This is a genomic window from Streptomyces sp. NPDC001717, assembly GCF_042892775.1.
In the GTDB taxonomy this organism is placed as follows: Bacteria; Actinomycetota; Actinomycetes; order Streptomycetales; family Streptomycetaceae; genus Streptomyces.
In genome coordinates this window covers 55,048-112,718 of the sequence record NZ_JBIAUK010000020.1, presented here as the reverse complement: position 1 = coordinate 112,718, position 57,671 = coordinate 55,048, and the positions used below count along the sequence as shown (strand labels likewise).

The window sequence follows — 57,671 nt, the reverse complement described above, 5'->3', positions numbered from 1 at the left end:
GTCCCCGCAGATCTTCGCCGGGGTCCGTGAGGTCTCGACGGGCGGCGACGTGGTGTCCGCCGCGGCGATACGCACCCTGCTGGAGGCCCATCCCGGGCTGGTGGTGCGCACGACGTACGGGCCGACCGAAATGACGGCGTTCACCACCCAGATCCCGTACACCGCCGCCGACACGGTCCCGGCGACGGTGCCCATCGGCCGTCCGATGGACAACAGCCGGACCTTCGTGCTCGACGAGTTCCTGCACCCGCTGCCGCCCGGCGTGACCGGAGAGCTGTACGTGGCGGGCGCGGGGCTCGCCCGGAGCTACGCGGGACGCGCCGGCCTGACCGCCGAGCGGTTCGTCGCCTGCCCGTTCACCGAGGGCCCCGAGCGGATGTACCGGACGGGCGACCTCGCCCGCTGGTCCCCGGAGGGAGCCCTCGAGTTCGCGGGGCGGGCCGACGACCAGGTGAAGATCCGGGGCTTCCGGATCGAGCCGGGCGAGGTGGAGGCCGTCCTGGCCCGGCACGAGGGCGTCCGCCAGGTCGCCGTGACGGTGCGCGAGGACCGTGCGGGCGTGAAACGCCTGGTCGCCTACGTCGTCCCCGACGGACCGGGCGTCGACGGCGACGCGCTGCGCGAGTATGCGGCGGGAGCGCTGCCGGACTACATGGTGCCGGCCGCCTGGGTGACGCTGGAGTCCCTGCCCGTCACGGTCAACGGGAAGCTGGACCGGGCGGCGCTGCCCGCCCCGGACCCGACCGGTCCGGGAGCGGGCCGGGAGCCCAGGACGCGGGTGGAAGGGGTCCTGTGCGAGCTGTTCGCCGAGATCCTGGGCGTGGAGCAGGTCGGCGCCGAGGACTCGTTCTTCGAGCGGGGCGGCGATTCGCTGCTGGCGATGCGCCTGATCGAGCGGATCCGGACCGTGCTCGACACGGAGGTCAACGTTCGGGACCTGTTCGCCGGACCGACGGTCGCCGCGTTGGCCGCCGCCCTCGACAAGGACCGTGAGGCCGCGGGCGACTACGAGGTGATGCTGCCGCTGCGGACGGGCGGGGACCGGCCACCGCTGTTCTGCCTGCACTCCGGCGGGGGGCTCGCCTGGCACTACGCGGCCCTCGTGAACCATCTGCCGGACGAGTACCCGGTCTACGGGGTACAGGCGCGCGGTCTGGACGGATCGGGCTCGTTCCCGGCGAGCGTCGAGGAGATGGCGGCGGACTACGCCGCCCGGATCCGCTCCGTGCAGCCGAGCGGGCCGTACCACCTGCTCGGCTGGTCCTTCGGCGGAGTCGTCGCCCACGCCGTCGCCACGCACCTGCGGCAGGAAGGCGAAACCGTCGGCCTGCTGGCCGTCCTGGACGGCTACCCGAACCGCCGGATGGCGCAGGAGGACGCGGCCGGCGCCGCGGAGTTCGCCGCGTTCGGGGAGTTGCGGCCGGGCGACCGGCCCGTGCTGCTCCTCGACGGCGATGTCGTGGGGGACGCCCCCGAAGCCCCGGCGGACCGGGTCGACGAGACCCGGCGCGACGCGATGACGTCGGCCGTCCACCGGGTCGAGGAGAACAACCTGCGGCTCCTGCGCGGCTACACCCCCGGAGTGTTCGACGGGGACGTCCTGCTCTTCGTGGCGGCGCTGGGACGCCCGGAACTCCTGCCCGCGGAGGCCGCTCCGGAGGCCTGGCGGCCCTACGTGCGGGGCACGGTCGAGACCCGTTCGCTGGAGTCCGACCACCGCCGGATGATCAAGGGGGAGCCGCTCGCCGAGATCGCCCGCGTGCTGACGCGGAAGCTCGCGGACCGGCGTTGGTGATACCTCCCCGAAACCCTCTGATCCGTAGCGTTCGATCAAGAGTCCCGGTTCCGTCCGCGCCCGGTCGCGGACGCAGCCGCCGGGAACCTCCACAAGAGACGGAGATTGACATGCAAGGTGCCTCTGGCCGCGGTCGCCCGAACAGCACGAGCACCGGTCGGTCGCGACGGGCCCGGAAGCTGGTGGCCTCCATGGCCGGGGTGACGGCCATCATGCTGTTCGCGGTCGCGTGCAGCGAATCCGGCGGCGACAAGGCCGGCGCGTCCGCTCCGAGCGCCTCGAAGGGGGCGGCTTCGGGCGACAAGAAGAGCACCCTCGCGTACGCCAAGTGCATGCGCGAGAACGGAGTCGCGAACTTCCCCGATCCCAATTCCCAGGGCCTGCTCAACATCGACGGCTCCGTCGACATGAAGTCGTCGCAGTCCCAGGCCGCGGACAAGAAGTGCAAGGAACTGCTGCCCGCCGCCAACGCCGCCCCGCCCGCCGGGGTGGCGGAGGCCTCCCTGGCGTACTCCAAGTGCATGAGGGAGAACGGGGTCCCGAAGTTTCCCGACCCCAACGCGGAGGGCGGGCTCGACGTCAACGGCGAAACGCTGGGAGTCGACCCGCAGGGCCCGGTCTTCAAGGCGGCCGACAAGACGTGCCAGCCGATCCTGGAGAAGATCGCCGGCGGCCCCAAGCAGTTCCAGTCCGGGGGACCCGGCCCGGCGCCGCAGTAGACGGCCCGCCCACCCGGAATGACGCGCCGTACCGCTCCCGTCGACGACGGGAGCGGTACGGCGTTCGTCGTGGTGCGCCCCGCGGTCAGTGCACCGACAGGGGTGTCCGGCGCCGGGCGGGCGGTGCGGGGTCGCTCGCGGCGGGGAAGGCGACGGTGACGCTCAGGCCGCCCCCGGGCCTCGTGGAGGTGGTGAGGTCGGCGTCGTGGGCGTGGGCGATGGCCTGGACGATGGACAGGCCGAGCCCGAGGCCTTCGGTCCGTGCGGCCCGGGTGGCGCCGAGCCGCTGGAACGGCTGGAAGAGCCGGCCGACGGCGTCCGGAGGCACGGGGGGACCGGTGTTGGTGACGGTGAGGACGGCGCGACCGTCCACGGTCCCGGTGGTGACCCGCACCTCACCGTGCGGGGTGTTGTGCCGCAGCGCGTTGTCCACGAGATTGACGACGAGGCGTTCGGCGAGCGGTCGGTGCCCCACGGTCGCGGCCGCCGCGAACGACGTGTGGACCGTCACGGTCCGCAGGTCCGCCTCGTCGGCCCGTGCCTCGACGACCTCCTGGACGATCCCCGTCAGATCGAAGGGCCGGCGGACCTCGATGCCCGCGTGGCTGCGGGCCAGCGTCAGGAGCGCCTCGATCAGGCGTTCCTGCTGGGCGCCCGCGGCGAGGACGCGTTCATGGGCCTGGCGCAGGGACTCGACGGTCGCCTCGGGGTCGGACAGGGCGACCTGTCCGAGGGCCCGCTGTCGGGCCAGCGGCGTACGCAGTTCGTGGGAGGCGTTGGCGACGAACCGGCGCTGCGCCTGGAAGGAGTCCTCCAGCCTGGCCAGCAGCCCGTCGAAGGTGTCGCCGAGCTCCCTGAGCTCGTCGCCGGGCCCGTCGAGGGCCAGCCGCCGGTGCAGGCTGGTCGCCGAGATGTCCCGCGCCATGGCGGTGATCGTCCGCAGCGGGCGCAGGATGCGGCCCGCGACGATCCAGCCCAGCACTATCGACACCACCAGCATGAGGGCCAGGGCGATCCCCGAGTTGACGAGCAGCTGGTGCATGACGTCGGACCGCTGACGGGCGAGGGCCGCGCGGGCCTGCTCCGAGAGCAGGTCGATGGCGACCACCCGTTCGTGCTGCCCGTCGGCGGGCCACGGAGGGGTTCCGGGCGGCAGGGGAGCGTCACCACCGGGTGGCGAGGAGAGGAAGTCGGTGCGGAAGCCCATCGGGGGATCCGCACCGAGGTTGTGCCGCACGAGCACGTAGGTGATCGCCAGCAGGGCGGTGCTGGAGATCAGGAACAGGCTTCCGTACAGCAGTGTCAGCCTCGCCCGGACCGTGCGGCGGGTCGGGCGGGCCGTCCGGACCGGCTTCTCGTCGTCCTGCACCACAAGCACCCGTGCCCCACGTGTCCTCGGCGATCACTTGTCAGGGGCAACACCCTGACAAGTCCGTCCGGGATCGTCCAGTGGGCGCGGGTCAGGCAGGACCCGGAAGGGATGCTCGCCTGGGTATCGCCGGGAACGTCACGATGATGGTCAGCCCGCCGCCCGACCTCGCCCGGGTGGTGAGGTCGGCGTCGTGGGCGTGGGCGATGGCCTGGACGATGGACAGGCCGAGCCCGAGGCCTTCGGTCCGTGCCGCCCGGGTGACGCCCAACTGCTGGAACGGCTGGAAGAGCTGCTCGATCGCGCTCGGCGGGACCAGGGGACCGGTGTTGCCGACGATGAGCGCCGCGCGGCCGTCCACGGTCCGGGTCGCCACCTCGACGTGGCCGTAGAGCACGTTGTACCGCAGCGCGTTGTCGACCAGGTTCGCGACGAGGCCCTCGGCGAGGGTGCGGTGGCCCGCGGCCACCGCCGGGGTGATGGACGTACGGAACGTCACCGCCCGGCGGTGTGCCTCGCCCTTCCGCGACTCGACGACCTCGGCCGTCAGCCGGGCCAGGTCGAACGGCTCCCGGACGTCGATGCCCCCCTGGCTGCGGGCCAGCGTGAGGAGGGAGCCGATGAGTCGTTCCTGCTGGGCGCCCGCGGCGAGGATGCGCTCGTGGGCCTGGCGCAGGGACTCGACGGTCGCCTCGGGGTCGGACAGGGCGACCTGTCCGAGGGCCCGCTGTCGGGCCAGCGGCGTACGCAGTTCGTGGGAGGCGTTGGCGACGAACTGGCGGTGGGCCTCGAAGGAGGTCTCCAGTCGGCTCAACAGGCCGTCGAAGGTGTCGCCGAGCTCCTTGAGTTCGTCCGGGGGCCCTTCGAGGGCCAGCCGCTGGTGCAGGCTGGTCGCCGAGATCTCCTGCGCCGTGGCGGTGATCGTCCGCAGCGGGCGCAGCATGCGTCCGGCGACGATCCAGCCCAGCACGATGGAGACCACCAGCATGAGGGCCAGCGCGATCCCGGACTGGACGAGCAACTGGTGCATGGTGTCGGAGATCTGACCGGCCATGGCGTCCTGGGCCTGCTCCGCGAGCGTCTTCAGGGCGCTCTGTCTGCTCTGGGGCGGCTGCGCGGGGACGGCGCCGGGATCGGTGCCCGCTTCGTTGATCGACAGTTCGGGCGGCCGCCCGCCGATGGCCCGGAGCACCAGGACGTAGGTGACGCCCAGCAGGGCGGCTCCGGACAGGACGAAGAGCCCCCCGTACAGCAGGGTCATCCGCAGGCGCACGGTGCGGCGGGGGAGGCGCCGGCGGGCCCCGCGCCCCGCGAGACGGGCGATGGCAGGCATGGGCTCCTCAGATCCGGTAGCCGCGCTTGGCGACGGTCTCGATGACCGGGGGGTTCCCGAGCTTGGCCCGCAGCCGGCTGATCGTGATCTTCACGGCGCTGGTGAAGGGGTCCGCGGCATCGTCCCAGACCCGCTCCAGGAGTTCCTCGGCCGGAACGGCGCGGCCCTTGGAGGCCAGCAGCACCTCCAGCACACCGAACTCCTTGGGCGCGAGCTCCAGTAACCGTTCCCCCCGGCGGGCGTTGCGCCGGGCGGTGTCCACGACGAGGTCCCCGTGCCGGAGGACGGGCGGCACCGCGGGATGCGCCCGGCGCGCCAAAGCGCCGATCCGGGCGATCAGCACGGGGAAGTCGAACGGTTTGGGAAGGTAGTCGTCGGCGCCCAGACTGAGTCCGTCGACGAGGTCCTCCGCGGTCGCGGCGGCGGTCAGCATCAGGACCCGGCTCCGGTTCCCGGCCGCGATCAGCTCCGAGCACACGGCGTCACCGTGCATGCCGGGCAGGTCCCGGTCGAGCACGATGACGTCGTAGTCGTTGCACATCGCGCGTTCGAGACCACCGGGTCCGTCCAGTGCCACGTCGACGGCCATCTGCGCGCGGCGCAGACCGACGGCCACCGTCTGGGCCATTTCCTCGTCGTCCTCCACCACGAGCACCCGCACTTGTCGCCCTCTCTCCGCCGGCACATCGGACACGCTCATCCAGGAGCGAGCTTCCAGGATGTTCTACCAGCAGTTTCCGCACGGTTTCGTCCGGAAGCAGGCCTTCCGGACCGGCCGGAGGCACGAAACGCTGCCGAAACCGCCGCCCCCGTAGAAAGGAGCCTGCCGGGAATCCAGCGAGTAATGGAGAGTCGAATGGCTGTCATCGCCAACAGTGCGGCCGATCGGAATGGGGCCGGGAAACGGCGGACGCGCCGGTGCAGCGCCAGGGTCGCCCTGCCGGCGGAAATCGGCCTCGAGCCGGCGGAATTCGGACGCAACGGTCTCGTCGAGCGCCCCGGGAGCGGTTCGTGACTGCCACACAGATCCCTTCGGAGAACGCGGACGCCGTCGGGGGTCCGCCGACCGATCAGGAGGCGCGCCCCCGTCGGCCGCGCCGCCGCGTCAGGGCGGCCGCGATCGTGGTGGCCCTGGTCGCCGCCGGCGGTGCGGCGGGGATCGCCGCCACCGACACGTTCGACGCCAGGACGAAGGACGACACCGCCATCGCCAGTGCCGCTTCCGCGACCTCCCTCGCGAAGGTGACCCAGGGCACGCTCTCCGCGCGGACGCAGCAGAACGGGACACTCGGGTACGTGGGCGACCATCCTGTGATCAACAACGCGAGCGGTACGGTCACGAAGCTGCCCGCCGTCGGCGAGGCGGTCGAGCAGGGCAAGGCCCTGTACTGGGTGAGCGGCAAGCCGGTGGTCCTGCTCAAGGGATCCGTTCCGCTGTACCGGGACCTGTCCCGCGGTATGGAGGGCGCGGACGTCCAGCAGCTGAACGCCGCGCTCGTCGCCCTCGGTTACGCCGGCAAGGACGAACTCGACCCCACGTCGGACTACTTCAGCCGGGCGACACGCCGGGCCCTCCTGGAACTCCAGGACGCCGTCGGCCTCAAGGAGACCGGGCAGCTGACGACCGCGGAAGCGGTGTTCCTGCCGGTGGACGCGCTCAGGGTCACCAAGGTCGAAGGGATGGTCGGTGGCGCCGCGGGGAACGGCGGGGTGTTGCTGAGGGGTTCCTCGACCAAGCGTCAGGTCGCCGTCGCGCTCAACGCGAGCCAGCAGGCCTCCGTGAAGGCGGGCGACAAGGTGCTGATCACCCTGCCGAACGGCAAGAGCACCGAAGGGGTGGTCTCGGCGGTCGGCAAGGTGGCGACCAAGACGGACCAGAGCATGACCGTCGAGGTCCTCATCGAACCGCTGGACGCGAAGGCGACCGGCGAACTCGACCAGGCGCCGGTACAGGTCGCGATCGTGTCCGAGACCGTGAACGACGTGCTCTCGGTGCCGGTGGACTCGCTGCTGGCGCGCGCCGGCGGCGGGTACGCGGTCGAGGTCGTCGGCGAGGACGGCAAGCACACCCTGGTCCCGGTGACCACGGGACTGTTCGACGACAGTGCCGGCACCGTGCAGGTCACCGGCGAGGGTCTGCGCGCCGGTCAGAACGTGGTGGTGCCGGGCTCATGACCAGTGTGGAGACGGAAGCGCGCGTGGGCGGAACGAAGGAGACCGGCGAGCCGGTCCTCCAGTTGCACGAGGTGTCCAAGGTGTATCCCGGCGCGTCGCCGGTGGTGGCGCTGGACAAGGCCGGCTTCACCATCCACCGCGGCGAACTGGTCGCCATCGTCGGCCCGTCGGGCTCGGGGAAGTCGACGCTGCTGCAGGTCATGGGCAGCCTCGACCGCCCCACTTCGGGAACGGTCCGGATCGTCGGTGACGACGTCGCCGCGATGTCGGACCGCGACCTGGCGGGACTGCGGGCGACCCGGATCGGGTTCGTGTTCCAGCAGTTCTTCCTGGCCCAGCACGCCACCGCCCTGGAGAACGTCGCCGACGGAATGCTCTACTCGGGCGCCAGGCACGGCGAGCGGCTGAAGGCGGCGGCCGCGGCGCTGCGCCGGGTCGGGCTCGCCCACCGGGCCGATCACCGCCCGCCGGAACTGTCCGGAGGCGAACGCCAGCGGGTCGCGATCGCCCGGGCGCTGGCCGGCAACCCGGCGATCGTGCTGGCCGACGAGCCGACCGGCAACCTCGACAGCGTCAACGGGGCCGCCATCTTCAAGCTGTTGAAGGAGCTCAACGCCGAAGGCACCACCATCGTGGTGATCACCCACGACCGCGAGCTCGCCGCGCAGATGCCGCGCCGCATCGAGGTCCTCGACGGTCACATCGTCGCCGACGTCAGTTCGGACGGCGAGCCCACGACCATGGAAAGGCACCTGCCATGACCACCACGACGGCTGCCCCTCCCGGCCGGATGCGTCCGGGCGATCTGGCCCGAACCGCCAGTGTCGGGCTGCGGACGAGGCGGATGCGGGCCGCGCTGTCGGCCCTGGGCATCGCCATCGGCGTCGCCGCCATGGTGGCCGTGATGGGGCTCTCGGCCTCCTCGCAGGCCGGACTGCTGGCCGAGATCGACAAGCTGGGCACCAACCTGCTCACCGTCACCCCGGGCCGGGTCCTCGGTGGCGGGACCGCCAAACTGCCCGTCGACGCACCGGCGATGATAGGCCGGATCAAGAACGTCGAAACGGTCCAGAGCACCGGCAAGACCGATGCCAACGCCTTCCGCAACCCCTACATCCCGGGCATCAACACCAACGGCATCTCCGTGAACGCGACGAGCCTGGACCTGCCCGAGGCGGTGCGCACCTCCGTCGCCAAGGGCAAGTACCTGAACGCGGCCACGGCCGAGCAGCCGGTCGCCGTGCTGGGTTCGGCGGCCGCCGGCCGCCTCGGCATAGACACCATCCATCCGGGCACGCGGATCTGGGTCGGCGGGCAGTGGTTCTACGTCACGGGGATCCTCAACCCCGCGACCCTGGCACCCGAGATCAACTCCTCGGTGCTGGTCGGCTTCCCGGCCGCGCAGAAGTACCTGAACTTCGACGGCCACCCGTCCATGGTCTACGTACGGGCCGACACCGACCACGTCGCCGAGGTCCAGTCCCTGCTGGCCGCGACGGCCAACCCGGCGAGCTCCGACCAGGTCAGCGTCAGCCAGCCCTCGGCCGCTCTGGAGGCCAGGGCGGCGACGCAGTCCGCGCTCAACGGCCTCTTCCTGGGCCTCGGGGCGGTGGCCCTGCTCGTGGGTGGCATCGGCGTGGCCAACACCATGGTCATCTCCGTCCTCGAACGCCGCTCCGAGATCGGCCTGCGACGGGCACTCGGGGCGACCAAGGGGAACATCCGTCTGCAGTTCCTGTGCGAGGCGATCCTGCTCGCCGCACTCGGTGGAGTGGTCGGAGTGGCGTTGGGCACCGTCGCCACCGCCGTCTACGCCAACGTCAAGGGCTGGGAGACCGTCGTTCCGGTACTCGCCTGGGGAGGCGGACTCGGCGCGGCCGTCGCGATCGGGGCGGTCGCCGGACTGCTCCCGGCACTGCGCGCGGCCCGAATGCAGCCCACCGAAGCCCTGCGCACCGCATAGGGAACCCGCCGGGAAGGGCCGGCCGGGCCGCCGATCGGCGACCCGGCCGGCCCTTCCGTCTGTTTATTCCGACTCCGCGGTGGAATTCACGGACCCTTCACACCAGGGCAGTCATACCCCTAGGAGTAGGGGTGGGCGGGGTCGCTCGGGCAGGGGTTACGACGTTCAACGGGTAAATGTTAATTTCTCCCCCGACATTCGAATGCGCGTTCCGGCAGAGATGTTCCGGGTTGTTCGTCATGGGGGAAGCATGAGAGCACGGGTAACGAACTGGTTTGTCGCGGTGGCCACTGATTCCGACGCGTTATCTGCGAGTTGGTGAGGGGCTGAAGTGGCATCAGTGGAACACGAGATCAATCAGCAGCCCGTGGTGGAGGTCGAGCTCGGTTCGCTCAGGCTGGTCGGCTCGCCGCGGCTCTCCGGGGAGCGACCCGAGCACGTGCACGTACTCGCGGCGGCCCAGAATCCGCTGCCGCCCATCGTCGTGCACCGGCCCACCATGCGGGTCATCGACGGATTCCACCGCCTCAAGGCGGCGAGGCTACGGGGTGAGGACAAGATCGCCGTCAGGTTCTTCGACGGCGAGGAGGCCGAGGCGTTCGTGCTCGCGGTCCAGCTCAACGTGACGCACGGTCTGCCGTTGGCCCTGGCGGACCGCAAACGCGCCGCCGAACGCATCACCGCCTCGCATCCGCAGTGGTCCGACCGCAAGGTGGCCTCGGTCACCGGGATCTCCCCGGGGACCGTGGGCGACATCCGCAGACGGATCGTCCGGGAAGTGGAGTCCGACGTCCGGCGGATCGGCAGGGACGGCCGCCTCCGCCCCGTCGACGGCAGCGTCGGCCGCGTACTGGCCGGCGAGCTCCTGGTCCAGAACCCGGAACTGTCGCTGCGCCAGGTGGCACGTGCGGCGGGCATCTCGCCGGAGACGGCGCGTGACGTGCGCAATCGCCTGCGCAACGGCGAGGAGCTGCTGCCGAAACCACGCAAGCGGAAGGAGCCCGGCGCCGGGGTCGACGCCGGGGTGCAAGGCACCGCCGCGAGGAAGAGCGCCGGGGGCGCGCCGGGCATGGCGGGCACGGCGGGCGCCGACGGCGAGGTCGTGGGGCGCACGGAGTTCGGCGGGCTGGTCCTCGCCCAGCGGCCGGGCCGGGCCCGCGGCGTGTCCGTAGGAGACCGGGCCGCACTCGTCAGTCGGCTGAAGGCGGATCCGGCGCTCCGCTTCACCGACACCGGACGCAACCTGCTGCGCCTGCTGGCCCTGCACAGCCTCCGCAGGGAGGAGTGGGACGCGATCATCAGCAACGTGCCGCCCCACTGCGGCGACATCGTCGCCGATCTCGCCCGGCAGTTCGCCGACCTGTGGTCGGAGTTCGCCGTGCGGGTGAAGGAGGACATGGCACAGATCGGCTGAAGCGTCCACGCCGTCCGAGTGTGAAAAACGAACGGTTGGACGGCATGACGAAGGGGGCCTCCCGCCGGCACGGCGGGAGGCCCCCTTCGCCGTCGGTTCAGCGGACGGTACGCAGCCGCGCCGCCGCGGCGACGCCGTCGCAGCCCGAAAGCCCCAGCGCGTCGCGGAGTTCCTCCGCCAGCAGTTCGAGCACCCGTGCCGCGCCGGTCTCCCCGGCGGTGGCCAGACCCCACATCAGCGGACGGCCGACCATGACGCCGGACGCGCCGAGGGCCAGCGCCCGGAGCACGTCGGTGCCGCTGCGGACGCCGCTGTCCAGCAGGACCTCGCTGTTCCCGCCGACGGCCCGCACCACCTCGTGGAGCGCGTCGATGCTGGGCACCGCCCCGTCGAGCTGGCGGCCACCGTGGTTGGAGACCACGACGGCATCGACCCCGCAGTCCGCCGCACGGGCCGCGTCCTCGGGCGCCAGGACGCCCTTCAGCACCAGCGGGAGCTCCGTCCGCTCCCGCAGCTCCGCCACGGACGACCAGGTCAGCGCCGGAGAGAGGGACTGCGCGGTGTGGACGGCCACGGCCGAGGCGCCCGCCGTCGACCGGTGCGCCGTGCCCCCGGTCGTGATGTTCGACGCGCCCACGTGCGCGGGGAGCGCGAAGCGGTTGCGTACGTCCCGCAGCCGGCGCCCCATCCACGGGACGTCGACCGTGAGCACGAGCGCCTCGCAGCCCGCCTCCTCGGCCCGGCGGACCAGATCGAGGCGCTGCGCGGTGTCCCGGAGCCAGTACAGCTGGAACCAGACGCTCCCACCTACCGCCGTGATCTCCTCGATCGGGACGCTGCTCAGCGTGCCCGCGGTGAACGGCACCCCGGCGGCCTTCGCCGCCCGGGCGGTGGCGAGTTCGCCGTCCGGATGCACCAGCCGGTGGTAGGCGATCGGTGCCACGGCCACCGGGAGGGCGGCCGGGCGGCCGAGCAGTGTGGTGTCGGTCGAGACCCGCGAGACGTCCCTGAGGACCCGGGGGACGAGGAACACGCGGTCCAGGGCGTGGCGGTTGGCGTCGAGCGTGGTCTCGTCACCGCTGCCACCGGCGATGAAGTCCCTTACGGAGGGCGGCAGGACGGAGGCGGCGGCGCGCTCGAAGTCGGCCAGGCGCAGCGCGGCCCCGGCGGCGGCCGCCTGGGTGGCGGCACCCGTCGTCTGCGACTCGACCGCCTCCGTACCGAGGGCCGGATGGTCAGCGCCCGAAGCCACGCTGGCCCGTCCGCTCCAGCTCCACCGCCTCGTACAGCGCCTTGATGTTCGAGCTTCCGAACGTCTCGGCGCCCTGCCGCTCGATCACCTCGAAGAACAGCGTGTGCCGCGGGTGGGCCGAGGCCGTGAAGATCTGGAACAGCTGCCCGCCGTGGTCCTCGTCCGCGAGCACGTTCGTCGACCGGAGGTCCTCCAGCCGCTCCCGGCCCAGCGCGATCCGCTCGCCGAGCAGGTCGTAATACGCGGACGGGGTGGTGAGGAACGTGACGCCGCGGCGGCCCAGCGCGCGTACCGAGCGGACCGCGTCCCGAGAGGAGAAGGCCAGGTGCTGCACTCCGGAGCCCTGGTGGCCCTTGAGGAACTCGTCGATCTGGCCCGGGTCGGCCTTGGGATCGGGCTGGATGAGGGTCAGGGTCACACTGCCCGAGCGGCTCTGCACGACCTCCGACTCCATCGCCTGCCTGCCGACGACGATGTGCTCCTCGAAGATCGACTCGAACTCCAGGACGTCGCGGTAGTACGCGACCGTGGGTTCCAGGTCGCCCGTGTCGAGGCAGACGGCGATGTGGTCGATGTCCAGCAGCCCCACGCCGTCCGGCCGCTCGTCGACCGGGCGCGGCGTCGGGGCGAAGCCGGCGGGCAGCCCCGGCCCCTCGTCCGGAGCGCGCTGCACGAGGGTGTGGACGACGTCCCCGAAGCCCTCGATGACGGCCGTGACCTCGGGGCCGGCTCCGCCGTGCCGGACCGGCTGCCGCTTGGTGCGGGCGCCGTTGCCGACCGCGGCGTCGAATGCGGCCGCCACGTCGGCGGTGCGCAGGGCGATGTCGGCGACGCCGTCGCCGTGGGCGGCGACGTATTCCGAGGCGGGATGCTGGTCCGAGGTCGCCTCGGTGAGCACCAGCGTGGTGCGGCCGTGGCGCAGGGCGAGGCTGCGGTGGTCCTCGGAGCCGCCGGTGCCGACCACCGTGAACGCGTACAGGTCGATCCAGTCGCGCGCCGCCGAGTCGAGGTTTCCGACGTAGAGCTCGACGTAGTCGATGGTGAGATCCCCGAGGGGATCCGCCGTATTCCTTGAATCCGTCATGAGGGTCCTCCGGGCGGGAAATGAAAGGAGTTCCCGAACCATAGGAGCCCGATTGCGGATCCGGCTATCGAGGGCGGTGGAATCGAGCTGGACAGTGCGCGGAAAAGATCCCGGGAAAGGTGAGGAGCAGGGGATTCGGCCGAGCCGGCGATCTCCGACGCTTTCTTCGTGTCCGGCTTTTCCGCGGCTTCCTGGTGGACAGGTCGCCGGCTGCGTAGGCTGGGGGCGCTTTTCCGTTCGCGGCCGGTCCGATTTCGGCCAGGGGGTGTCCGGTACGCGTGCCATGACCGTCACCGGGCACGGAGTCGATGGGCTCGCCGGCGCGGCCGGGGATCGTGCGCGCCGGGTGCCGACCGCGGACCGTGGACGGTGCCGTTCCGCTCTTGCCGCGGCCCGCCGCCCCGTCCGGACGGGAACGTTCCGGCGCACTGTCCCCCGCGCTGACGGGAGACGGGCGTGCTCCTGGAGCCCACCCGCCCCGCAGGCCCCGGCCGCCACACGGCGAGGTGTTTCGCCGACATATTCCCGGTTTCGGACGGCGCGACGGAGGTCGGGTGCTTCCTGTGGTCCGTACCTGAATGGGAATGAACGATTCTCCTCGGCGCGGGGTCTCCGAATACGGTGCGGTGGCCGATATTGGCCCACGTTTTGCCCCGCTGACTCGTTACGCTGGTCGGTGGAGCACCTGCGTTCAAGCCATGAACCGGGCGCCACCCCCCCCAGTATCTCGGTCCATGCAGGTCGGAAGCGTTCTGCGGTTCTCTTCCCGCCTGTTGGGCGGTTTGCGAAGTACGGAGTTGTACTTTTTCGCGCCCCAGCGCGCACAGTACCTACGGGGGGATCTGTGAGGGTCAATGAAAGAGACGAAGAACACCATCTGCTCGACCGGCTGTACGCGGACTGCGTGCGGGGCAAGGGTGCGCTCGTCCTGGTGCAGGGGCCCGTCGGCAGCGGGAAGACGGCTCTGCTCCAGAGGCTCGCCCAACGGACGGCGGACCGCGGAGGCCTGTTCCTGTCGGTGACCGCTTCGGCCAGCGAACGGCTCCACATGTTCGGCCTCGTCGAGCAGTTGGCGACCGCGATGCGGGTGAGCGGCGCGGTAGCCGACCCGTTCGCCGCCAAGGAGCGCGGGGCCGCGGTCCCCGCGGGCGACAACGGGCGGAACCCGCTCGTACCGCTCGGGCTGCTGCAACGGATCAGTCGGACCGTGTGCGAGCTCGCCGAGCGGGAGCCCCTCGTCCTCGGCGTGGACGACGTGCACCTGGCCGACGAGCACTCGCTGCAGTGCCTGCGCTACCTGATACGCCGGATCGACTCGTCCGCCGTCATGATCGTGATGAGTGAGAGCTCCTGCCACCAGTCGGAACTGGCTCCCCTGCACGCCGAGACGTTGAACCTCCCCTACTGCCACGGGATCCGACTGGCCCCGCTCGGTCCGACCGGCGTCGCCGAGCAGCTCGCCGAACGCCTCGGCGGCCCGATCCCACCCCGGCGGACCGTCGAGGCGTGGGCGGCGGTCAGCGGTGGAAGCCCCTTGCTGCTGCACGCCTTGATCGAGGACCGCCTGATGGAGGACGGCCCGCCGCGCTCGGGCGGGCACGGTGGCCCTGAGGATCCGGCGCCGGGCGAGTCCTTCCGGAACGCGGTCCTGCGCTGCCTCCACCGGTGCGAACCGTCGATGGTCGACGCCGCGCGCGCCGTCGCCGTCTTCGGCGAGTCGGCCTCGCTGCCGCTGCTCGGCGAGTTCCTCGGCGGCGACACCGCATCCGTGCGACGCAGCCTCGCCGATCTGAACGCCGCCGGCCTGCTGTCGGGCATGCGGTTCCGGCACGAACGGGCGCAGCAGGCCGTGCTGTCCGATGTGGCGGCCCCGGACCTCGTCGCGATGCGCCGCCGCGTCGCCGCACTGCTCCACGAGCGCGGTGCCCCCGCGTCGGAGGTGGCCGACCAGCTCATGGCCACGCACGATTCGGTCCGGGCCGTCTGGAGGGTCGACATCCTCCGCGAGGCGGCCCGGGACGCCAGGCACTGCGGCGACCTCGGCCGGGCCGTGGCCTATCTGCGCCACGCGTCCGCGATCTGCGTGGACGAGACGCAGGAGGCACAGGTCACCGTGGCACTGGCCGAAACCCAGTGGCTCATGGACCCGGGCATGGCGCCCCGTCACCTCCACCAGCTGGGTCACCTGACCGGCGCCGGCCTGTTGACCGGGGAAAGCGCCGTGATCCCGGTCAAACAGCTGCTCTGGCGCGGTGACTTCGCCGAGGCCGACGACCTGCTGCGGATGGCCGAGGCAGGTGACGCCGAGGCCGCCGACTCCGGACGCGTCGCCGACCAGCTGACCGGAACCGCGACGTCCGCCGCCGCAACCGCGCGCAGGTGGCTGTCGTTCTGCTACCCCGGACGGGCGCGGATCGCCTTCCCGGTCCACGCCGGAGGGGTGGCCGAGGACCGGGCCGCGGACCGGGGGACGGCGACCGGGCCCGGCGCGCCGGACGCCTGGGCGAGGGGTGGTCCGGAGGGTCGTCCGGTCACCTCCTCGATCGGCTCGGGCGGCCCGCTGTCCTCGCTCGCCCTCCTGCGCCTCGCGGTGAGCCTGGCCGGGGACGAGGACGGCGACGAGCACCGGGGGGTCGACCGGGTGCTGCGCGGGACCCTCGTCGGCAGCCCGCTGCCCGCGCGCTTCCTCTCGCTGGTGTCCCTGATCCACGCCCACCGGTCGGACGAGGCGCTGACCCGGTCAGAGCGACTGCTCGAAGAGCCGGGAATCCGCCACGTCCCCGTACGGCGGGCCGTGTTGGAGACGATCCGCGCGGTGGCGGCGCTGCGCCGGGGCGACGCCACGACGGCCGGGAGGTCCGCCCGTACCGCGCTGGAGCTCGTGACCCCCTCGTCCTGGGGGGTCGTCGTCGGCCTGCCCGTGGCCCTGGCCGTCGAGGCCGCGACCGAACTGGGCGACTTCGACGGGGTCGTGCCGTACCTCAACCTGCCGGTCCCGCCGGTCATGTTCGACACCCCCTTCGCGTTGCCCTACCTCAGGGCCTTCGGCCGCTACCACCTCGCGATGGCCCGCCCGGACACGGCGCTGGCGAACTTCCGCTCGTGCGGCGACCTGATGGTGAAGTGGGGGCTGGACGGCACGGAACTCGCGGACTGGCGCAACGACGCCGCCGCGGCGCTGCTCGCGATGGGCGACGTCGGCCGGGCGAAAGCACTGATCGAGGAGCAGTTCGACCGCCTCGGCGACGGCCGGTCCCAGGCCCGGGGGACCGCACTGCGCCGCCTCGCGGCCGCCGGCCCGGTACGCGACCGTCCACCCCTGCTCCACGAGGCGGTACGCATCCTGGAGGCGTGCGGCGACCGGCTGGAACTGAGGCGGGCGAAAGCGGACCTGGCGGCCGCGTGGGCGGCGCTCGAAAGGTCGGGGACACCGGTCCGGGATCCCCACCCGACCACGCACACCGAGTCGACGGCGGTCGGGGGGAGCGAGTCGGTCCCCGAGCTCGCCGAACTCACCGATGCCGAACGCCGGGTGGGCGCGCTCGCGGTATCGGGCTGCACGAATCGCGAGATCGCCGGCCGGCTGTTCATCACGGTCAGCACCGTCGAACAGCACCTGACCAAGATCTACCGCAAGTTGAAGGTCAGGGGTCGTTCCGACCTTCCGGTGACACTCATGGAATTCGCCGACGCCCCATGTTTCCCCCAAGGGTGGTGAAAAGAAAAGACACCGTCCAAGTGAGTGGCCCGAGCGGTTGGACGACATTGTTCGAGCCGCCGCATTCATGTGATCCTGACGGAGGAAAAGCAAACCGGGTATTCGACTGAAGTCGCATGGGGGAATCCATGGTCGCACGGAGTCTTGACGACTATGCGCGCCTGGCGCTGCAAGAGCTGGACTCCGCACCATCGGAATTCCTGGCGGCCCGGGAGCGCGCGAGCGCCGGCAATCGGGAGATCTTCGGGCGGACGGGGCTGCGGCAGGGCGGGTCCGGGCAGCCGGGCCCGCCCGACACCGAGACGAAGATCCTCGGCCGCACGTGGCCGCGGCCCTTCGCCGTCGGCCCGCTGGCCGGACTGGTCCGGCCGGAGGACGAACTCGACGTGGTCCGGGCCGCCGGCCGCACCGGACTGCCCGTGATGGTGGGCGCGGCCACCGGCCGAGGTCTCGCGACGCTCGCCGCGGCGACCGACGGCCCCCTGTGGCTGCGCGTCCCCACCACCGGGGACCGCGACACCGCGGGTGGGCTGGCGCGGAGCGCGGCGGCGGCCGGCTTCGAGGCCCTGGTGCTCACGCCGGGTCCCGGCCCGTCACCCGGGCACGGCGCCGGCGCGGCGGACCTCGCGTGGCTCCGCTCGGTCGCCCCCCTTCCGCTGCTGGTCGCGGGGGTACGTACGGCCGCGGACGCGGTGCTCGCCCTCGAAGGGGGCGCCGACGGGCTCGTGGCCGAGGAACTGGCCGCACTGCCCTCCATCGCGGCGGCCGTCGCCGGGCGGGTCCCGGTCCTGCTGTACGGCGGCGTCCGGCGCGGCGCCGACATCCTGGTCTCCCTCGCCACCGGCGCCGACGCGGTGCTCCTCGACCGGCCGGTCCTGGAAGGCCTGGTCGTCGCCGGCCGCGACGGCGTCGCGGAGGTGCTCGAAGGCCTGGCCGGGGAGCTGGTGGGGGCGCTCGCCTTCACCGGAACCGGATCGGCCGCCGACGCCGGCCCGGAGCTGCTGCGCACCGCCCGCGGACCGCTGCCCACGGCCGTCGCCGCGCGCGGCGGCCGGGGTGACGCCGAGCTGAGCAAGGCCGACCTGCACACCAGCGTGTCCGACCCGGTCCTGGACACGATGAACTTCCTCAACGAGGTCACCCACCGCTACCCGGACGCCATCTCGTTCGCGCCCGGCCGCCCCTACGACGGGTTCTTCGACACCGAGGAGATCTTCACCCACATCCGCCGGTACCTCGACCACCTCGCCGAGCAGGGCAGCTCGGCCCGACAGATCCGTACGGCGATGTACCAGTACGGCCCCACGGCGGGCCAGATCCGCGAGATCATCGCTGACTCGCTGCGCGCCGACGAGAACATCGACGTGCCCGCCGCGTCGATCGTGGTGACCGTCGGCGCACAGGAGGCGATGCTGCTGGTGCTGCGTGCGCTGCTGTCCGGCCCCGACGACGTCCTCCTGGTCGCCAGCCCCTGCTACGTGGGCATCACCGGCGCGGCGCGGCTCCTGGACCTCACCGTGACCGCGGTGGAGGAGCGGGAGGAGGGGTTCTCCTGCGCCGACCTCGAAGCGGCGATCCTTCGGGAGCGCGCCCTCGGGCGACGCCCCCGTGCCTTCTACGTGATCCCCGACCACTCCAACCCGTCCGGCACCACGATGAGCACGGACACCCGTACCGAGCTGCTCGACATCGCCGAGCGGTACGGCGTCCTCCTCCTGGAGGACAGCCCGTACCGGATGGTCAGCCCCGGGACACCGCTGCCGACCCTCAAATCCCTCGACCGCTCCCGCAGCGTCGTCCATCTCGGATCCTTCGCCAAGACCGTCTTCCCCGGCGCCCGGGTCGGCTTCGCCGTCGCGGACCAGCGCGTGGTGGACGACTCCGGCCGCACCAGCCTGCTCGCCGACGAACTCGCCAAGATCAAGAGCATGGTCACGGTGAACACCTCGTCGCTGAGCCAGGCCGCCGTGGCCGGCACCCTGCTCGCCGCCGGAGGCCGGATCTCGGAGCTCAACTCCGAGGCCGCCGCCCACTACGGCGAGGCGATGCGGGCCACGCTCGCCGGCCTCGACGCACACCTGCCGGCCGTGCGACGGGAAGCCCTGGGCGTGCGCTGGAACGAGCCCACCGGCGGCTTCTTCCTCACCCTGAACGTCCCGTTCCGCGCGGACAACGAGGCACTGACCCGGTCCGCGCAGGAATACGGCGTCATCTGGACACCGATGTCGTACTTCCATCCGCAGGGCGGCGGCCACCACGGCATCCGGCTGTCCACCAGCTACCTGACGCCCGCGGAGATCGAAGAGGGAACCGCACGGCTCGCCCGCTTCATCACGGAGCAGAGCGCGCGGTCCTGAGCTCCGTACCGGCCCGGCGCCCGCGGCGCCGCCTCCGGCACGAGTCCCGCACCAGCCCGGCACCGGCCCGGCTGTCAGTCCCGAGCACACAGAAGGGCGAAGCACGTGACCAGCAGTACGACCGACCAGAAACCGCGCAGCAAGCCGCGCATGTGGGGGTGGACCTTCCGGTGACCATCAGCATCGAACGCCCCGTGGGCCTGGGCCTGGACCCGCGGACTCCGTTACAGCCCCGGATCATCGGCGTGGGCACGGCCGCATCGGGTACGACCTACACCCAGCAGGAAGTCCTCGACGCCTTCGGGATCACCGATCCCAAGGTCACTTCCGTCTTCGCCAACAGCGCGATCGACACCCGCCACCTCACCCTGCCGGAGCCGAACGAGGAAGGGGTCCGCGCCCCGGAGGCGCAGGGCGACCTCCTCGACAAGCACAAGGCGGTCGCCGTCGAGATGGCCGCCGACGCGCTGCGCGCCTGCCTCAAGCGGGCCGGCGCCGAACTGTCCGACCTGCGCCACCTGTGCGTGGTGACGACCACGGGCTTCCTCGCCCCCGGCCTCAGCGCGCACCTCATCCGCGAACTGGGCATCGACCGCCACTGCAGCCGCAGCGACATCGTCGGCATGGGCTGCAACGCGGGCCTCAACGCCCTGGGCGTCGTGTCCGGCTGGGCCACCGCGCATCCCGGCGAACTCGCCGCGGTCGTCTGCACGGAAGCCTGTTCCGCCGCCTACGTCATGGACGACACGATGCGCACCGCCGTCGTGAACAGCCTGTTCGGCGACGGCGCCGGGGCCGTCGCGCTCGTCGCGGGCGGCCGTCCGGACGAGACGGCGCCGGCGCCGCAGGGCCCCACCGTGCTCAAGTTCGCCAGCTGCATCATCCCCGAGGCGATCGATGCCATGCGCTACGACTGGGACCGGGAACAGGACCGGTTCAGCTTCTTCCTCGACCCCCAGATCCCCTACGTCGTCGGCGCACACGCCGAGATCGTCGTCGACCGGCTGCTCGAAGGCACCAGGCTGCGCAGGAGCGACATCGACCACTGGCTGGTCCACTCCGGCGGCAAGAAGGTCATTGACGCCGTGATCGTCAACCTCGGACTGACCCGCCACGACCTGCGGCACACGGTCGGGGTGCTGCGCGACTACGGCAACGTGTCGAGCGGATCGTTCCTCTTCTCGTACGAAAGGCTCCTCGACGAACAGGTCGCGAAGCCCGGCGAATTCGGTGTCCTCATGACCATGGGGCCCGGTTCCACTCTTGAGACGGCACTGGTCCAGTGGTGAAAGCGGGAGAGATGCTGAGCGAGACACTGACGCTGACGATCGACGGGACCGAGCCGCTGACGCCCGCGTCGGTCAGGGAGATCGACGCCCTCTGCGACCGCGCCGAGGACGAATCCGGCGTCGCCCTCGTGACCCTGAGGGTCACCGGCGCACCGGCGGAGGGCTGGGCCGACGGCCTGACCACCGCACTGGTCACCAAGTGGGAGCGCGTGCTGCGCCGGCTGGAGCGGCTGCCCGCGGCCACGATCGCGGCGGCCTCCGGAGACTGCGGCGGCACCGCCCTCGACGCCTTCCTGACCGCCGACGTCCGCTTCGCCGCACCGGACACCCGGCTCCGGGTCCCGCTGCACGCGGACGCGGCCTGGCCCGGGATGACCGCCTACCGGCTCGTCCAGCAGGCCGGCGCCGCCAGGGTCCGCCGCGCCGTCCTCCTCGGACTGCCGATCGAGGCGTCCGACGCCCTGGCCCTCGGACTCGTCGACGACCTGGCCGAGGACCCGTCGGACGCGGTCGAGACCACCGCCAAGCAGCTCGCCGGGCTGTCCGGCAAGGAGCTCGCCATCCGGCGCCAGCTCCTGTTCGACGCGACGTCGACCAGCTTCGAGGACGCCCTCGGGCCCCGGCTGGCGGCTTGCGACCGCGCACTGCGCCAGGGCCGCCAGGAGGCCGCCGCGTGACGACCGGCCTGCCGGCCGGGGAGGGCGCCGGATCCGGCGCCCTCTGGCCGGCCCTGACCGAAGCCGCCGAACACGCCGAGAAGGTCACGGCGTCGCTGCCGCTCCCCGGCGCGCGCTCACCACGGCAGCGGGCCGAGGCCGACGCCGCGAAGAACGCGGCCCGCGCCCTGCGCGCACGGTTCCTCGACGCCCACGCCGACGCCGTGTACGACCGGCTCACCGACGGGCGCACCACGCCCCTGCGCCTCCCCGAACTCGTCGCGGCCGCCGCGGCGGCCTTCCCGGGCCTCGTTCCCTCCGCCGAACAGCTCGCGTCGGAGCGGAGTCGGCCCCAGGCCGACAAGGAGGGCCACGAGATCGACCAGGGCATCCTCGTCCGCGCCGTCCTGCGCTCCCCGTCGGCCGGCCCGCACCTGCTGGACGCGATGCTCCGGCCGACTCCCCGTGCCCTCCGCCTGCTGCCGGAGTTCCGCCGCACCGGCCTGGTCGCCACCGACTCCGTACGGCTCGAACGCCGCGACGGCGCGGCCCATCTGACGATGTGTCGGGACGACTGTCTGAACGCCGAGGACGATCGGCAGGTCGACGACATGGAGACCGTCGTCGACCTGGCCCTGCTCGACCCGGAGGTCCGCGTGGGCGTGCTGCGCGGCGGCGAGATGACGCACCCCCGCTACCGGGGCCGGCGCGTGTTCAGCGCGGGCATCAACCTCAAGGCCCTGCACGCCGGCGACATCTCGCTCGTCGACTTCCTGCTCCGCCGCGAGATCGGCTACATCCACAAGCTCGTCCGCGGAGTCCTCACCGAGCACGACGGGTCCTGGCACACGCCCACCGTCGAGAAGCCCTGGATCGCGGCGGTGGACTCGTTCGCCATCGGCGGCGGCGCACAGCTCCTGATGGTGTTCGACCACGTGATCGCCGCGTCCGACGCCTTCCTCAGCCTGCCGGCCGCCAAGGAGGGCATCGTGCCCGGAGCCGCCAACTTCCGGCTCGGCCGGCACAGCGGCCCGCGCGTCTCCCGCCAGGTCGTGCTGCACGGCCGCCGGCTCATGGCGAGCGAGCCGGACGCCCGGACCCTGATCGACGAGGTCACCGAACCGGAAGGCGTCGACGCGGCCGTGGAACGGGCGGTGGAGCGGCTGCGGGCCCCGGCGGTCAACGCCAACCGGCGCATGCTCAACCTCGCCGAGGAACCGCCCGACGAGTTCCGGCGCTACATGGCGGAGTTCGCCCTGCAGCAGGCCCTGCGCCTGTACGGCGAGGACGTCATCGACAAGGCCGGCCGGTTCGGCGGTGGCCGCCCATGACGGACGACGCCACGAGCCCCCGGGTGCGGTACGAGAAGAAGGACCACGTCGCGTACGTCACCCTCGACCGCCCCCACGTCCTCAACGCCATGGACACCCGGATGCACGCGGAACTCGCGGACGTCTGGGACGACGTCGAGGCGGACGACGAGGTGCGGGCCGCGGTGCTCACCGGCGCCGGGGAGCGTGCCTTCACCGTCGGGCAGGACCTGAAGGAACGAGCCCGGCTCGACACGGAGGGCACCGCGCGGACGAGCTTCGGCAGCCGCGGCCAGGCCGGCTGGCCCCGGCTCACCGACCGCTTCACCCTCTCGAAGCCGGTGGTGGCCCGGGTCAACGGCTTCGCCCTCGGCGGCGGCTTCGAACTGGCCCTGGCCTGCGACATCGTCGTCGCCTCCGAGGACGCGGTGTTCGCGCTCCCCGAGGTACGGCTCGGGCTGGTCCCCGGAGCCGGCGGAGTGTTCCGGCTGTTCCGGCAGCTGCCCCAGAAGGTCGCCATGGGCCATCTGCTCACCGGCCGCCGACTCGATGCCGCGACCGCCCTGCGGTACGGACTGGTCAACGAGGTCGTCCCGGCCGGCCGGCTCGACGACTGTGTCGCGCAATGGACCGGGGACCTCGTCCGTGCCGCCCCGCTGTCGGTCCGCGCCATCCGCGAGGCGGCGCTGAAGTCCTTCGACATGCCGCTGGAGGAGGCGTTCACCGCCCGGTACTTCTGGGAGGAACGCCGCAGGCACAGCGGTGACGCGGTCGAGGGCCCGCGGGCGTTCGCCGAGAAGCGCGATCCCGTCTGGACGGGCCGCTGAACCACCCACTCCGGGTCCGCCGGCAAGCATCCCCCCCGGCTCACCGGCGGACCCGGGCTCTTTCCCACCGACGGACCACATGCGAGGAGGGGCGGACCGATGCCGGTCACCCGGATCGACGGGATCAACCTCAGTTACGACGAACACGGATCCGGCGAACCGGTCGTCATGGTCACCGGGACCGGCGCCCCCGGCCGGGTCTGGCGTTCCCACCAGGTCCCCGCCCTGAAACGCGCCGGCTACCGCGCGATCACCGTGGACAACCGGGGGATCGCGCCTTCCGATCCCTGTCCGGACGGTTTCTCCCTCGCCGACATGGTGGCCGACGTCATCGGACTCATCGAGCACCTCGGCACGACACCCTGCCGCGTCGTCGGCTTCTCCCTCGGTGCGATCGTCGTCCAGGAACTGCTGGTGGCCCGGCCCGAACTGGTCCGCCAGGCCGTCCTCATGGCCACCACCGGCCGCGCCGACACCCTGCTCAGAGCCATGTCGGCCGCCGACATCGAACTCGCCGACAGCGGAATACGGCTCCCGCCCCGCTACGCCGCCTACGTGCAGGCGATGCAGAACCTCTCGCCCGAGACGCTCGGCGACGAAGAACGGCTCCAGGACTGGCTCGGTGTGTTCGAGCTGTCGGGAGTGGACACCTCCGCGGTGCGCGGACAGCTGGGCCTGGAGATGATTCCGGACCGCCTCCGGGAATACCGGAACATCCGCGTTCCCTGCCTGGTCATCGGATTCGGAGACGACCTCGTCGTCCGCCCCGCACTGGCGCGCGAGGTGGCCGCGGCCATTCCCACCGCCACGTACACCGAGATACCCGGATGCGGCCACTACGGATATCTGGAGAAGCCCGACGCGGTGAATTCCGCGATCGTCGACTTCTTCGCCGCGGGCCCGAAAACGTGACCTTTTCCCGTGCCGAAACCCTGCCGAAACCGATGTCCTCGTAAACCTGGTGGGGCAACCCGTCCGTCAAACCCCCGCCGGACAGGTCGGGCGGGCCGCGGGAGCCACGTCTCCTCCCGCGGCCCGCGGGCGAAGGACCGGCCGGGCCGTCGCAAGGCGGCCCGACCGGTCCGGACGCCCGCCCCGCGGGACGGCCCGCACCTCGGCTACTCGGTTCGTCCGCCCTCCTCCTCCGGCTCGCCCACACGGCCGGGGAGCCGGGGACGGTGATCGCCGGCGGTGGCCTTGGCCACCATCTCGGCCAGCAGCGTGCAGGCTCGCGAGATCTCCCTCTGGGTCTGGTCGCGCTGGGTGACCGCAGCCGCGACCAGCAGCGCGGTCAGCGCGGAAGAACCGTTGAACGCCTGGAGGGTGATCATGTTGGTGAGCAGGTCATGACCGGCGAAGGGGCCTGAGCCGCGGGCCGCGGCGGCGATGGCGAAGGTCGACACCGACAGGGCGCACAGCGCCGCCCCGGCCGGCCGGAAGCGGAAGGCCGCCCAGATCAGCAGCGGGAAGCCGAGGAACATGAGCGGTGCGTCACCGGTTTCGAGGAACCCGACGAAGACCGTGGTCGCCAGGAGCAGCAGTCCCTCCGCCCAACGGGACGGCCGCGCACGTCTCGGCCACCGTGCGTAGCGCAGGACGAGCAGGACGGGCGTGACGATCAGTACGCCCATCGCGTCGCCCGTCCACCAGACCGACCACGTCGGCCAGAATTGCTCGGCGCTCAGCGCTCCGGAGAGGGCCAGGGTCCCGCTGCCCACCGTCGCGCTGATCAACATCCCGGTGAGCGCACCGAGGAAGATCAGCCCCAGGGCATCCTGCAGACGGTCCAGTTCCGTGCGGAACCCCGTACGACGGAGCAGCGCGTACGAGCAGACGGGCGCGAGGGTGTTTCCCGCCACGATCGCGAGGACGGCCGGGATCGACGGGCCGAGCGGGACGTTGACCAGGAACGCGCCCAGCGCGATTCCGGGCCAGACCCGCGGACCGCGCAGGAGCAGGCTCGCCACGGCGATCCCGGTCGGCGGCCACAGCGGGGTGACCTGGCCCCCCACCAGTTGCTGGATCAATCCCAGCTTGGCGGAGCCGTAGTACAGCGCGGCGACGGCGCAGATCTCCAGGACGGCCGGGCCGGCCTGCCGGACCCGTTCGGGCCGCGCGCCAGTCATCAGGCGATACCTCCGCATCGATATCGTCCCGGAACCCATCATCCCTCGGATCCCCCGCGTCCTCCACGTCACCGTCGAGCCGGAGGCGACGCACGGGGATCCGGGTGCGGGGTGCGCAGGGCGAGGATGGCCAGGTCGTCGTGGCCGTCGCTGGGGTGGTGATCGGCCAGAGCCTGGACGAACTCCTGCAGCGGCAGGTCGGCGTGGACGGCGGCGAGATCGGCCAGCCGGTCGAGACTCTCGTCGATGGGGTACTCGGGATGTTCGACCAGCCCGTCCGTGAAGAACACCACGGTGGACTCCGGGGGCAGGAAGCGGGAATGGTCGGGGCGGGGCTGCGAGGGGTCCACCCCGAGCGGTACCCCGGGCTCGGCGAAGAGGTACTCCACCGGGCGCCCGGGCGTGATCAGCAGGGGTGGGACGTGACCCGCGGTGCTCCAGTGGAGCCGCCAGCCCGGTTCCTCGGGTTCGATGCGTGCCAGGGTCGTGGTGGTGACGGGGTTGCTCGTGATGGCGTGCAGGGTGCGGTCGAGCTGGGCGAGGACGGTGCTGGGCGGACGGCTCTGGTCGAACAGCAGGGCCCGCAGCATGTTGCGGGTGGAGGCCATGGAGGCGGCGGCCTTCAGGTCGTGACCGACCACGTCGCCGATGACGACCGCCACGGTGTCGTCGCCCAGCGGGATCGCGTCGTACCAGTCCCCGCCGAGTTGGCTGGGCTGGTCGGCGGGACGGTAGATGGCGGCGGCGGTGAAGGGCCGCAGGTCCGGCAGGGTGGGCAGCAGCAGCCGCTGGAACTGCTCGGCTCCCAGGCGCACCCGTTCGAACAGACGGACCTTCTCGATCGCGATGCCGGCGGCACTGGCCAGCGCGACGACGACGTTCTCGTCGTGGACGTCGAAGGGACGTCCGTCGCGCCGCTCGGAGAGGTAGAGGTCACCGTAGATCTCGCCGCGGACGCTGATGGCGACGCCGAGCAGAGTGTGCAGGTGCGGGTGGCCGGACGGGAACCCGGCCGATGACGGATGCTCCGAGATGCTGTCGACCCGCAGCGGTTCGGGGTGGTGGATCAGGTGCCCGAGGACGCCCCGACCGCGGGGCAGGCCCGTCCCGGCCAGATCGGCGCGTTCCCGCTCGGACAGGCCGGCGGTGATGAACTGCTCCAAGTGCTCGCCGGATCCGCCGAGTACGCCCAGTGCCCCGTAGCGGGCGCCGACCAAGTCCATGGCGGTGGTCACGATGCGGTGCAGGACGTCGGGCAGCTCCACCTCCTGACTGATGGACACCACCGCGTCCAGCAGACCCTGCAGACGGTCCATGGCGGCCAGCAGGGAACGGAGTTGCTCGTCGATCCTGGCCAACTCGACGCGCAGGCGCACGTGCAGGTCGGGAAGGTACGGCTGCCCCGGGTGGTTCGCTTCCTCGTTTCCCGCCATCACGAGCGCCCGGCGGCATCCGAGCGGTGCATTCCGGACTCCTGACACGACCCTGATCAATCGGGACCACAGCGTGGCACGGCCGAACAGGCAAAACGGTCATTACTCCGAATGCGGCATGCCACTGCGGGGGCGACCCCCTGCCGACGTACGGCGCCGCGGCGATACTGAAGGTAAGCCGACTGCCGAGGCAGGTCGAAGGGTGGCAGTGATGGACGCACCGGCGCCGGGACCGGGTGAGATGCCCGAGGACCCGTTCGCGCTGCACAATTCCGCCTCGGCGGTACTGGACGACCGCGGCAGGGTCGTCGGCTGGAGCGACCGCGCACAGGAGCACCTCGGCTACCTGCCCGACGAGGTGCTGGGCCGCACGGCCCTGGACTTCCTGTCCGATCCTCGTGACCGGGAGGCGGCCCGGGACGCGGCGGCCGCGTGCGGGCGCGACCGGGGCCGGTCCGGCGTCCTGCACGTCCGGCACCGCAGTGGGCGGCCGGTGGAGCTGGGCTTCCGGGCCCGCCCCGTCATCCGCGCCGGCTCGACCCGCGAGTGGTTCCTCGTCTTCGCCCCGGCGGAGGAGGTGCGCCGGTGGGAAACCGATCGATCGGTCCTGGACGGTCTGTTCCGGCGCTCCCCGATCGGTCTGTCCGTGCACGCCCCCGACCTGAGCATCCTGCGGATCAATCGGGCCCTGGCCAAGTTCACCCAACTCTCCCCGGTGGAGATCCGCAGCCGACGCATCGGCGACTTCCTCATCGGTCCTGACCTGCAGACCATCGAAAGGCGTCTGCGACGGGTACTGGAGACGGGCACCCCCCTGATCTTCACCGAGCAGCCCTGTCGCCTCAGGAGCGACCCCGGCCGGGAGCGGGTGGTCTCGGTGTCGGCGTTCCGGATGGAGGACCCCGGCGGCGAGATCCTCGGGGTCACCCAACTGGTCGAGGACGTCACCGACCGCCACCGGGCGCGACGGCGGCTCGCCCTGCTCAACCGGGCGAGCGCCCTCATCGGGACCACGCTGGATCTCGACCGGACCACCCGGGAGCTGGCCGACGTCGCCGTCCCCGACCTCGCGGACGCGGTCTCGGTGGATCTGCTGGAGTCGGTCGCCCGGGGCGACGAGACCGCCGAGGAGGAGAGCGGAGCCGTCCGCAGAATGGCCGCCCACTCGGTCATGGAAGAGGCGCTGGGGGTGATGTACTCCGTCGGAGAGGTCTTCCACTTCGACCCCCGGACCCCGCAGGCCAGGTGCCTCGCCGAGCAGCAGCCCATCCTCGAACCGGTGCTCCTGAGCAGCCCCGGCTGGTACTTCCGGGATCCGGAGCGCACACGGCGCGCCCTCGGACTGAACGCCCACTCGCTGATCGTCGTACCACTGACGGCCCGCGGTCTGCTCCTCGGCCTGCTGAGCCTGTGGCGGGCCGAGCGGCCCGAGCCGTTCGAGGAGGACGACCTCACGCTCGCGGAGGAATTCGCCGCGCGGGCCGCGCTGTGCATCGACAACGCACGCCGCTACACCCAGCAGCACCAGGCCGCGTTGACGCTGCAGCGCAGTCTGCTGCCGCAGGCGTTGCCCGAGTACAGCGCGGTCGAGGTCGCGCACCTCTACCTGCCGGCCGATCCGGCCACCGGTGTCGGCGGCGACTGGTTCGACGTCATCCCGCTCTCCGGGGCACGCGTCGCCCTGGTCGTCGGCGACGTCGTCGGCCACGGTCTGCACGCCGCGGCCACCATGGGCCGCCTGCGCACCGCCGTGCACACCCTGGCCGGACTCGACTTCGCCCCGGACGAGGTCCTCTCCCACCTGGACGACCTGGTCATGCGCCTGGCAGCCGAGCAGGAGCCTGCCGACGGAGGTTCGCGGGGCCGGCAGATCGTCGGCGCGACCTGCCTCTACGCGGTCTACGATCCCACCTCCCGGCGCTGCACCCTGGCCCGGGCCGGCCACTCGTCCCCCGCCGTCGTGACCGCCGACGGAGCGGTGAGCCTGCCCGACCTCCCCGAGGGGCCGCCGCTCGGGCTCGGCGGACTTCCGTTCGAGTCCGCAGAACTGGAACTCGCCGAGGGAAGTCTGCTGGCGCTGTACACGAACGGTCTGGTCGAGGCGCGCGGCCTCGAACTCGACGAGGGACTCGACCGGCTGCGAGAAGTCCTGTCCCGGCCCGGCCGCACGCTGGAGGAGACCTGCACGGACGTCCAGGCCGCGCTGCTGCCGGAGCACCCACCGGACGACGTCGCGCTGCTCCTCGCCCGCACCCGCGTGTTGGCACCGGAGCGGATCGCGTCCTGGGAACTGCCGGCGGAGCCGGCCGCCGCAGCCCGGGCACGTCACCTGGCGGAGGCCACACTGACGGGGTGGGGCCTGGAGGAGCTGGCCTTCACCGCCGAACTGGTCGTCAGCGAACTGGTCACCAACGCCTACCGCTACGGCGGCGGCGGGCCCGTGACCCTGCGGCTCATCCGCGACCGCAGCCTGATCTGCGAGGTCTCCGACGGCAGCAGCACGGCTCCCCACCTACGACGGGCACGCACCACCGACGAGGGCGGCCGCGGCCTCTTCCTGGTGGCCCAGCTCACCGAACGCTGGGGCACCCGCTACACCCGGGACGGCAAGACCGTCTGGACGGAGTTCCCCCTCACCGCGGACGAGTCGTAGCCGCGAGGCTGTCGGTCAGGGGACAATGCGCCGCAACTACCCTGCTGACATGCGGATTTGAGCCCACGGTTGTGCCCGCTGTACGGTGTCGGCCACTGGGACGAGCAACCCGGGAGCGCGGGAGAGCAACCTGCGCGCACGCAACGCACCATGGGCGACGCCAATCGCCCTCGGGGGCTTCTGTACGCCCCCTGCAGTGCTCTTGCCTGCCGCCACTTCGGGGCAAGAGGCCCGCGCGTCAGCACCACCGTTCCACCCGAGTTCGGGGCCTCCGTCGTCCGCCGATCTCAACGAATCCACCCACGCGGGTGGGCACAGCCATGCGGGCGCTGTGTTCGACAGCGAACCTGTCTTCGTTGAGGTCGTTCGCGCATCGTCCCGCGATGTGGCAGTCCTCCTTCGAAGACGACCGTCTACGTTTGAGGAGGACACGATGCAGGGGTTCATCGAGAATCTCGCCGTCAACGCCCCGTACGGGGTCGTCGCCATCTGCGCCGTCATCGTCACCTGGTTCTGGTACAGCGCGCACACCCTGCGCCTCTCCCTGGCCGACTCGCAGCCGGCGGACCGTCCCGCGATCATCCGGGAGCATGCGAAGATGATCCGCTTCTGGCGCCGCCGCTAGCGATCGACTGCCGGCAGGGCTCGAGCCTTCCGCTGCCTGCCGGCTCCCCCCCCGTGTCACGGGGTCGCGCGCACGAGGACGAGCGAGCCTTCGTACGAGGGCCGGCTGCGCAGCTGTCCGAACTGCTCCTCCCAGGCGCCGGAGCGCAGGTCGTGGCGCAGTGCCTCGTCGAAGCGTGCGCGCACCCCGTCGTCGACGAAGCTCCACGCGGAGCACGCCTGGCGGGCCGCCGGCTCCAGGAGCACCTCCGGCCGGCCGTAGTAGGCCTCGTTGAACCCGTCGGTGCAGTCGAGCGGAATCGGCACGCTCCGCACCGTGCAGGTGCCGCCCAGGGCGGCGGCCAGCTCCTCGACGGGCGGGTAGCGCCGGGCCTCGGTGTCGAGGACCTCCGGCGCGTACCGGTACAGCCAGAAGTCCCGGACCAGTGCGGGATCGCAGGTGAGGATGACCACCGGGCCGCGGGTCACCCGCCGCATCTCGCGCAGTCCGGCCCGTACGTCGGACCACTGGTGCACGCTGAACAACGTCATCGCCGCGTCGAACTCCCCGTCCGCGAACGGCAGGTCCTCGGCCACCGCGTCCACCGCGGGGGCGAGGTGCGCCGGGCGCTGGGCGCGCATCGACTCCGAGGGCTCGACCGCCGTCACGCCGCGCGCCGCGTCCTCGTACGAACCGGCACCGGCGCCGACGTTGAGCACGGAGGCCGCGTCGCCCAGGGCCTCCGCGATGAACCCGGCGATGCGCCGGTCCGGGCGGCGGTAGGAGGAGTACCCGGCGCCGATCGTGCCGTAGTCGACGTCGCCCGCGCTGCCGTCCTCGGTGCGTGCGCTCATGGGATCCGGATCTCCTCGCCTCGGTCGTGCCGCCAGAGTAGGTGAGTCCGGTCGTTCTCGGAGGTGGACTCGGCAGCCCGCCGCCGTCACCCGCCGCTCATCGGGCGGCGTACGTGCGCGCGGTGAGTCTGCGCTCCGCCTGAGGGGCGATGGCCAGGGCGAAGCCGTGGTTGGCGGCGATGGCCCGGGTGTGGTCCGCCGAGAGGGAGCCGTGCCGTTCGAGGGTCAGGGCGGGCAGCGCCGAACGGTCGTGGCCGGTGGCGCGGTGGAAGGACAGCACGGTGGTCGACATCGGCTCGTGATGCGGGTACCGGCGGCGTGCCGCGGCCTCGTCCTCGTGGACCAGGGTGGTGACGCCGGGCTCGTGGCCGAAGTCGGCGATCACACCCGCGGCTTGCCAGTGGGCCGGCTCGTGAACGGCTCCGGTCCGGTGACGGGAGCGGTTCGACGAGGTGACGGACAGCAGGTCCGTGGCCGTCGCTTCGAGCGCCGCGGCGAGGAAGCCGTTGGAGGGGCAGCTGTAGCCGGGCCCGATCAGCTGCACCGTCGCGACCCCGTCCTGGACCGACGTCAGGTGCGCGGGGACGTGCGCGGCGGCAGGGCCCCGGAAACCGAAGGGGCCCAGGGTGAAGAGCTCCTCCACCAGGTCCTGGATCTGCCGCCGCCGGAACTCCGCCGGCAGCCGGCACCAGTCGAAGAGCGACGGCACGTGTTCGCCGATGGTCGTGACGCTGCCGACCTGCCCGGCCGGGCGGCCCTTCATCAGGTTCACGCGCTCGACGACACCCCGGTCGGGGCGTGCCGTGAGCGCGTAGAAATTGCCGAACCCGTGCGCCACCGCCTGGCCCCGGGCCAGGGCCGCCGAGGTACTCGTCACGTCCGCCGCGTTGCCCAGGAACAACTGCCCGGCGACCTTGGCTCGCCCACTCATCTCGGCCTCCCGGCGTGATCGTTTAGACGTCCAACGATCCGTCCGCCCGACGGTCACTTGCCCCGCCCCGCCGATGCCCGACGGGCACCGGCGGCAGCCGGAAATTACCCGGCCCCGGAGCCGCACCCCGCTCTACGATGGCCCGATGTCGACGATCAAGAAGTTCCAAGTCACCTTCGACTGCGCGGAACCGGAGCGCGTGGCCCGCTTCTGGTGCGAGGTGCTGGGGTACGTCGTGCCGCAGCCACCGGAGGGGTTCGACACCTGGGACGACTACCACCGGTCCCTGCCTCCCGAGCGTCAGGGAGCTGGGTTCTCCTGCATGGATCCCACCGGTGAGGGCCCGCGCCTGTACTTCCAGCGCGTCCCCGAAGGCAGGGTCGTCAAGAACCGGGTGCACCTCGACGTACGGGTCGGCACCGGGCTCGTCGGCGAGGAGCGCGTCGCGGCCCTGGAGGCCGAGTGCGCGCGTCTGGTCGCGCTCGGCGCGGTGCGCGTGCAGCTGCTGCGCGCCGATGGCTTCAACGAGTCGTGCCTCGCGATGCAGGACGTCGAGGGCAACGAGTTCTGTCTCGACTGAGTGGCCGCGGGACGGCGCGGGTTCAGGGGGCGATCTCGAACGCGGGGGGTTTCAGGTCCTTCAGGCACGTGGTGTCCGGCGCTGACGGGTCGTCGAAGAAGGAGACGGTGATCTCCTGCGCGCACTTCGACGTCGCGAACACGACGTGGGGTTCGTAGGGGACCGTCACCACGGTCGCGTTGCCCAACGTACGCGCCACGTACGGCCCGTTGTCCGCGCCGGTCTGGGAGTCGAACCCGCCCGAGATGGCGAGCGTGGGGATGTCGCTGCGGGTGACGTCCCGGATCGAGCGCGCCGCCGCGGGCACGTTCCAGGCGGCGCAGTCCTCGCGGAGGAAGGCGAGCTGCGGGGCCTGGGCCTGCACCGAGCGGGGGTACGACGGGAAGGCCTTCTGACCGCCCCGGAGCGCCGCGCCCTGGTCCTCGTACGGTGTCCATTCGCTGCAGAAGACGCCGTAGACGAGCCCGTGGGCCACTCGTCCCATGGCCTGGGGGCTGAGCTTGCCGCCCGCGTACTGCTCGGCGATCCGCTGCGGTTTGCCGTGGGCCAGCTCGTCGATCTCCGCGGGCACCTGCGGCGCGATGTGCGTGGCGGAGGTCATCCAGGTCACCAGTGCGCTGCCGTCCAGTACGACCTTCACCGGCTTCGGCTGTCCGGGGACGGTGACGGTGGTCGTGATCGGCTTGGCCTCCAGTTCACGGACGAGGCGGTCGAAGGTGGCCGACAGGTTCGGATAGCGGCGGTTGCAGGCGGGCTGCTCGGCGCAGGCCTTGAACAGGCCGTCGAAACCCTGCTTGGCGCTGCTCCAGGTCGCGGCCGAGCCCGACCTGGACGGCGGCAGGATGCCGTCGATGCCGACCGACCGGAGCCCTTCGGGGTGCAGGCGCATGTAGACGAGTGCCAGGTGGGTGCCGTAGGAGATGCCGTACACGTTCCAGTTCTTCACGCCGAGCGCGGTCCTCAGGTCCGCGTAGTCGGCGGCGCTCTCGGTGTCGTTGTAGGCACTGAGGTCGATGCCGCGGGCCGCCAGCTCGTCGCGGCAGGCCTTCGTGGCGGCGACGTGCAGCCGTTCGGTGGACGGTGCGTTGGAGACGAGGCCGACGGCGCGGGCGTTGAACTCGTCGATGTTGGGGCAGAGGACGTTCGGCTCGGCCGAGTACGTGCCCCGCTGGGACATGAGGATGAGGTCCCGGTCGCGGTTCAGGCCGCCGTCGACGGCCATCTTCGCCTCGCCGACCGCGTCGTCGCCGGGTCCGCCGGCCAGCCACACGATCGGGTCGGGTGCGGGCTTGGCGGCCCGGGCCGGCACGATCGCGACGCCGAGCCTGATGGTCTTGCCGTTCGGCCTGGCACGGTTCTCGGGCACCGTGAGCGTCCCGCAGCGGGCCCCCTTGAGCTCGGGTACCGGGTCGGCCGTCTTCGGGCAGGGGCCCGGCTCGTAGGTCGCGTCGCCCGCCTTCCCGGCGGTCGTGCCGATCGGTGTTCCGCCGTCGTCCTTGGCCAGGGCGGGCGCGGCGAGCAGACCGGTGACGAGGAGTCCGGTCGCCGCACCGGCGGCCGTGGCGCGGATCCGCCGTGTGGTGCGCCGACGGTCCGGCGTGGGGTGGGAAGCCATCTGTCCTCCCGGTCACTTCGGGGCGATCGTGAACGGCCCTGGCTTGAGGCCGGCCACGCAACGCGTGTCGGGTGCGGTCGGATGGGCGAGGAACGAGGCCAGTACGCTCTGCGCGCACGGCGACTGCGGGACCACCCAGTGCCCGATCCCGGGGATCAGCACGGAGGTGGAGCGGGACAGGGTGCGGGCGGCGTCCCTCGCGTAGCTCGCCCCGGTCTTCATGTCGAAGGAGCCGGCGATGACGAGCGCCGGAACGGAGCTGACGGTGGCCACCCGGTGCCGGGCCGCGTTGCTCGCGACGTTCCAGACCCCGCACACGTCGTACTCGAAGGGCAGCTGCGGTGTCTGGGCCAGGACCGAATCGGGCCAGGTGGGGAAGGCGTCGTGCCCCGCTGCCAGTACCTCGGACCGCGAGGTCCCCGGCACCCACTCGGCGCACGCCACCGACTGCGTCAGTCCGTGCGCCGCCGTGCCGATGGGCTGGACCGAGTCCTTGGCACGGCCTTGCGCGAAGCGCTCCGGGTTGCCCCGGGCGAGCTCGTCGAGGGCCGCCGGGAGGTCCTTCGGCTTCACGTTGAAGCCGACCATCAGGTTCAGCAGCGCGCCCCCGTCGAGGACGACCTTCACCGGGGTTCCGCCGCCGGGCGCAGTGGCGTTCACGGTCAGGGGCTTCGCCTCCAGCCTGCGGACCTGCTCGTTCAGGGTCTTGCGGAGGTCCGGGTAGCGGCTCTTGCAGGCGGGTTCGGCCGCGCACGCGTCAAAGGTGTTGTCGATGCCTTCCCTCGCGCTGCCCCAGCCCCACGGAAGCTTCGTGACCTGCGGTGGGCTGACCGAGTCGATCGCCAGCGAGCGGACCCCCTGCGGGTGCAGGCGCAGGTAGGCGAGGCCGAGGTTCGTGCCGTACGAATAGCCGTAGACGTTCCACTGCGCGATGCCGAGGGCCGTGCGCAGATCGGCGAAGTCGGCGGCGTTCTCGGTGCTGTTGTACGCGCTGAGGTCGGTACCGTCGGCCGTGAGGCGGGCCCGGCACTCCCGGAACGCCTTCAGCATGAGCTGCTTCGCCGCCGGCGCGTCCCAACCGAAGCCGACGGCCTTCTCGTTGAACCGGTCGACCTCCGGGCAGGCGAGGTTCGGCTGGTCGTAGAGGTTTCCGCGCTGGGCCATGACGATCAGCTCGCGGTTTTTGTTCAGACCCGAGCCGATCAGGAAGGGAATGTCGTCGAAGGCGTCGCCGCCGGGACCGCCCGCCATGAACACCACCGGGTCCGGAGCGGGCTTCGCCGAGGCGGACTTGATGACCGCCACGGCCAGCTTGATCGTCCGTCCGCCGGGGCGGGAGCGGTTCTCGGGGACCACCAGGAACCCGCACCGCGCCGTGGCCAGCGCCTCGATCGGCTCGGGGGTCTTCGGACAGGCGCCGGGCACGAACCGTGGCGGAGGGGTCGGGCCGGGCCCGGCGGGCCGACCGGGGGAGGGGACGGCACCGGCGGGCGTCGGGCCGAGTGCTGCCAGACAAGCCAGCGCGGCCGCGGCGGCTGCCGCGTTGACTCGGTGCAGTGTCATGGGATTCCGTTCCTGTGCCGGCGTCGTGCGGCGGCCCCGGAGGGGCCGCGCCGCAGCGGTGGGGGCGGAACGCGCGCATTTCGACGGTACCGGCAGGTGCGGACGTACGCACTCCGGCGGCCGCGCACTGGTTGCGCGGTGCGATCACATGACGGAAGGCCCGGGCGTCAGAGGTCCTGGACGCGCCGGAAGGGCCGATCGGCCTCCAGCTCGAACGCGACCTCCAGCAGTTTGCGCTCGGCGCCCGGACGGCCGGAGAACATGACGCCGATGGGCAGCCCGTCCTCCGTCGCGCTCGCCGCCGGCACCGAGATCGACGGGGTGCCGACCACGTTGTTGACCGGTGTGAACGCCACGTACGCGAGGATCCGTTCGATCAGCGTCGGGTACGGAACGGTCGGGCTGAGGTGGCCGATCGGCGGCGTGGTGTGGGCGAGCACGGGCGACAGCACCAGGTCGAGCCCGCGGAACGACGCCGCGTACGCCTGCTTGGTGCGCTTCAGCCGCCGCAGCACGCCGGGCGTGCGCCGCCACTTGCCCAGGTACTCCTCGCGCAGCCCCCGGCTCAGGCCGTCCATGCGGTGCCGGTCGAAGTCCGAGCCGAGGGTGCGGCCCGTGACGCCGAGGAGGAACGACAGCATGCCCCAGTACGTGAGGAAGTCGTCGGTGAAACTCGGGTCGAGGCCCAGTTCCACCGGCTGGACGGTGTGGCCGAGCCGTTCGAGCGTCGCCACGGTCTCCGTGACCGCCGCCCGGGTGGCGTCGTCGGAGTGGACGCCGTTCGGCGAGTCCAGCAGGAAGCCGATGCGCAGCCGTTGTCCCGAGGAGCCTTCGACCAGGCCCAGCGGCGGCAGCGCGGGGTTCTTCCAATACGTCTCGGCGGCCGCGAGGAAGGCGGCGGCGTCCCGGACCGAGCGGCTCACGATCCCGTCGGAGATCAGGTCGAGCGGCAGTTGGCGGCTCTGGGCGTTCGCCACGACCCGACCGCGGGTGGGCTTGAGGCCGACGAGCCCGCAGCAGGCCGCGGGTATGCGTATCGAGCCGCCGCCGTCGTTGGCGTGCGCGATGGGCACCGCCCCGGCCGCGACGAGCGCCGCGCTGCCGCCCGACGAGCCACCGGCGGAGAAGCCCGTGTGCCACGGGTTGCGCACCGGTTCGGCACCCTCGTACTCGGTGGTCGGGCTGAACCCGAACTCGGGCAGCCGGGTCTTGCCCAGCACCGTGACCCCGCTGCTGAGGAACTGCCGGGCGAACGGCGCGTGGCGCCGGGCCGCGCCCGGGCGGAAGGCGGCGCTCCCGTGGCCCGTGGGCAGCCCCTGGTAGTCCGTGTTGTCCTTGACGAAGGTGGGCACGCCGGCGAAGGCTCCGCCCGTGTCCGTGGCGGGCGCGGGGGATTCCACGTACGCCTGGACCGCGCCCAGCCGTGCCTCGACCGCCCGGACCCGCTCCTGCGCGTCCCGGGCCGCCTCGGCGGCGGACACCTCGCCGCGCCGGATCGCCGCGGCGAGACCGACGGCGTCGTGCTCTCCCAGGGCGTCGTCCCGGAAGGCGTGCACCATGGTCCGTTCGTCGAAAGTCGTCACCGCTGCTCAGCCCCCGGCCGTGTGGATGGTCGCCCTGCCATCATTGCCTACCGCCGGGTAACCCGCGAGTGATTCCGGAGGATGCCGAGCACCTTTTCGACCCCGGATCAGGGGTTCGGGGCGTCCTCGGAGCGGATGGCGCTGCGGACGCCCGTGATGACCGTGACGGTCAGGCACAGGGCGATGACGGTCTCCGCCCACAGGAAGGCGAACCAGTCCAGCACGGAACCGATCGGGGGCGAGCCGGGGGCGGTGTTCCGGAACGCCGCGAGGGCGAACAGGGTGGCGGCCATCCAGGCGAGAGCGGGCCAGACCAGGCCCGAATCGTGGGTCATCAGGTACCAGGACCCGATGATCACGGACGCCGCCAGCGCCCACATCACGATCATCATGAACACGGCGAAGACGAGCAGGCTGCCCGACCGGAACACGTCCAGGCCCACGAGGGCCCCGCGCTGGGTGGGCACGGGGGTCGCGTCGATGGCGAAGAGCGTGTCGTTGTTGGAGAACATCATCCGCACCGGCACTTCCCGGCCCCCCACCTGCGCCGCGAAGCCGATGTCGGTCTGGTAGGCGTCGAACGGGTAGTCGCTGATCGATCCGCCCGTCATGGCGACCTGTACGTCCTTGGTCGCGAGCCGCTCGTGCGCCTTGAAGGCCAGGTCGCCGACGGTGGCCTCGGTGGTCTGGAGGCTGAGGTCGGCCACCGGGGAGACCCCGTCCTCCTCGCCGAGGGACCCGCGGGGGACGACCCGGACCCGCAGGACCAGTTCCCTGGCCGCGGCGTCGACCCGCTGGATCGTGGCCTCCACGTCCACCCGGTCGGCGGCCGAGGATCCGACGGTGTGGATCTTGTCGTTCGCCTGCCGCTCGGAGAACTGCAGCCACGACCCCACGCCCACCGCCGCCACGATCAGTACCGCGATGGGGAGCAGGACGGGCAGGAGCGAGGTCCGGGAGCGGCGCGGGCGGGTGGGGTCCGCGGGTGGGGTCATGCTGACTCCGGCGAGGTGGGAAGGGCGACGGGCTCGCCGTCTCCTCGGGATGCGTGGCGGTGGCCGCAGGCCGATCCTCGTCGACGGGGCCGGGGATCCGCCGCATCCGGGGCGGGTGTGTCGGCCGGGGTCCGCCTTCCCGGGGCGTCCGCCCGAGGGGTCGGAGTGTCGGCCGCCGTTCGCGCGCCCCGGCGGGTCAGCCGGCGTCGGGCTCGCCCCGTCGTACCGCGTCGTGGGCGGCCAGCGCGGCGTGCAGGGTGAGCAGGTCGGCGCCCCGGGCCGCGTCCAGGCCGGTCAGCTCCGTCGCCCTGCGCAGGCGGTAGTCCACCGTGTTGCGGTGGACCTGGAGCCGGGCGGCGGCCCGGCGCCGGTCGAGGCCGCAGGCGAGGAAGGTGCGCAGGGTGTCGAGCAGCTCCGGGCGCCCGGCCAGCGGGCCGAGCAGCGCCGCGAGCCGGTCCCGGGCCGGGCTCGGGCGGCTCAACTGGTACTCCAGCAGCACGTCCTCGAGCAGGTACAGCCCGGGCCCCCGGCCGGACGCCTCCGCGACCTTCCGCACCTCGCCGACCATCCGGGCGGCGTCCGCGACACCCTCCGGCGCGGCCGCGGCCGCCGCCACCAGCAGCTCGGCACCGCACATCAGACCGAGTTGCTCGACCAGCCGGGTGAGTCGCTCCCGGTCCGCGGCGGCGAAGTCCGCGGCCGGCCCCTCGTACGGGATCAGCACCAGCCCGCCGTCGTCGGAGAGCACGGACAGCGGGACGCCCGGGGTCTGGCGCTGCAATTCGTTGCGCAGTCGCCGGAGTTTGCGGCGGGCGGCGACGGAATGGTTGACGCCGGGCCGCAGCTCGTCCGGGTGCGGTCCCATGGCGATGCGGAGGACCAGGTAGGAGGGCGGCAGCCGGATGCCGGCCCGGTCGGCCGCCGCCTGCGGGTCCCCGCCCTCCAGGAGCCGGGACAGCAGGGACTGCCGGGCGACCTGCTCGTCGCCGAGGGCCGCCTGCCGCTCCTGTACGTATCCCGCCGCGACCGCGCAGCTGACGAGCCGGAGGTAGCCGAGCAACCGTCGCTGGACCAGCAGCACGTCCGCCAGGTCGTCCGGCCCGGCCGTCGCGAGGACCTGGGCCGCGCACTCCTCCGCCCCGAAGTGGTAGGCGCCGACGACGGCTTCCAGCGGTACGCCCTCGTCGGCGCGCCGGGCCGACGACTCGCTGATCCTCGCCAGCTCGGACTCCTCCGGCAGCTCGCCGCCGCGCAGCACCCGGATGAAGGCCCGGATGCCCCTGTCCACTTCCTTGGTGATCTCGCCGCGGAGCTGTTCCGACGGCAGCGCTCCGTAGGCGGGCAGCTGCTCGACGAGCCGGGCCATCACGGTGGGGGCGAGCGTCGGGGCGGCGGCCAGGAGCCGCTTGTGGACCGGTACGCCGCCGAACTGCGGCCCCTCGTCGCCTCCCACGGCTTTGGGTGCGGTCACAATCCACCTCGCGAATCTCTGTGGTGCGACCCGGAGACACGGCCCCCAAACGCCACCATTCTGTTTTCCGGGACGTTACTTACTAGTTGGTAACACGCCCGCCCGGTGGACCGCCAGCCGCGATCGGAGCCCGACCGCAACCTCCACCGGATCCCCACGCCCCCACCCGCAGCGGAGGACCGCCGTGCTCGCGACCAGAAACGCTGTTCGTCTCCTGGCCACCGCCCTCGTCACCGCGATGGCCGTCACCGCCGCCCCCGCGGCCACGGCCGCCGAGGTCACGTCGTCGAGCGCCACCGCCGGCGACTCGTTCTACAGGTACACCGGCAGCGAACCCCTCGCCTCGCTCGCGCCGGGCACCGTGCTGAAGACGCGGACGCTCCAGTACCACCTCGTGGGCCTTCCCACGCCGGTCAAGGCGATCCAGCTGCTCTACCGCACGACCGACGCGCAGGGCCGTCCGTCCGCCAACGTGACCACCGTGGTGCGCAGTCTGACGGGCGACGGCGGCAAGGCGGTGTCCTACCAATCGTTCTACGATTCGCTCGACCCGGAGCACGGCCCCTCCCGGGCCATCGCGGGCGACGTCAGCCTGGGCGGCGCCATCGCGAACGCCGAGTCCCTCTTCCTCGCTCCGCTGCTCCTCCAGGGCTACAACCTCGTCATCCCCGACACCGAGGGACAGACCGCGAACTTCGCGGCCGGCCCGGAGTACGCGACCAACACGCTGGACTCGATCCGCGCCGCGACCAGGTCCGCGGAGACCGGCATGAACCAGGACACCCGGTTCGGGCTGATGGGGTACTCGGGCGGCGCCATCGCGACCAACTGGGCGGCCGCCCTCGCACCGACCTACGCGCCCGAGGTCAACGCGAAGCTCGTGGGATTCGCCGAGGGCGGTCTGCTCGTGGACCCGGCGCACAACCTCAAGTACGTGGACGGTTCCCTCGTGTGGACGGGCGTCATCCCCATGGCGCTCATCGGCGTCTCCCGCTCGTACGGCATCGACCTGAAGCCCTACCTGAACGACTACGGGGTGGGGGTCTACGAGAAGCTGGAGCGCGGCTCGATCGTCGACGCACTGGGCCACTACCCCGGGCTGACCTGGAAGAAGATGGCGAAGTCGCAGTACGCCGACCCGAATTCGGTACCGGCTTTCGTCGACGCGGTGAACAGGATCAACCTCGGCTCGGCGCCCACCCCGTCCGTCCCGGGATTCATCGCCCAGGGCAACGGGGGAGTCTTGGAGGGGACCTTTGGCAACCGTCCGGGCATCGGTACCGGTGACGGCGTCATGGTCGCCGGAGACGTCCGGACACTCGCCCGGCAGTACTGCTCCACCGGCAACGGAGCCATCGAGTACCAGCAGTTCGACCTGCTCAGCCACGTCGGCGTGCCCGTCGTCTGGGCGCCCCTCGCGATGGGCTGGATGAACGACCGGTTCGCGGGCAGGACCGCCCCGTCCGACTGCGGCCGCATCCCCGCGGGCAACTCCCTGGCGCCGGAGAAGCAGGTGCCCGCGTCCTGATGCCGCGCGCGACCCCGGGGCCCCGCCGCCGCGTCCGATGCGGCGGCGGGGCTCCGGGCGGGCGGGGTCAGGACACCATGGAGGCGTCGGCCACCTCGGTCAGCCTGACCGTGCACAGACCGCCGCGCTCGCTCTTCACGTCCGTCACCTTGAGCTGCGTGCCCGGCGCGAGGATGTACTCCTCCTCCCCGGTGAAGGCGGAGAAGTTCCGGATCCCGACCGCCTGGGAGGGCGTCACCTCGAAGAGGGTCCGCTTGCCCCGGCTGCCCAGGAAGGACCGGGCCACCTTCAGCTCGGAGGTGCAGGAGGAGACGCCCCACCAGGTCACCGTGCGGCCCACCGGGTACTGCGACCGCAGGTCCAGCGACACACCGCGCCACAGCGGCTGCGTGTGGGCGGGCAGCCCCGACATCGCCGAGAACAGCAGCCGCAGGTACGGCAGGTAGGGCGTGACCCTGGTGCGGTCCGGGGAGCGCAGCACGGCGTTGATCTCCCGGTAGAAGGCGGACTCGCAGGTGTAGAGGTAGAGCGCGGCGATCGCGTCGGCGGACAGGCCGACGGTCGTCTCGTCCGCCCTCCGCTTGCCGAAGTCCCGTGACCGGTCGATGTGTCCGGCGATCCCGGACAGCGCCTCGGCCACCGGGGCGACGGCGTCCTGGAAGTCCATCAGCGGGGTGTCGAACACCCCGGTGATCGCGGGGAGGACCAGGCCCTCGTCCTTGACGCTGGTGAGTCGCTCCAGGTAGAGCTGGTGCAGGTTCATGGTCGACTCGATGAAGGCGCCCATGCGTGCCGCGACACCCCCGTCCCCGCCGCCCGTGGAGGCAGCCGCCTCGTTCCACCCCTTGCTCGGGAGCCAGTCGATCCCGTCGACGCCCAGCGAGGTGAGGGCCTCGTTGACCATCGCGAAGTGGTCGCCCTCGCAGAAGATGTCGCCCTGCGCCGCCGGGTTCGCGTGGTCGATGTGCCGGACCTCGACGTCCGGGTACTTCTCCTGGAGCCGCAGGACCACCTTCTTCAGGCTGCGGGCGTGCGCTCCCCACCACGCGAACACGACCCCGCGGTCCTCCTCGTCGGCCTCCTGCTTGGCCTTGAGGATCTCCTCGACGATCCGTTCGGCCACGGGCCGCCAGAACGCCGTGTGCTGGTCGGCGCCCATCGCACCGTCGCCGCTGGCGGTCAGCGAGGCGTTCAGCAGCAGCACGCCCTGGGTCAGCATCGCCTGGAACCACTCGGGCGGCTGGACCGTCTCGCGCTCCTTCAGCAGCGCGCGCACGTCGGCGATGGGCGTCTTCTTGGCGATGCCGTACTTCCACATCGCCGCCGCCTTGATGATGCAGCGGATGCTGACGACCCGGCCGAACTGGCTGTCCTTCCAGTCGTTGAAGGTGTTGTCGAACATGGCGATGCCGGTCGCGCTCTCCGGGCGCGGGTACGGGTTCTGACCGAAGACGACGACCTTCCACTTGTGCGGCGGGTTGGGCTTCAGCGCCTGGAAGGTCAGTTCGCGGACCGGGACGACCTCGGGGCTGCGGCCCTTCCCGATGAACCGGGCCGCGTCCGGCCGCGCCTCGATGACGGGCTTCAGGAGCGGGAGCCAGGGCTCACCGCCCCCGTCGAAGAGTTCGGCGAGGGCCAGTGGGTCGTCGGTGACGGGTTGGGCCGGGTCCTGGGCCTGTGCGGGTGCCGGTGCGACCGCCGGTTCGGGTGTCGCTTCCGGTGCCGGTGCCGGTGCCGGTGCCGGTGCCGGTGCCGGGGCCGTGGCCGCCGGGGCCGCGGTCTGCGGCGGCACGATCCGCACCCGCTGCTCGACCGGGGCGTCCTCGATGCCGTCCAGCTGCGCGGTGATCGTGGCGCGCAACTCGTCGTCGTCTTCGAACCAGTGGTCGTGGAAGAGCGTGTAGCCGGTCCACATCAGGTTCGCGCACACCCTGGCCGGAACCCGGCCGGTCTGCGCGCCCATCCCGACCAGCGCCACGGAGCGGATGCTGCCCGGCTGCTCGCGGTTCTGCCGGTGCACGGCCTGGAACGCGGCGGCGCACGCCAGGGCCACGTTCAGCGTGGCACTCACGTTCTGCGAGGACCGCACCATCGTCGGCGTCGAGATCAGGTACCGGGGGACGGTCGCCCCCGACGGGACGCAGACCGCGCTGCCCACCGGGAGGGTGCCCGCGAACCGGTCGCGGATCGCGCGCTGCACCCGCAGCTGGATGCCGGATCCGAGGTGCCGCTTGATGACCGCGTCGACCCCGCCGTCCATCCGGCCACGGGAGTTCGTCGGCGTGACCCAGGCGTCGACGTCCTCGTCGAGGATCGAGCCCCGGCGGATCTCGATGCCGGGGGTGTCCGCGAACGCCGCCCGCCACGCCTCCACCACACGCTCGTTGACGTCTGTCAGTACAACCCTGAGCACGGGCTGGAGACTGCTCTCGGTCATCGTCCACTCCTGTCGGAAACGGCTTCGGCAACAACTCGAACCTAGCCGCCACCACTGACAACGCCGCTCCGGCAGGGGGACGATGACCTGCCGTCATGACTCCGCGTCACAGCCGCCAGTACGTACCCGCACGGGAATCGACGTGCACCACGTGCCGGCCGACGCGCACCACGTGATGGTCCCCACCGGACCAGGAACCGGCGGCCCCGTCGGCGCCGGGCAGCGGGGTCCAGACCTCCAGGAAGGTGCTGCCGTCGGGGTTGGTGCCCCGCTCGACGAGGTTCGCGCCCTCCCGCCGGAAGGTCCCGGCGTCCTCGCCGGGCTCGCCCGTCAGGTGGCGGAAGTGCACCTGTGAACCGTCGAAGGAGGTCGTACCGGCGAAGCCCCGGCTGTCGGCGTAGTACGGGCCCGCCTGCAGCCACACCACCTCGCGGTCCTCCAGGAGGGGCCCGCCGTCGCGGCTGATGCCGCGGCGCAGCCAGGCGCCGTGCTCGGGCACCGGGATGCCGGGCCCGCCCGCGAACCGGTCCGTCGGCTGCCGGCGCTCAGCCACGGTCGGCGTCGGGGTCGTCCACGGCCAGGAGGGTCAGCGGTACGTTGCCGCGCACCGCCTGCGAGTACGGGCAGACCGCGTCCGCACGGTGCAGCAGGGGCTGGAGGTCCGCCGCCCGCCACCCCGGGAGGCTGACGGTGAGGGCCACCGCGAGGCCGTAGCCCGCGGGGGTGTCCGTGGTGCCGAGCTGTACTTCGCAGGCCACGCGCGCGGCGGAGGCGTCCGCCCCGAACTCGGCGGCGACCTCCGCGAGCGCGGAGGTGAAGCAGGCCGCGAAACCGGCCGCGAACAGCTGCTCCGGGTTGGTGGTGCCGGGCACCTTCTTGCGCGGCGGGGCCAGGCGGACGTCCAGACGCCCGTCGTCCGTGCGGACGGAGCCGGTGCGGCCCCCGTCGGCGTGCGCGGTCGTCCGGTACAGGCTGCGGGTGAGTGGCACGGTCATGGCGTACGGCCCATCTTGCTCGACGAGGACGCTGCCGCGGGCGCGGACAGCGGTCGGCGCCGCTGCTGCGGCACCTCGCGCGTCGTCGTGCGTAACCGGGTACGGCGCATCTCGTCCGGGGCCTCGCAAGGCCGCCGGACAAGTTAGCAACGCAGGCGGCCGTCCGGGGAGCCGCCGGGCGGTGACCTTCCTCACCCGTGGGCGGCCCCGCCGTGATCCCGGGGCGAGAGGCGGGGCCCGCGGCTGCGGTACGCCCCGGGAGGCATGCCCTCCCACCGGGTGAAGGCACGGACCAGGGCCGTCGCACCGCTCAGGCCGACGAGGGGCGCGATCCGGTCCAGCGGCAGGGCCGTGGTCTCCAGCAGCCGGCGGGCCCGGCCGTGGCGGGCCGTGTCGAGGAGCGTGCGCCACGACGTGCCCTCCGCCTGAAGGGCCCTGCGCAGGGTGCGGACGCCGAGGCCGAGCTCCTTGGCGGCGCCCGCCGGGCCCGCGTCCCCGAGCGCGGCGTACTCCAGCCACTGCCGCAGCCGTTCGGCCACGGCCGGGGGCGCGGACAACTGGTGCAGGAGCCGGTCGGCGTAGGCCCGGTGCAGGGCGTTGAGGGCCGGGTCGTGGAGCGGTCGGCGCCGGTCGAGGTCCTCGTGGGCGACCGTGATCACGTTCTCCGGGGCGTCGAACACGACCGGACAGCCGAGGACGCGGGCGTACGGCTCCGCCGAGCCCGCACGCGGGTGTGCGAACGACACGGACAGCGGCGCCCAGCCGTCGCCGGCGATCCAGCGACCCGCCCGCACCATGCTGCTGACGACCGCCTCGACCTGCTGGGGGTGCATGGCCGCCGGGTCGACGGTCGGCCGGTAGCGGACCCGGCCGGCATCCCCCCGGCGGTCCACGCTCACCCTGCCCGCCTGGCTCACCAGCGGGTGGTAGCGCTCCGCCGCCAGCGCGGCCTCCGCGAGGCTGGCGCTCGTGAGGACGAGGTGGCCCAGGATGTGCAGGCCCGTGGGCCGGATGCGGTCGCCCACGAGGAGCCCGGTGTGCGGGCCGGCCCCCCGGGCGCCGAGGACCTCGTCCCACAGGACGCGCATCTCGGCGTACCGCAGCCGGTCCGCGGGCAGGGCCCGGTAACCGGAACCGCCGGTCCCCTCCGCCGCGGCGCTCAGTACGGCGAGGGCGTAGCACGAGGTGACGGTGGGAGGCTCGGTGAGGGACACGGCCGCCAGTCAATGCCGGAGCACGGGCCGCGTCAACACCGTCTCCTCTCAACGCGGTCGGCCGTCGGCGGGACGGCCTGCGCCGGGGTGGCCCGCGGCGGGGTGGCCCGCGGCGGGGTGGCCCGCGGCGGGGTGGCCCGCGGCCGGGTGGCCCGTGGCCGGGTGGCCCGTGGGCCCGGAGAGTCAACGGGTTGGCCGCCGGGGTGAATGACGCGGCCCCGGGGCGCTCCTAAGGTCTCCTTCGGACACCGAGGGGATCCGGGCCCGGAGCGCCGGGGCAGCTGCGGGACCCAGGTCGCGATCACCACCGCCAGAGGAGTACGCCGTGATTCTCTTCCTGCTCCCCGCAGGCGACTACGACCCGACCGAGGCGGCGGTGCCCTGGGCCGCGTTGCGCGACGCCGGATACGAGGTGCGGTTCGCGACCCCCGCCGGGAAGGTCGCGTACGCCGACCCCAGGCTCACCGACCTCGGGTTCTCCTGGCTGTCGCCCTGGCTGATGACCCGCCGCGCCGAACTCGCCGCCTACCGGCGCCTCACCGAGGACCCCTGGTTCCTCGCCCCGTCCGCCTACGCGGACGTCGAACCGGCCGCCGTCACGGGCCTCTTCGTACCCGGCGGCCACGCCGCGGGGATGCGGACGCTGCTCGAGGACGCCACCGCCCAGCGGTTGTTCGCCCGGGTCTTCACCCGGGGGCTGCCGGTCGGCGCCGTCTGCCACGGTGTGCTGCTCGCCGCCCGGGCCACCGATCCCGCCACCGGGCGCTCGGTCCTCCACGGCAGGCGCACCACGGCCCTCACCTCCCTGCTGGAGCTGACCGGATGGAACCTCACCCGGCTCTGGCTGGGCCGCTACTACCGCACGTACCGCACCACCGTGCAGCGGGAGGTCACCGCGGCGCTCGCCGACCCGGGCCACTTCCTCACCGGCCCGCCGCTGCCCCTGCGCGACACCGCGGCCCGGCCCGGACGCGGCTTCACCGTCACGGACGGCAACTACGTCTCGGCGCGGTGGCCCGGCGACTGCCACCGGCTCGCCGCGGACTACCTGGCCCTGGTCCGCGCCCACGAGGCGGCCGAATTGTCATGAACGCTTCTTGAAGGGGTTCGGGATGAATCGACGAAGAGTCTTCGGGCGACGCCGGTACCTGTTGTCCGGGCTGGTCCTCGCGATGGTCACCCTGGTGCTCGGCCCCACGGCCGGCGGCGCGTCGGCGGGCCCGCAGTGGTGGGAGCCCGTGGCGCGCCCGGTCCCGGACTCCCAAGTGGGCGTCACGGGGGAGCCGTTCACCGGGACCGACGCCCAGGGCCGGGTCCGCGGTTGGGTGGACGCGCACGTCCACCTGATGTCCGACGAGGGCTTCGGGGGGCGACTGGTCTGCGGAAAGGCCTTCTCCCAGGCGGGCGTGGCGGACGCCCTCAAGGACTGCCCCGAGCACTACCCGAACGGCGTCCTCGCCCTCTTCGACATGATCACCAAGGGCGGTGACGGCCGGCACGACCCGACCGGCTGGCCGACGTTCCGCGACTGGCCGGCCCACGACTCCTCCACCCACCAGCAGACCTACTACGCCTGGATCGAGCGGGCGTGGCGGGGCGGCCAGCGCGTCCTGGTGAACGACATGGTCACCAACGGAGTCATCTGCTCGCTGTACTTCTTCAAGGACCGCGGCTGCGACGAGATGACCGCGATCAGGCTCCAGATCCGCAAGACGTACGAACTCCAGGACTACGTCGACGCCATGTACGGCGGCGCCGGAAAGGGCTGGTTCCGCGTCGTCACCGAGCCCGACCAGGCCCGCAAGGTCATCCAGGAGGGCAAGCTCGCCGTCGTCCTCGGCGTGGAGACCTCCGAACCGTTCGGCTGCAAGCAGGTGCTGGACGGCGCCCGCTGCACCATGGCCGACATCGACCGGGGCCTCGACGAACTGCACCGGCTCGGCGTGCGCAGCATGTTCCTGTGCCACAAGTTCGACAACGCCCTGTGCGGCGTCCGGTTCGACACCGGCACCACGGGCATGGCCGTCAACGTCGGCCAGTTCCTGTCCACCGGCACCTTCTGGAGCACGGAACCCTGCACCGGCCCCGAGCACGACAATCCGATCGGCTTCGGACTGGCCGCGGGCCTGTCGGCCGAGGAACCCGGCACCTCGCCCGCCGAGGCCGAAGCCAGGATCCGGGCCGCGCTGCCCGAAGGCGTCGAACTGCCTCGGTACGGCAACTCCCTGCAAGCCGCGCAGTGCAACCGGCGGGGTCTGACCGCGCTCGGCGAGTACGCGGTGCTGGGCATGACGAAACGCAACATGATGCTGGAACTCGACCACATGAGCGTCAAGGCGGCGAACCAGGCGCTGCGCGTGCTCGAAGCCGATCAGTACGCGGGCGTCCTGTCCACCCACGGCTGGATGGACGACAACTGGACGGAACGCGTCTACCGCCTGGGCGGCCTCGTCACCGGCCACATGTACGAGGCGACCGCCTTCACCGCCGAGGCGCGCAGGCACGCGGACCTGCGGGCGAAGTACGGCGCCGGGTACGGGATCGGCACCGACATGAACGGCTTCGCCTGGCTCCCCGGCCCCCGGGCCGAGGCCGGAAACCCCGTCCGCTACCCCTTCCGCAGCCCGGACGGCGGCTCCGTCCTCGACCGGCAGGTCACCGGCTCCCGCGTGTGGGACGTCAACACCGACGGCGGAGGCACCCACTACGGACTCGTACCGGACTGGATCGAGGACATCCGGGTCACCGGCGGCCAGGACGTGGTCGACGAACTCATGCGGGGCGCCGAGGGCTACCTGCGCACCTGGGAGCGCAGCAGCGGCCACACCACCCCCTACGCGCCGCTGGTCCGCGGCTACCGCCCCCACGCCGGACACCTGGCCTCCACCCGCTCCCTGCCCGCCGGATTCACCCACGAGGGGGTCTGGAAGGTGCTGCGGGACCCCGCGCCCGGCACCGTCCGGCTCTACGAGTGCAAGGTGGCCGAGCACTCGCTGCTGACCCCCGACCCGGGCTGCGAGGGCCAACAGCCCCTCGGCGCCGTCGGATACGTGTACACCCGACAGGTGCCGGGCTCCGTGCCCCTCTACCGGTGCTCCATCCCGTCGGTGTTCGACCACTTCGTCTCCGGCCGTGCCGACTGCGAAGGTCCGTACACGAGGGAGGGCCTGCTCGGCTACGCCATGCCGGTGGCCGCGTCGTAGCGCCGAACGGAAGGGGTGCCCCCGGCACGTGCGGCCCGGGGGCACCCCTCGCGTCGATCAGCCTCGCGGAACGAGCCGGGCGGCCAGGCGGGTCAGCAGGGACCGGCGGTGGTCCGGATCGGTCGCGAGGGCCAGCGCCGTCCAGGCCATGGCCAGCCCTCCGTCGAGCACCGCGCGGTCGGCCTGGGCCGTGACCCCGTACCGGGTGAACTCGGGGTTGTGCATGATCGCTTCGCCGCAGTCGTAGCCGATCATCGGGTGGATGGTGGGCACGAGGTGCGAGACGTTGCCCATGTCCGTGGAGCCGCCCCGCAGGGTCGGGTCCAGGTCCTGGACCCGACGGCCCAGGTCCCGGGCGGCCGTGAGGTAGCTGCGGCCCATCGCGAAGTCCTGGCGCAGGTCCGCGTAGTCGTTCCCGACGGTCTCCAGGGCGAGTTCGGCGCCCGTGGCCAGGGCCCCGGCCTCGAAGCAGGCCCGGATCCGGGCCTGGAGCTCGGCGAGCTCCTCACTGGTGACGGCCCGGCAGTCGTAGTCGGCCGTGGTCCGTGCGGGGATCACGTTCGCGGCCTCCCCGCCCCCGGTGACCACCCCCGAGACCACGGCGCCGGGCCGCATCTGCTGCCGGTACGCGGCGATGGCCACCTGGGCGATCATCATGGCGTCGGCGGCGTTGATCCCGCGCTCGGGCATCGCCGCCGCGTGCGCGGCCCGCCCCGTGTAGCCGACCTTCCAGCTGCTGATGGCGAGCGAGCTCATGCCCACCGAGTCGGAGGGCGCGGCGTGCACCATCATGGCGGCGGCCACGTCGTCGAAGGCGCCTTCGCGCAGCATGTCCACCTTGCCGCCGCCGGACTCCTCGGCCGGTGTGCCGAGCAGTTTGACGGTGATGCCCAGCTCGTCGGCGAGCGGGGCCAGCGCCAGCGCGGCGGCCACGGAGGCGGCCCCGTTGACGTTGTGGCCGCAGGCGTGGCCGATGCCGGGCAGCGCGTCGTACTCGGCGCAGATGCCGATGACGAGCTCGCCGCTGCCGGCCCTGGCGCCGAACGCGGTCGGCAGCCCGTACGCGCCCCGGGTGACCTCGAAACCGGCCCCCTCGACGAGGTCCGCGATGCGGCGGGCCGCGCGGTGCTCCTCGTAGGCGAGTTCGGGATCGGCGTGCAGCGCGTGGCTGAGGCCGATGACCGCGTCCTGGTGGGAGGTCAGGACGGCCCGGGCACGTTCGCGCAGGTCGGTGGTGCTCATCGGCCCACCCGCCCGGTGCCCGCGGCGCCCGCGGCGCGCGGCCTGCGGTAGACCAGGGCGATGGCGGCGCCGGCCACCGAGACCAGGGCGCACACCGTCCAGGTGACGGTGTAGGCGCTCAGCTCGGGCAGCGGCCGCCCGGCCGGGGTGCGGGAGGCGAAGACCGTCAGCACGGCGGCCGCGCCGATGGAACCGCCGACGTTGATCAGGAGCTCGTTGATGCCGGAGCCCACCGAGGTGCGGTCGTGGGGTACGGATTCCACGGCGAGCGTACGGGTGGAGTGCTGGAGGAAGCCCGTGCCCAGACCCGCCACGGCGGTGCCCGCCAGGAAGAGGGCCAGGTCGCCGTGGAAGGACAGCGACAGCACGTACCCGGCGGCCATCAGCAGAGAGCCGGTGACGAGCGTGAGCCGGTCGGTGACCGCGGCGGCCACGGCCGGCGCGATCAGCGCCCCGAGGGCGAGGGCCAGCAGGTTGGGCAGCATGCCGACGGCGATCGCGAACGGGCCGAGGCCCAGTCCGTAGCCGTACGTCGCGGGGTCGGTGCCCATGAACACCGCGTTGGCGACCTGGAGCCCGATCATGCAGAAGGTGAAGGTCAGGGTCACCAGCGAGACCACGACGACACCCCGGCGGCGGAACATCGTCACGTCGATCATCGGCTGCGGGGTGCGCAGCTCCACCCGCACCCAGACCGCGGTGACGAGCGCGCCGCCGACGAGACAGCCCAGGGTCCGCACGGAGGTCCACTCCCAGCCGGGCGTGCCGCCGAGGCCGAGGCCGAGCATCACGGCGGTGAGGCCGACGCAGAGCAGGACGCCGCCCGCCCAGTCGATCCGGCCGCCCGGCCGGTGGTCCGACTCCGGCAGCAGCGGCCAGGTGACGGCGAGGGCCAGGCCGGTGGCGACGGCGGGCACCCACAGGGCCGCGGTCGGACTGTCGACGGCACCGGCCACGAAACCGCTGGCCACGAGCCCGAGGGCGAGTCCCGCGACGAGCGCGGCGACCATCACGCTGATACCGCGCCGGCTCTCGGCGTCGCCACCCCGGCTGCGGCCCCGCAGGATGCCGACGAGCAGCGGGAAGAAGCCGGCGAACGCGCCCTGGAGGATCTGGCCGCACAACAGGGTGGCGAAGTCGCGGCTGAGGCCGACGAGGACCGAGCCGAGCAGGACGATCAGCAGGTTCCAGCGCAGCACGCGGCGGTGGCCGTAGAGGTCGCCCATCCGGGACAGGACCGGGGTGAAGGCGACGCTGGCCAGCAGGTTCGCGATGCTGATCCAGTTCAGGTCGGCCGCCGTCACGCCCAGCGTGTCGGTGAGATCGCGCAGCAGGGGCGAGAGGAAGCCCTGGGTGATCCCGCTGGTGAGCTCCACGAGCATGACGGAGGCGATGACGGCGCCCGCGGGGGTCGCGCGGAGTCCGCAGGAGGCCCCGGCGGGGGAGTGCGAGGGTCTGGCGTCCGTGTCCGTCATACGTATCACCTGTTCGGGGAACGGGCCGTGCGGCCGAGGCAGGGGGAGGGCGGTCCGCCTGCGGGGCGGATTCCGCACCACAATGTCCGGTGCGGGCCGTGCCCCGGGCAAGAGTGGGGCGGATAATCGGGTGAACGCGGCACTCACCCCCTGGTCGACGGCGGATTCCGGCACACCGGCGGCCGTGCGGACGCGGATCGGACAGCCGTCGACGGGGCCGGGCGGACTGTCGTAGCGTCCGCCGGTTGGGAGGCCCTCGATGAACACCGGTACCCCGGGCGCGGCGCAGCGCCCGCCCCACCCCGCCGACCTGCCCGAGCTCGACGCCGTCGACCACGCGGTGCTGCGCGCCCTGCACCGCGATCCGCGCGCCGCCTTCGCCGACGTGGCCGAGGCGGCCGGGGTGCACGAGCGGACGGTCGCCCGCCGCCTGGAGCGGATGACCGCCACGGGCCACGTCCGCTTCACCGCGGCCCTCATCCCCGAGTACCAGGGCGAGGGGATCACAGCGGAGCTGGCCGTCCGCTGCGCCCCCGGCAGGGTCCACGAGACGGCGCTGGCCATCGCCCGCCGGCCCGAAACCCGCTCCGTGGAAGTGGCCACCGGCGCCCTGGAGGTGTTCGCCGAACTCAACGCGCCCGGCCACGACGCCCTGCTGACCCTCGTGGACTCGGTGATCGGCCGGCTGGACGGGGTCGTGGACATCCACTCCAGCGTGGTCCTGCGGCTGCTGCTCACGGCCAGCGACTGGGCGCCGTACGACGAGGAGCCCACCGGGGTGCGGCGGCTGGTCATGGCGGGGCGGGAGGTGCCCGCGCCGCTCGCGGTCGACGACCTCGACCGGCGACTGGTCGCGCTGCTGGGTGCGGACGCCCGGATGTCGACCACCCGGCTCGCCCGCGAGCTGCGGGTGAGCGAGACCACCGCCCGCCGGCGCCTCGCCCGCCTGATGACCTCGCACATCCTGCACCTGCGGCTGCACGCCGATCCGGCGGTGCTCGGCTATCCGGTGGAGGCCCGGTTCCGCGTCGGGGTGGCGCAGAGCGGCCTCGACGCGGCGGTACGGCAGTTGGCCCACGAGCCCGCGGTACGGCACCTGGTGGTCACCACGGGGGCCGCCGGACTCCTCGGTTACTCGAGCCACCGCGACCTGGCGGACCTGCACGCCTTCACGGCCCGGGTCTTCCCCCGGCTCGGCGCCGGCACCCAGGTGGAGACGGCCCTGCTGATGCGCACGTACAAACGGGCCGGGGTCGCCGAACCGGCGGCCGGCGGCCCGATGTGACCCGCTCCCCGCTCACGGCCGCGCGTCACCCCGCGCGGGGCCGGGCCCGCTCAGGTCGGATTCGGTCAGGGGCTCCAGCTCGCCGTGGGTGTCCAGCCAGTAGAGGAAGAAGACGGCCGGCGCGACGAGCAGCAGGGAGACGAGGCTGACCACCGTCAGCCAGACCAGCGTCTGCGGATCCCCCGCGGCGTCCGCCACGGACAGCGAGGTGGGGATGAGGTAGGGGCGCTGCGCCAGCCCCCAGGCGAGGACGGCCGCGACCACGGTGCCGACGGCGCCGAATCGCGCCAGGTGCGTCCGCCGCCGCACCACGGACAACGCCGTCGCGGCGAAGCACACCAGGGACACGATCGCGAGGGCGAGCCCCGCGCCGTGCGTCAGCCCGTGCCAGACGTGGGGGGAGTCGCCCCGGGTCACCACGAGCACCCACACCGCCGTCAGGGCCGCCGCGACGAGGGCGACCAGGGAACGGAGCCGGAAGTAGCCGACCAGGTCGGGCGCGTCGAAGCGGGCGGCGTCGGCGGTCAGGAACACGGCACCGAGGAGCGCGGTCGCGGCGATGGTGAGCACCCCGAAGGCGAGCGACGCGTGGTTGGCCCACGCGTCCGCGGAGGCCTCGACGCCGGGCGCGATCCGGCCGGTGGCGATGGCGCCGACCGCAGCCCCGAGGAAGAACGGCGTGAGCAGGGAGGCGACGGCGAAGGCGGCGCCGTAGAGGCGTCGCCGAGCCAGCCGACGCGCGGGTTTGCGCAGGGCGAATCCGGCGCCGCGCAGGACCATGCCCAGGGCGGCCAGCGCCAGGGGGGCCCACAGCGCGGTGAACACGGTCTGGAACATGACGGGGAACCCGGTCCACATCAGGACCAGGACGAAGACCAGCCAGACGTTGTTGACCTCCCACACGGGTGCCATGGCGTGGTCGATCAGCCACCGCGGGCGCTTGCCGCGCTCGGTCCCGCCGGCCGTCAGGTCCCAGAAACCCGCCCCGTAGTCGATGCCGCCGCCGCAGGCGTACGCGGCCACCGCGAGCAGCAGCACGAGCGCGACGAAACCGGCCATCACCCACCACCTCCCACGGGCGGGCGCGGACCGTAGGGGGTGACCGCCTCCGGCTCCTCCACCGCCGGCCCGTCGGCGCGTCCGCCCGTCCGTCCGTCGGCCAGGCGCCGGCCGTCGCGCATCTTCAGCAGGATCCCGAGGAACACCCCGAAGACGCAGACGTACACCACGACCACCAGCCCGAACATGATCCACAGGGTGGTGGACCTGGTCGGGGTGACGGCCTCCGCGACGCGCATGTTCTGGTAGACGATCCAGGGCTGGCGCCCCACCTCGGTGGTGATCCAGCCGCACTCGACGGCGAGGACGGAGGCGACGCCGGCGCAGGCCGCGCCGCGGTAGAACCACGTGGAGCCGGGCAGCCGCCGGTGGCGCAGCCAGACGAAGCCGTAGCAGACGGCGAGCAGCAGGAGCAGGCTGCCGATCCCGACCATGGTGTCGAAGGCCCAGTGCGCGATCGTGGCCTGGGTCGCGTTCGGCCGGTCGCTCGCCGGGACGGAGCTCAGCCCGGTCACCTGCGTGTTCGGAGTGAACCCGGCCAGGATGGAGTCGAGTTGGGGGATCCTGATGCCGCCGGAGACGGTCCCGTCCGAGTGGAGCCGGCCGTAGAGGTACTCCGGTACGTGGGTGTCGGTGTCCCAGACGAGCTCCGTCGCCGCGAACTTCACGGGCTGCTTGTGGAACACCTGCCGGGCGATCGAGTCCCCCAGGACGAACTGCACCGGCGTGGCCACCGCGGCGAGCGTGAAGGGGACCGCGAAGCCGAGCCGGTGGTAGTGGTCCCGGTGCCCGCGCAGCCACCCGACGGCGTAGACGCCCGCCACCACGTAGCCCGCCGTCACCAGCATCGCCACGACGAAATGCCAGTACTGGGGCCCGAACATCGGGGTGAAGATCGCCTTCCAGACGTCCACGTCGACCGGGTTGCCGGCCGAGTCGAGCGTGAACCCCTGGGGGGTGTTCATCCACGAGTTGGCGGCCAGGATGCCGAAGGCCCCCAGCAGCGCGATGGCCGGCAGGGGCAGCCCGAGCAGGAAGTGGGTGCGCGGCTCCAGCCTGCGCCAGCCGTACAGGTAGATGGCGATCAGCACCGCTTCGAGGAAGAACGCCCAGGCCTCGACGCCGAAGCCGATGCCGAAGACATCACCCCACCGGCCCATCAGTCCGGGCCACAGCAGCCCGAACTCGAAGGACAGCACGGTGCCGGTGACGACGCCGATCGCGAACTGCACGGCCATCACGGCCGACCAGCGCCGGGCCAACAGCAGGGCCGTCGGGTCGTTCCGGCGCAGGCCGCGGTAGTGCATGACGAGGGTGATGAGCGGCAGCGCCACTCCCATCGGCACCAGGATGATGTGGGAGGCGAGGGTGAACGCCATGAGTTCCCTGGCCGGGAGCAACTGGGCGGGGCTGTCCGCCGCCAGCAGGTGGACCGTGGTGTGCATGCGTTCCTTTGCCGCTCGGGATCACGGGCCGGAGGGAGCCGAGCCGCGCGGGCCGCGCCGCGCGGCCGAGGTGCGGGGATCGGCCGCCGCACTCAACCGCCGGTGGCGAAGCCGGGAAAGAGGGTCATGCCGCCGTCCACGTAGAGCGTGGTGCCGACGACGTAGTCCATGAGGTCGGAGGCGAGGCCCACGGCCGCGTGGGCGATGTCCTCGGGGTCGCCGATCCGGTCGTACGGGATCAGCTTGAGCAGGTCCTCCCGGGCCTCCTCGGTCTCCCACGCGCTCCGGTTGATCGGCGTCCTGATGGCGCCCGGGGCGATCGCGTTCACGCGGATCCTCTTGGGCGCGAGCTCCTGGGCCAGGGTCTCCATCAGCATCTGCACGCCGCCCTTGGAGGAGGCGTAGTTCACGTGCCCCGCCCACGGGATGATCTGGTGCACGGAGCTCATGCAGATGATCTTCCCGGCCGCGTGGGACACCTCCGGGACCACGCCGCGCCGCAGGAACTCCTTCGTCGCCTCCCGCGCGCAGAGGAACTGGCCCGTGAGGTTGACGTCGATCACCTTCTGCCACTGGGCGAGCGTCATCTCCTCGAACGGGGCGTCACGCTGCAGGCCGGCGTTGGCGACCAGGATGTCGATCGTGCCGAACTCCCGGACCATCCGGTCCATCATGGCCACGACCTGGTCCTCCTGGGACACGTCCGCCTCGTACGCGGCGGCGCGGACGCCGAACGAGGTGATCTCCTCGACCACCTTCTCGGCTTCCTCCGCACCGGACACGTAGTTCACCACCACGTCGGCCCCGGCCCGGCCCAGGCCGATGGCGGTGGCCTTGCCGATCCCGCTGTTGGCGCCGGTGACCAGTGCCTTTTGACCCTTGAGCAGGTGGGCGGGGATCACTCCCCGCGGTCCGCTCCGGTGGGAACTCAACGTAGACCGCCTCCTCGAATGCCCGGCCCGGGCCGCCGGACAGCGGCGCGGCAGCGTCCGAACGCCACCCAAGCACCGCCTCCGCGGACCCGCGCCCCGGGCGAGGCGGGCTTGGGCCACGCGGCCGAGCAGCGCCGCCCGGTCGGAGGACAGGCAGGGCCGGCGTCAGCCCAGCCGCTCCAGCAGGTGGTCGCCGACCCGCAGGGCGTTCGCCATCGCCGTGAGCGACGGATTGACCGCTCCGATGCTCGGGAAGAAGCTCGTGTCGACCACGTACAGGTTGTCGAGGTCGTGCGCCTTGCAGTTCACGTCCAGGGCGGAGGTGGCCGGGTCGTCGCCGAACCGCACGGTGCCGGCCTGATGCGCCGTGGCGCCGATCGGCATGCCCTTGTGGAGGTAGATGCTCCGCGTCAGGAGACGGTGCTCGTGCATCCCCAGGTGGCTGAGCATGCCCTGGAGCTTGTGCCGCAGGCGGGTCAGCCCCTCGATGTTGTTCTTCTCGTCCAGCACGAGACGGATGGTGCCGTCACCGTCGACCGTGACCCGGTTGTCGGGGAGGGGAAGGTCCTCGCCGCACAGCCAGAAGTCGACCGCGTGGTGCGCCATGACCTCGAAGGGCATGTCGGGGCTCACGGCCCCCGCCCAGCGCGGCGCCTCGCCGTGGATCTGGTCGGCGTCCGACTTGCCGAGCATCTGGATGCCGCCCAGCGGGTAGTCCCAGTCGTCGGCGCCGAGGTACCAGTCGTGCAGGGCCAGCGTCTTCTGGAACTTCGTGTCGTTGGGCTCCTTCGAAAGGGCCATCAGCGCCAGGTTGTTGTGCCGCATGTAGTGCCGGCCGACCACGCCCGAGCTGTTCGCCAGCCCGTGCGGGTGACGGTCGCCCGCCGAAGCCAGGAGCAGCACCGCCGAGTTGACCGCACCGCAGGCCACGACCACGATGTCCGCCGTGTAGGGGGTCTCGGCACCGTCCTCGCCCCGGGTCACCACCCTGCTGACGGTGCGTCCGGTCGGGTCGGTCTCCAGCCGGACCACCCGCGCGTTGGTGACCAACTCGACGTTGGGGTGCGTCAGGGCCGGCTCCACACAGATCACCTGGGCGTCCGACTTGCCGCGCACCAGGCACGGGAAGCCGTCCACGCGGTCACAGCGGATGCAGACGCTGGAACCGCTCGCCCGCCCCTGCCCGT

The 57,671-nt window shown here is 72.3% G+C and carries 44 protein-coding genes and 1 riboswitch (2 of these 45 only partly in view); of the genes, 20 read left to right on the top strand and 24 right to left on the bottom strand.

Features of this window, described 5'->3' with window-relative positions:
• Both ACFYZL_RS27280 and ACFYZL_RS27275 read left to right on the top strand, forming a co-directional pair.
• Window positions 1-1,795 carry the final stretch of a non-ribosomal peptide synthase/polyketide synthase gene (locus ACFYZL_RS27280; protein WP_388682575.1) on the top strand. Its footprint begins 17,846 nt before the window's first position, so only the last 1,795 of its 19,641 coding nucleotides appear in the window; its start codon lies off the left edge, out of view; the stop codon is at window positions 1,793-1,795.
• A 191-nt stretch (window positions 1,796-1,986) separates the two neighbouring features.
• On the top strand, window positions 1,987-2,514 hold the full coding sequence (locus ACFYZL_RS27275) for a hypothetical protein (protein WP_384755674.1): 528 nt from the start codon (window positions 1,987-1,989) through the stop codon (window positions 2,512-2,514).
• An 85-nt stretch (window positions 2,515-2,599) separates the two neighbouring features.
• Here the strand turns inward: ACFYZL_RS27275 and ACFYZL_RS27270 are convergent, their stop codons facing one another.
• The 3 genes from ACFYZL_RS27270 to ACFYZL_RS27260 form a co-directional block, all read right to left on the bottom strand.
• Window positions 2,600-3,883, bottom strand: coding sequence for a sensor histidine kinase (locus ACFYZL_RS27270; protein ID WP_384755672.1), 1,284 nt, complete (start codon window positions 3,881-3,883; stop codon window positions 2,600-2,602).
• Window positions 3,884-3,974: 91 nt separating this feature from the next.
• Entirely contained in the window at window positions 3,975-5,216 is a 1,242-nt protein-coding gene (locus ACFYZL_RS27265; protein WP_384755670.1) for a sensor histidine kinase, read from the bottom strand.
• Window positions 5,217-5,223: 7 nt separating this feature from the next.
• Window positions 5,224-5,877 carry a response regulator transcription factor gene (locus tag ACFYZL_RS27260; RefSeq protein ID WP_384755667.1) on the bottom strand — a complete coding sequence of 218 codons (654 nt, stop codon included), beginning with the start codon at window positions 5,875-5,877 and terminating at the stop codon, window positions 5,224-5,226.
• A 350-nt stretch (window positions 5,878-6,227) separates the two neighbouring features.
• On the opposite strand from ACFYZL_RS27260, the gene ACFYZL_RS27255 reads away from it, so the two are divergent.
• The 4 genes from ACFYZL_RS27255 to ACFYZL_RS27240 all read left to right on the top strand — a co-directional run bounded on the left by ACFYZL_RS27255 (window position 6,228) and on the right by ACFYZL_RS27240 (window position 10,768).
• Window positions 6,228-7,391: a peptidoglycan-binding protein gene (locus ACFYZL_RS27255; RefSeq protein ID WP_384755664.1), complete on the top strand. Its 1,164-nt coding sequence runs from the start codon at window positions 6,228-6,230 to the stop codon at window positions 7,389-7,391.
• Window positions 7,388-8,152: an ABC transporter ATP-binding protein gene (locus ACFYZL_RS27250; protein ID WP_384755661.1), complete on the top strand. Its 765-nt coding sequence runs from the start codon at window positions 7,388-7,390 to the stop codon at window positions 8,150-8,152. Before ACFYZL_RS27255 ends, ACFYZL_RS27250 begins: the two co-directional genes overlap by 4 nt.
• A complete protein-coding gene (locus ACFYZL_RS27245; RefSeq protein WP_384755658.1) occupies window positions 8,149-9,354 on the top strand; it encodes an ABC transporter permease in 1,206 nt (401 codons plus the stop codon). The genes ACFYZL_RS27250 and ACFYZL_RS27245 overlap by 4 nt, the downstream gene beginning before the upstream one ends.
• Window positions 9,355-9,685: 331 nt before the next feature.
• Window positions 9,686-10,768: a ParB N-terminal domain-containing protein gene (locus ACFYZL_RS27240; RefSeq protein WP_388682569.1), complete on the top strand. Its 1,083-nt coding sequence runs from the start codon at window positions 9,686-9,688 to the stop codon at window positions 10,766-10,768.
• A 97-nt stretch (window positions 10,769-10,865) separates the two neighbouring features.
• On the opposite strand, the gene ACFYZL_RS27235 is transcribed toward ACFYZL_RS27240, so the two are convergent.
• Both ACFYZL_RS27235 and hppD read right to left on the bottom strand, forming a co-directional pair.
• Window positions 10,866-11,924, bottom strand: a complete 1,059-nt coding sequence (locus ACFYZL_RS27235; RefSeq protein ID WP_388682582.1) for an alpha-hydroxy acid oxidase — start codon at window positions 11,922-11,924, stop codon at window positions 10,866-10,868.
• 79 nt (window positions 11,925-12,003) lie between these two features.
• Window positions 12,004-13,104 (bottom strand): 4-hydroxyphenylpyruvate dioxygenase, encoded by a 1,101-nt coding sequence (gene hppD / locus ACFYZL_RS27230; RefSeq protein WP_384750956.1) that lies wholly within the window; start codon window positions 13,102-13,104, stop codon window positions 12,004-12,006.
• 844 nt (window positions 13,105-13,948) lie between these two features.
• On the opposite strand from hppD, the gene ACFYZL_RS27225 reads away from it, so the two are divergent.
• From ACFYZL_RS27225 to ACFYZL_RS27195, 7 genes are all read left to right on the top strand, one after another.
• Window positions 13,949-16,822 (top strand): helix-turn-helix transcriptional regulator, encoded by a 2,874-nt coding sequence (locus ACFYZL_RS27225; protein ID WP_388682565.1) that lies wholly within the window; start codon window positions 13,949-13,951, stop codon window positions 16,820-16,822.
• Window positions 16,823-16,950: 128 nt separating this feature from the next.
• On the top strand, window positions 16,951-19,179 hold the full coding sequence (locus tag ACFYZL_RS27220) for an aminotransferase class I/II-fold pyridoxal phosphate-dependent enzyme (protein ID WP_388682563.1): 2,229 nt from the start codon (window positions 16,951-16,953) through the stop codon (window positions 19,177-19,179).
• 170 nt (window positions 19,180-19,349) lie between these two features.
• Complete coding sequence (gene dpgA, locus ACFYZL_RS27215; protein WP_388682560.1) at window positions 19,350-20,468, top strand: 3,5-dihydroxyphenylacetyl-CoA synthase DpgA; 1,119 nt, start codon at window positions 19,350-19,352, stop codon at window positions 20,466-20,468.
• An 11-nt stretch (window positions 20,469-20,479) separates the two neighbouring features.
• Window positions 20,480-21,145, top strand: coding sequence for an enoyl-CoA-hydratase DpgB (dpgB, locus tag ACFYZL_RS27210; protein ID WP_384750945.1), 666 nt, complete (start codon window positions 20,480-20,482; stop codon window positions 21,143-21,145).
• Window positions 21,142-22,455, top strand: a complete 1,314-nt coding sequence (dpgC, locus tag ACFYZL_RS27205) for a (3,5-dihydroxyphenyl)acetyl-CoA 1,2-dioxygenase DpgC (RefSeq protein WP_384750942.1) — start codon at window positions 21,142-21,144, stop codon at window positions 22,453-22,455. The genes dpgB and dpgC overlap by 4 nt, the downstream gene beginning before the upstream one ends.
• On the top strand, window positions 22,452-23,261 hold the full coding sequence (gene dpgD / locus ACFYZL_RS27200) for an enoyl-CoA-hydratase DpgD (protein ID WP_388682556.1): 810 nt from the start codon (window positions 22,452-22,454) through the stop codon (window positions 23,259-23,261). The genes dpgC and dpgD overlap by 4 nt, the downstream gene beginning before the upstream one ends.
• A 99-nt stretch (window positions 23,262-23,360) precedes the next feature.
• Complete coding sequence (locus ACFYZL_RS27195; protein WP_388682552.1) at window positions 23,361-24,173, top strand: alpha/beta fold hydrolase; 813 nt, start codon at window positions 23,361-23,363, stop codon at window positions 24,171-24,173.
• 206 nt (window positions 24,174-24,379) lie between these two features.
• Here ACFYZL_RS27195 and ACFYZL_RS27190 read toward each other — a convergent pair whose 3' ends face one another.
• Both ACFYZL_RS27190 and ACFYZL_RS27185 read right to left on the bottom strand, forming a co-directional pair.
• Window positions 24,380-25,387, bottom strand: a complete 1,008-nt coding sequence (locus ACFYZL_RS27190; RefSeq protein WP_388682550.1) for an MASE1 domain-containing protein — start codon at window positions 25,385-25,387, stop codon at window positions 24,380-24,382.
• Window positions 25,388-25,455: 68 nt separating this feature from the next.
• Window positions 25,456-26,820: a PP2C family protein-serine/threonine phosphatase gene (locus ACFYZL_RS27185; protein ID WP_388682548.1), complete on the bottom strand. Its 1,365-nt coding sequence runs from the start codon at window positions 26,818-26,820 to the stop codon at window positions 25,456-25,458.
• 211 nt (window positions 26,821-27,031) lie between these two features.
• Here ACFYZL_RS27185 and ACFYZL_RS27180 point away from each other — a divergent pair, with 211 nt between their 5' ends.
• Window positions 27,032-29,473, top strand: a complete 2,442-nt coding sequence (locus tag ACFYZL_RS27180; RefSeq protein ID WP_388682546.1) for a SpoIIE family protein phosphatase — start codon at window positions 27,032-27,034, stop codon at window positions 29,471-29,473.
• A 433-nt stretch (window positions 29,474-29,906) separates the two neighbouring features.
• The gene (locus tag ACFYZL_RS27175) at window positions 29,907-30,098 is read left to right on the top strand and encodes a hypothetical protein (protein WP_388682544.1); all 192 of its coding nucleotides are present in this window, start codon (window positions 29,907-29,909) and stop codon (window positions 30,096-30,098) included.
• 56 nt (window positions 30,099-30,154) lie between these two features.
• Here the strand turns inward: ACFYZL_RS27175 and ACFYZL_RS27170 are convergent, their stop codons facing one another.
• A complete protein-coding gene (locus ACFYZL_RS27170; RefSeq protein WP_388682541.1) occupies window positions 30,155-30,931 on the bottom strand; it encodes a class I SAM-dependent methyltransferase in 777 nt (258 codons plus the stop codon).
• Between the two features lie 97 nt (window positions 30,932-31,028).
• The gene (locus ACFYZL_RS27165) at window positions 31,029-31,862 is read right to left on the bottom strand and encodes a hypothetical protein (RefSeq protein WP_388682539.1); all 834 of its coding nucleotides are present in this window, start codon (window positions 31,860-31,862) and stop codon (window positions 31,029-31,031) included.
• Window positions 31,863-32,007: 145 nt separating this feature from the next.
• Between ACFYZL_RS27165 and ACFYZL_RS27160 the strand changes: the two genes are divergently transcribed.
• Window positions 32,008-32,442 carry a VOC family protein gene (locus tag ACFYZL_RS27160; RefSeq protein ID WP_388682536.1) on the top strand — a complete coding sequence of 145 codons (435 nt, stop codon included), beginning with the start codon at window positions 32,008-32,010 and terminating at the stop codon, window positions 32,440-32,442.
• 22 nt (window positions 32,443-32,464) lie between these two features.
• On the opposite strand, the gene ACFYZL_RS27155 is transcribed toward ACFYZL_RS27160, so the two are convergent.
• The 5 genes from ACFYZL_RS27155 to ACFYZL_RS27135 form a co-directional block, all read right to left on the bottom strand.
• Window positions 32,465-34,057, bottom strand: coding sequence for an alpha/beta fold hydrolase (locus tag ACFYZL_RS27155; protein WP_384750915.1), 1,593 nt, complete (start codon window positions 34,055-34,057; stop codon window positions 32,465-32,467).
• A 12-nt stretch (window positions 34,058-34,069) separates the two neighbouring features.
• Window positions 34,070-35,620 (bottom strand): alpha/beta fold hydrolase, encoded by a 1,551-nt coding sequence (locus ACFYZL_RS27150; RefSeq protein WP_388682533.1) that lies wholly within the window; start codon window positions 35,618-35,620, stop codon window positions 34,070-34,072.
• Between the two features lie 167 nt (window positions 35,621-35,787).
• Window positions 35,788-37,203, bottom strand: a complete 1,416-nt coding sequence (locus tag ACFYZL_RS27145) for an amidase (protein WP_388682531.1) — start codon at window positions 37,201-37,203, stop codon at window positions 35,788-35,790.
• Between the two features lie 107 nt (window positions 37,204-37,310).
• Window positions 37,311-38,198 carry a DUF4436 family protein gene (locus tag ACFYZL_RS27140; protein WP_384750906.1) on the bottom strand — a complete coding sequence of 296 codons (888 nt, stop codon included), beginning with the start codon at window positions 38,196-38,198 and terminating at the stop codon, window positions 37,311-37,313.
• Window positions 38,199-38,394: 196 nt separating this feature from the next.
• Window positions 38,395-39,669: a PucR family transcriptional regulator gene (locus ACFYZL_RS27135; protein ID WP_388682527.1), complete on the bottom strand. Its 1,275-nt coding sequence runs from the start codon at window positions 39,667-39,669 to the stop codon at window positions 38,395-38,397.
• A 238-nt stretch (window positions 39,670-39,907) separates the two neighbouring features.
• Here ACFYZL_RS27135 and ACFYZL_RS27130 point away from each other — a divergent pair, with 238 nt between their 5' ends.
• The gene (locus tag ACFYZL_RS27130) at window positions 39,908-41,197 is read left to right on the top strand and encodes a lipase family protein (RefSeq protein WP_384752051.1); all 1,290 of its coding nucleotides are present in this window, start codon (window positions 39,908-39,910) and stop codon (window positions 41,195-41,197) included.
• Between the two features lie 67 nt (window positions 41,198-41,264).
• On the opposite strand, the gene ACFYZL_RS27125 is transcribed toward ACFYZL_RS27130, so the two are convergent.
• The 4 genes from ACFYZL_RS27125 to ACFYZL_RS27110 form a co-directional block, all read right to left on the bottom strand.
• Window positions 41,265-43,634: an ADP-ribosyltransferase domain-containing protein gene (locus tag ACFYZL_RS27125; RefSeq protein WP_388682525.1), complete on the bottom strand. Its 2,370-nt coding sequence runs from the start codon at window positions 43,632-43,634 to the stop codon at window positions 41,265-41,267.
• Between the two features lie 106 nt (window positions 43,635-43,740).
• Window positions 43,741-44,187, bottom strand: coding sequence for a hypothetical protein (locus ACFYZL_RS27120; protein WP_384752037.1), 447 nt, complete (start codon window positions 44,185-44,187; stop codon window positions 43,741-43,743).
• The gene (locus ACFYZL_RS27115; protein WP_384752034.1) at window positions 44,180-44,629 is read right to left on the bottom strand and encodes an Ohr family peroxiredoxin; all 450 of its coding nucleotides are present in this window, start codon (window positions 44,627-44,629) and stop codon (window positions 44,180-44,182) included. Before ACFYZL_RS27115 ends, ACFYZL_RS27120 begins: the two co-directional genes overlap by 8 nt.
• A 76-nt stretch (window positions 44,630-44,705) precedes the next feature.
• Window positions 44,706-44,765: riboswitch (guanidine-III (ykkC-III) riboswitch) on the bottom strand.
• Between the two features lie 55 nt (window positions 44,766-44,820).
• Window positions 44,821-45,843, bottom strand: coding sequence for an AraC family transcriptional regulator ligand-binding domain-containing protein (locus tag ACFYZL_RS27110; protein ID WP_388682523.1), 1,023 nt, complete (start codon window positions 45,841-45,843; stop codon window positions 44,821-44,823).
• 325 nt (window positions 45,844-46,168) lie between these two features.
• Here ACFYZL_RS27110 and ACFYZL_RS27105 point away from each other — a divergent pair, with 325 nt between their 5' ends.
• Window positions 46,169-46,933: a type 1 glutamine amidotransferase domain-containing protein gene (locus tag ACFYZL_RS27105; RefSeq protein ID WP_388682521.1), complete on the top strand. Its 765-nt coding sequence runs from the start codon at window positions 46,169-46,171 to the stop codon at window positions 46,931-46,933.
• A 22-nt stretch (window positions 46,934-46,955) separates the two neighbouring features.
• On the top strand, window positions 46,956-49,046 hold the full coding sequence (locus tag ACFYZL_RS27100) for a hypothetical protein (protein ID WP_388682518.1): 2,091 nt from the start codon (window positions 46,956-46,958) through the stop codon (window positions 49,044-49,046).
• A gap of 57 nt (window positions 49,047-49,103) precedes the next feature.
• Here the strand turns inward: ACFYZL_RS27100 and ACFYZL_RS27095 are convergent, their stop codons facing one another.
• Both ACFYZL_RS27095 and ACFYZL_RS27090 read right to left on the bottom strand, forming a co-directional pair.
• Window positions 49,104-50,288, bottom strand: a complete 1,185-nt coding sequence (locus ACFYZL_RS27095) for an amidohydrolase (protein WP_384752024.1) — start codon at window positions 50,286-50,288, stop codon at window positions 49,104-49,106.
• Window positions 50,285-51,763 carry an MFS transporter gene (locus tag ACFYZL_RS27090; RefSeq protein WP_388682516.1) on the bottom strand — a complete coding sequence of 493 codons (1,479 nt, stop codon included), beginning with the start codon at window positions 51,761-51,763 and terminating at the stop codon, window positions 50,285-50,287. Before ACFYZL_RS27090 ends, ACFYZL_RS27095 begins: the two co-directional genes overlap by 4 nt.
• A 259-nt stretch (window positions 51,764-52,022) precedes the next feature.
• On the opposite strand from ACFYZL_RS27090, the gene ACFYZL_RS27085 reads away from it, so the two are divergent.
• A complete protein-coding gene (locus ACFYZL_RS27085) occupies window positions 52,023-53,048 on the top strand; it encodes an Lrp/AsnC family transcriptional regulator (protein ID WP_384752020.1) in 1,026 nt (341 codons plus the stop codon).
• Between the two features lie 12 nt (window positions 53,049-53,060).
• Here ACFYZL_RS27085 and ACFYZL_RS27080 read toward each other — a convergent pair whose 3' ends face one another.
• The 4 genes from ACFYZL_RS27080 to ACFYZL_RS27065 all read right to left on the bottom strand — a co-directional run.
• A complete protein-coding gene (locus tag ACFYZL_RS27080) occupies window positions 53,061-54,107 on the bottom strand; it encodes a cytochrome d ubiquinol oxidase subunit II (RefSeq protein WP_384752017.1) in 1,047 nt (348 codons plus the stop codon).
• Window positions 54,107-55,552, bottom strand: coding sequence for a cytochrome ubiquinol oxidase subunit I (locus ACFYZL_RS27075; RefSeq protein ID WP_388682513.1), 1,446 nt, complete (start codon window positions 55,550-55,552; stop codon window positions 54,107-54,109). Before ACFYZL_RS27075 ends, ACFYZL_RS27080 begins: the two co-directional genes overlap by 1 nt.
• Before the next feature lie 92 nt (window positions 55,553-55,644).
• The gene (locus tag ACFYZL_RS27070) at window positions 55,645-56,484 is read right to left on the bottom strand and encodes an SDR family oxidoreductase (protein ID WP_384752011.1); all 840 of its coding nucleotides are present in this window, start codon (window positions 56,482-56,484) and stop codon (window positions 55,645-55,647) included.
• A 165-nt stretch (window positions 56,485-56,649) separates the two neighbouring features.
• A protein-coding gene (locus tag ACFYZL_RS27065) for a GMC oxidoreductase (protein ID WP_388682510.1) crosses the window boundary here: on the bottom strand, window positions 56,650-57,671 show its 3' portion. The gene runs 559 nt beyond the window's last position; 1,022 of the gene's 1,581 nt are visible here — the last part of the coding sequence; its start codon lies beyond the right edge, outside the window — the gene reads right to left on this strand; it ends in the stop codon at window positions 56,650-56,652.

Coding starts and splice junctions, on each gene's coding strand:
- ACFYZL_RS27275 (WP_384755674.1), top strand. CDS start 1,987: ATGGCCGGGGTGACGGCCATCATGCTGTTCGCGGTCGCGTGCAGCGAA.
- ACFYZL_RS27265 (WP_384755670.1), bottom strand. CDS start 5,216: ATGCCTGCCATCGCCCGTCTCGCGGGGCGCGGGGCCCGCCGGCGCCTC.
- ACFYZL_RS27250 (WP_384755661.1), top strand. CDS start 7,388: ATGACCAGTGTGGAGACGGAAGCGCGCGTGGGCGGAACGAAGGAGACC.
- ACFYZL_RS27245 (WP_384755658.1), top strand. CDS start 8,149: ATGACCACCACGACGGCTGCCCCTCCCGGCCGGATGCGTCCGGGCGAT.
- hppD (WP_384750956.1), bottom strand. CDS start 13,104: ATGACGGATTCAAGGAATACGGCGGATCCCCTCGGGGATCTCACCATC.
- ACFYZL_RS27220 (WP_388682563.1), top strand. CDS start 16,951: ATGGTCGCACGGAGTCTTGACGACTATGCGCGCCTGGCGCTGCAAGAG.
- dpgB (WP_384750945.1), top strand. CDS start 20,480: ATGCTGAGCGAGACACTGACGCTGACGATCGACGGGACCGAGCCGCTG.
- dpgD (WP_388682556.1), top strand. CDS start 22,452: ATGACGGACGACGCCACGAGCCCCCGGGTGCGGTACGAGAAGAAGGAC.
- ACFYZL_RS27195 (WP_388682552.1), top strand. CDS start 23,361: ATGCCGGTCACCCGGATCGACGGGATCAACCTCAGTTACGACGAACAC.
- ACFYZL_RS27190 (WP_388682550.1), bottom strand. CDS start 25,387: ATGACTGGCGCGCGGCCCGAACGGGTCCGGCAGGCCGGCCCGGCCGTC.
- ACFYZL_RS27185 (WP_388682548.1), bottom strand. CDS start 26,820: ATGGCGGGAAACGAGGAAGCGAACCACCCGGGGCAGCCGTACCTTCCC.
- ACFYZL_RS27180 (WP_388682546.1), top strand. CDS start 27,032: ATGGACGCACCGGCGCCGGGACCGGGTGAGATGCCCGAGGACCCGTTC.
- ACFYZL_RS27175 (WP_388682544.1), top strand. CDS start 29,907: ATGCAGGGGTTCATCGAGAATCTCGCCGTCAACGCCCCGTACGGGGTC.
- ACFYZL_RS27170 (WP_388682541.1), bottom strand. CDS start 30,931: ATGAGCGCACGCACCGAGGACGGCAGCGCGGGCGACGTCGACTACGGC.
- ACFYZL_RS27165 (WP_388682539.1), bottom strand. CDS start 31,862: ATGAGTGGGCGAGCCAAGGTCGCCGGGCAGTTGTTCCTGGGCAACGCG.
- ACFYZL_RS27160 (WP_388682536.1), top strand. CDS start 32,008: ATGTCGACGATCAAGAAGTTCCAAGTCACCTTCGACTGCGCGGAACCG.
- ACFYZL_RS27155 (WP_384750915.1), bottom strand. CDS start 34,057: ATGGCTTCCCACCCCACGCCGGACCGTCGGCGCACCACACGGCGGATC.
- ACFYZL_RS27150 (WP_388682533.1), bottom strand. CDS start 35,620: ATGACACTGCACCGAGTCAACGCGGCAGCCGCCGCGGCCGCGCTGGCT.
- ACFYZL_RS27140 (WP_384750906.1), bottom strand. CDS start 38,198: ATGACCCCACCCGCGGACCCCACCCGCCCGCGCCGCTCCCGGACCTCG.
- ACFYZL_RS27130 (WP_384752051.1), top strand. CDS start 39,908: ATGGCCGTCACCGCCGCCCCCGCGGCCACGGCCGCCGAGGTCACGTCG.
- ACFYZL_RS27125 (WP_388682525.1), bottom strand. CDS start 43,634: ATGACCGAGAGCAGTCTCCAGCCCGTGCTCAGGGTTGTACTGACAGAC.
- ACFYZL_RS27115 (WP_384752034.1), bottom strand. CDS start 44,629: ATGACCGTGCCACTCACCCGCAGCCTGTACCGGACGACCGCGCACGCC.
- ACFYZL_RS27100 (WP_388682518.1), top strand. CDS start 46,956: ATGAATCGACGAAGAGTCTTCGGGCGACGCCGGTACCTGTTGTCCGGG.
- ACFYZL_RS27095 (WP_384752024.1), bottom strand. CDS start 50,288: ATGAGCACCACCGACCTGCGCGAACGTGCCCGGGCCGTCCTGACCTCC.
- ACFYZL_RS27090 (WP_388682516.1), bottom strand. CDS start 51,763: ATGACGGACACGGACGCCAGACCCTCGCACTCCCCCGCCGGGGCCTCC.
- ACFYZL_RS27085 (WP_384752020.1), top strand. CDS start 52,023: ATGAACACCGGTACCCCGGGCGCGGCGCAGCGCCCGCCCCACCCCGCC.
- ACFYZL_RS27080 (WP_384752017.1), bottom strand. CDS start 54,107: ATGGCCGGTTTCGTCGCGCTCGTGCTGCTGCTCGCGGTGGCCGCGTAC.
- ACFYZL_RS27075 (WP_388682513.1), bottom strand. CDS start 55,552: ATGCACACCACGGTCCACCTGCTGGCGGCGGACAGCCCCGCCCAGTTG.